Source organism: Mycobacterium sp. IDUB_19 (assembly GCF_055419445.1).
The window spans coordinates 1-57671 of the sequence record NZ_JBVAXR010000027.1; the positions used below are offsets into that span (position 1 = coordinate 1).

General features: G+C 65.0%; 14 protein-coding genes and 2 pseudogenes (1 of these 16 running past the window's edge). 8 read left to right on the top strand and 8 right to left on the bottom strand.

Annotated elements, in window-relative coordinates; genetic code table 11:
• The 4 genes from ACZY0B_RS19690 to ACZY0B_RS19705 all read right to left on the bottom strand — a co-directional run.
• Nucleotides 1-44462, bottom strand: a 44462-nt coding sequence (locus ACZY0B_RS19690) for an HAD-IB family phosphatase (protein WP_463765893.1), incomplete at its 3' end; no start/stop codon positions are given.
• 1319 nt (nucleotides 44463-45781) lie between these two features.
• Complete coding sequence (locus tag ACZY0B_RS19695) at nucleotides 45782-47182, bottom strand: WXG100 family type VII secretion target (RefSeq protein ID WP_463765894.1); 1401 nt, start codon at nucleotides 47180-47182, stop codon at nucleotides 45782-45784.
• Nucleotides 47183-47186: 4 nt separating this feature from the next.
• The gene (locus ACZY0B_RS19700; protein ID WP_463765895.1) at nucleotides 47187-47672 is read right to left on the bottom strand and encodes a YbaB/EbfC family nucleoid-associated protein; all 486 of its coding nucleotides are present in this window, start codon (nucleotides 47670-47672) and stop codon (nucleotides 47187-47189) included.
• A 574-nt stretch (nucleotides 47673-48246) separates the two neighbouring features.
• The gene (locus ACZY0B_RS19705) at nucleotides 48247-48963 is read right to left on the bottom strand and encodes a TetR/AcrR family transcriptional regulator (protein ID WP_463765896.1); all 717 of its coding nucleotides are present in this window, start codon (nucleotides 48961-48963) and stop codon (nucleotides 48247-48249) included.
• Nucleotides 48964-49384: 421 nt separating this feature from the next.
• Between ACZY0B_RS19705 and ACZY0B_RS19710 the strand changes: the two are divergent.
• Nucleotides 49385-49772, top strand: a pseudogene (locus tag ACZY0B_RS19710) (PPE family protein); the annotation flags it as partial.
• A gap of 317 nt (nucleotides 49773-50089) precedes the next feature.
• Nucleotides 50090-50623, top strand: a complete 534-nt coding sequence (locus tag ACZY0B_RS19715) for a PE/PPE C-terminal domain-containing protein (RefSeq protein WP_463765897.1) — start codon at nucleotides 50090-50092, stop codon at nucleotides 50621-50623.
• A 202-nt stretch (nucleotides 50624-50825) separates the two neighbouring features.
• On the opposite strand, the gene ACZY0B_RS19720 is transcribed toward ACZY0B_RS19715, so the two are convergent.
• Nucleotides 50826-50960: a mechanosensitive ion channel domain-containing protein gene (locus ACZY0B_RS19720; RefSeq protein WP_463765898.1), complete on the bottom strand. Its 135-nt coding sequence runs from the start codon at nucleotides 50958-50960 to the stop codon at nucleotides 50826-50828.
• A gap of 1124 nt (nucleotides 50961-52084) precedes the next feature.
• Between ACZY0B_RS19720 and ACZY0B_RS19725 the strand changes: the two genes are divergently transcribed.
• From ACZY0B_RS19725 to ACZY0B_RS19735, 3 genes are all read left to right on the top strand, one after another.
• Nucleotides 52085-52276, top strand: a complete 192-nt coding sequence (locus ACZY0B_RS19725) for a hypothetical protein (RefSeq protein ID WP_463765899.1) — start codon at nucleotides 52085-52087, stop codon at nucleotides 52274-52276.
• Between the two features lie 155 nt (nucleotides 52277-52431).
• On the top strand, nucleotides 52432-52650 hold the full coding sequence (locus ACZY0B_RS19730; RefSeq protein ID WP_463765900.1) for a transposase: 219 nt from the start codon (nucleotides 52432-52434) through the stop codon (nucleotides 52648-52650).
• Between the two features lie 780 nt (nucleotides 52651-53430).
• Nucleotides 53431-54087 (top strand): hypothetical protein, encoded by a 657-nt coding sequence (locus ACZY0B_RS19735; protein ID WP_463765901.1) that lies wholly within the window; start codon nucleotides 53431-53433, stop codon nucleotides 54085-54087.
• Between the two features lie 350 nt (nucleotides 54088-54437).
• Here ACZY0B_RS19735 and ACZY0B_RS19740 read toward each other — a convergent pair.
• The 3 genes and pseudogenes from ACZY0B_RS19740 to ACZY0B_RS19750 all read right to left on the bottom strand — a co-directional run.
• Nucleotides 54438-54826: pseudogene (locus ACZY0B_RS19740) on the bottom strand (transposase); the annotation flags it as partial.
• A gap of 153 nt (nucleotides 54827-54979) precedes the next feature.
• Entirely contained in the window at nucleotides 54980-55138 is a 159-nt protein-coding gene (locus ACZY0B_RS19745; RefSeq protein WP_463765902.1) for a hypothetical protein, read from the bottom strand.
• Between the two features lie 42 nt (nucleotides 55139-55180).
• Nucleotides 55181-55543 (bottom strand): integrase catalytic domain-containing protein, encoded by a 363-nt coding sequence (locus ACZY0B_RS19750; protein WP_463765903.1) that lies wholly within the window; start codon nucleotides 55541-55543, stop codon nucleotides 55181-55183.
• Between the two features lie 120 nt (nucleotides 55544-55663).
• On the opposite strand from ACZY0B_RS19750, the gene ACZY0B_RS19755 reads away from it, so the two are divergent.
• The 3 genes from ACZY0B_RS19755 to ACZY0B_RS19765 all read left to right on the top strand — a co-directional run.
• Nucleotides 55664-55912, top strand: coding sequence for a hypothetical protein (locus ACZY0B_RS19755; protein ID WP_463765904.1), 249 nt, complete (start codon nucleotides 55664-55666; stop codon nucleotides 55910-55912).
• Nucleotides 55913-56192: 280 nt separating this feature from the next.
• On the top strand, nucleotides 56193-56447 hold the full coding sequence (locus ACZY0B_RS19760; RefSeq protein WP_463765905.1) for a hypothetical protein: 255 nt from the start codon (nucleotides 56193-56195) through the stop codon (nucleotides 56445-56447).
• Nucleotides 56448-56648: 201 nt separating this feature from the next.
• Nucleotides 56649-57671, top strand: the 5' portion of a protein-coding gene (locus ACZY0B_RS19765; RefSeq protein WP_463765906.1) for an ATP-grasp domain-containing protein. The gene runs 372 nt beyond the window's last position; only the first 1023 of its 1395 coding nucleotides appear in the window; its start codon is at nucleotides 56649-56651; the stop codon falls past the right edge of the window.

Below are 57671 nucleotides of genomic sequence, written 5' to 3' on the forward strand. Positions count from 1 at the left end.
ACCGGCTGCCACACCGCCCCGACCCGCTTGGCCAGCACACGCCGAGTGCTCTTACCCCGCACCGACCACGAGCGCCCATCCGCCGAGACCAGCCCACCCACAATCGACAACCCCTGCCCCACACAATCGGCGCGCGCCCCAGCACCGCGACGGCCCACCCAGATGGGATGGGTGGCCATCGCCAACATCTGCTCATCCCCCGACGAATTACCGTAAGCGTGAACCTCAACATCAGCACGCAGCCCGTGCGCGGCCATCCACGCCGTCAACCGCGCGGCCTTATGCGCCCCCCGAGTCCGTTGACCGCCCACGATCTGCCCGGTCAACATACCGGTGTCGTCGACCTCCAACTCCCCGGCCAACACAGCATCGATACCGAGCTTGTCGGCCAACGGCCGCAGATAGGCCGCGGGCCCCTCCGACACAATGACCACCGCAAAGCCCCGGCTCTTGTACTCCCCAATCTTGTCCACCAACTCGGGTCGGAGGAACTGCGGCAACCGCTCGGCAAACGACTCACCCCACTGCGCATACCGCTGCGCGGGCATGCCCTTAAACAACCGCGCAACCACCTCAAACCCAAACGCACCCCGCCCCCGATTACGCACGCCAACCCCAGCCCCCGCCAAAATCACCCGCGGCCACCCAAACCTCTCCGCCAAAAACATTGGCGGAGCATCAACCTCAGCAAGAGTCCCATCAAAATCAAACGCCGCCACACCCACAAACCCACCCGCGGGAGCGGCTGTGGGCTGCCCGGCCGGACGCTCACTGTCGTCTCTCACGGTAGCCGGCGACTCGACATCCGGCCCGCTGCCGGTATGGTCCTTTTCCCGTTCGGCAGCCATGTGGGTGGTGTTGACGCGGAGCCGTTCTGCCACGTCAATGACCCGTGCCGCTTTGGCACCTTCGACCTTCTCGCGCACGTAATCGGCGATGAACATCTGGATCTGGGCGTCCAGGCCACCCAATGCCTGCACAGCTTTGCCAACCCGAGAACCCGACGACACCTCAACGCTGACATCCGACGGCCGCGGCTCATCAATGTCGATAACCATCAGCAGTGGCTCTTTAGCGCGCGTGGCCGCGCGCAACCCGACCGCACCGCTCACCTTGAAGCTCTGCTGTCCGAACGGCAAAGCGACCTCAAGATCGAAATCCAGCGGAACGCGGATCTCGAAGGTGTTAATCTCACCGACCGTCCGCACAACCAGCGGTCGGCCCACAGTCCCCGTAGCGCTGACCGTGGCGAGATTGCCGGGCCCAACGGCAATCGGACCCATCTCGATACCGCCGGCGGCAATCCCAGCAACACCGTCCGCCACGGCCTCCGGCGTCACCGCGATGTTGAAGAAGTTGCGGCCGAACTCTTCATAACTCAGCCAAGCCGCAGCGGAAGCTGATTCGGTTGCCCCACCGGCACTTTCACCGATTTCGGAGTCAATGGGTCCTTGCCCGAGCAAGGCCATGCTGCCTGCGGGATCGTCGGTCTGGAGCCAACTAACACCGAGATCTCTGAAGTACGTTCGATCGATGTCGTTGTCCGCGGGCCCGCCGATGGTGACGATGCCTTCGGCGGCCGCCCAGCCAACGATATCGGGGAAGCTTCTCAGCGTTTGGGCGTAGTGGGCGAGCCCGTCGACGCCGATCCACTTGGCCAGACCCAAGACGGTAGAAATCTGCTGCTCGGTCGCCATCGGCAGCAGGTTCCATACCATAGGCAAGCTAGTTTGGAGCCGTTGTGCGACGCGACGCACTTCCAACAAGGTGTCCGGGTAGAACGATGTCACCACCGCGCGGGGGTGCTCCGCTGTTGCAGGATTTGCGAGGCCTGCGCCATCCAGCAACCTCACCACTTTGGATTCGACCTCATAAGGTACCCACGGCCGCGGCATGGGTTTGATCTCGACGAACACGGTCGCCGCGTGGCCGGTCCGGGCATGGTGGTCTTTGACCAGTCGCACCGCCTCGTCGAGCGTGAGTATCCCGTCGCCGCCGTAGAGTGACTTCAGCTCGGCCAGCGTCTTGTCGATGACGAGGCCCGCGCCGTCCGAGGTGCGGTCTACCTTCTCGTCGTGGAAGAGGACCACATGTCCATCGTGGGTGAGGCGGACGTCAATTTCGATAGCGTTGGCGCCTTTGTCCAGCGCTGATTGGAGAGCGCCCCGACTGAGTTCAGGGTGAAAGCTGGAGTCCCCGCGGTGGGCCGAAATCCCGATGTGCTGCCGCCACAGGGGGTTGGCGCGCGCGGGCTTCGCTCCGTGCGCTGTCGGCTTGCCGAGTGGTACGCCGGCGATCTTCAGCAGGTCCGTTGGCCAATCGGCGGTGATCGCTGGGGGGCGCAGCGCATATACGCGATCCTCGGCCCCGCCAGTTCGCCAGACCCGAGAGGCAGCCCGGAATGCCGGAAGCTCAGTGTAGAAAGCGCTAGGGGGATCGCTGCCCGGCTTCCCGAACAGGTTCTCAAGTAGCACGCGAACTGAGTGCCCAGGGGCTCCCGGGAGCCCAAATGTCTTTTCCTGCTCGAGCATGGCCCTCACGCCGACCGGCACTGGCGCCGTGACTGGCCCGAGGAACCTCCGCATCCGCTTGACCCACTCGGTCTGCGCTTCCATGCCTTCGCTGCCCACCGTGTTGTCGCCGACGCAAAGGATTACGGCCGCCGACGGCGTCTCCAGTTGGATCCTCTGCAGTAGTGCAAACGCAGGATGGCCGAGGCGATTTACTTGGTCTACCGGCTGCCTGGAGATCAGCCACCCCCGGCTTTTCGCCTTGTAAGGGTGCTCACCGATGCTGAGCAGAAGCCGTCCTTCACCGCCACACGCGTGGGGATCAAAGGCCAACACCAGAGGCTGGTCTAACCCGAGCTCGGCGGCGGCCTCATCCATCTCGGTCAACCCATTCCGGATCCGCTCCAGCCGGTGCCGATACTTGTCGTTTTCCGCGCGGGACAACTCGGCGTCCAGGTAGGCGCGAAGCGCATCGTTACGACCGTTCGGCGGTAAGCCCTCGGCACGCACGACACCGGCGACGGGTACTCCCGCAGCCTCGGCTGCGTCGGCGGTATCGGCAACACTGCCCTGCGCACCCTCGGCGACGGCCGTGACGAGCCCTGAAACCAGCTCTGCCAACCGCGCTTCGTGACGGCTGTTTTCACGACGCAGGGCATTGATCGCCTCGGCGTGCTCAACCAGCGCCCGCAGTTCCTGGTCATCCGGCGTCGCATCACACCAGCCGGCCAACATTCGCAGTTCCAACGAATCTTCGAACAGGCCGCCCAGATACACATCGCGCGAGTCCGCGGCCTGCTCCATCCGCTCATCACATACCTTGTCCGAAATCTGGGATGTAACCCGATCAATGGCCGCCACCAGCTCAATGATCTCAGCGCCCACCGCCGTCAGCCGATCGACTTCGCCACGCCAATAGCCTTGCGCCGCTGCTACTTCCGCTTCGACCTCATCGGAACCAGCCAGCGCCACCCCACAATCGCGCTGCTGCAACGCGGTGCGCAGCGCCTCGTGCAATGCCCCCACCCCGACGACCCGTTGCTCGACGCGAGCCAACGCGTGAACCTGCTCAATCAGCCCATTGAGCTTCGCGAACCGCAGGCAGTTGCGCACCATGGTTTCAACGGCGTGCAAGTTGCGGTACGGAGACGCCTGCAGCTTCTTCATCACCGAATTCACCACCCGCGCGGACACCGTCGCCACATCCGCACGGCCTAACAGCGAACGCATCTGTGGCCCCAGTGCAGACATAACCTCGCGCTCTGCCAAACCGTTAACCACCAACCGGTGCGCTACATCCCGCTGATTCTCCAACTGCGACAACGCCGGACTACCGACGAACAGGCCCGCTGGGCTCTTCCGCAGCTGCGAAGCCCGGTACCGAACACCCCCCCGCACCAGGTCAAGGTCCTGCAAAGTCCGATCACGAAGAGAGGCGAGCTCCACCAGCAAAGCATTCATATTGCCCAGGTCCCCGATGCGGAAGAATTCCGGCAACCTCGCCGGCTGATCGGAATTCGGCGCACCCGCAGGAGGCTCGTCGCCGGGCACGTTGCGGATGCGCTTGTCGGTGGGTAGCCCCGATGAGGCGGGGTGCTCGTCGTAGCGGTGAATCGCGACGAATCCGTCGCCGTGGGGGTTCGCAGTGTTGGGATTGGTGTGCAGCAGCAGCTGGAACGCCGCGTCGGGTTGCCCGAACGGTTGAATCGTCTCCCATTCCTGATACCGCATCGGCCCACCGACCGCCTCGTCGAACACGATCACTTCGTTGCCGACGACCTGCAACACCACCAAGTAGTCATCGCGATCGGGATCCTCGGTATGCAGCACCACCCATGCGGCATCAGCACGCCCACGCCGAGCCAAACGCACCAACCCCGCCGCCGCGGCACGCACCGGACCCGCCGACGCGAACGGATCCAGGCCAGCAATGCCGCGCGGTGGCCCCCGCGGATTCACCGGCAAAAACCTGCCCCCAGCAGTCAGCTGTGCGGTCTCCCAATCGTTTTCACGATCCTCAGGGTCGTACTTCAAATCCCACAGCGCCCCACCCAACTGCCACACGTAGATGGGCGCCCGCGCCAGACAACCGCCCTCACCCGGCACCGGCAGCCCAAACCGCCGCACCCACTGCGGCTCGCGCTCCTGCGAGTCGCCGAACACGTAGTCGACGTCCAGCCCCAGGCCCAACCGCGGATCGCCCTGCAGCACCCAGCGCTGCCGGTCCTCGTCGATGCCGGCCTCGCGTAACACCAACGCGCACAACACCAACTCCGCCTCGCTGGCGCCCTGCCCGCGATGCCACACACTGCCGAATCCCTCCGCCACCGCCTCAATCGGGTTGAGCTCACCATTCGCGCGGAAGCAATAGGAACTTAGCCCCGACCGCTCCCACCGCTCATACCCCTCAAACGACCCATACCGGCACACATAAAAACGCCGCAACGCAACGCGTGCCTTACCCACCGCCCTGTTCTGCCCCGCGAACGCCAGCCCATGACCACCCTCGTGGGCACCGTCCCTGCACATGGAGTCATCGACGGGGCCGCCATGCTGCCCGCCGACCCAGTCGCCCGCCGCTTTATCACGGAGTTCTTCCGGATTCGTTGCGAAGCTTGGGTTAACGGTGATTGTGTGCGTGTACAAAGTCCTGCTGCCGTTGGCTACTTTAATGCCAGGAGTAGCGCTAGCAGTCGCTTCCCCATACGGCCGGAGCCCGAACTTCGTGCGATCAAGATATTCCACCTGCGCCTGCAGAGGCCAAGCATCGCCAGGCGCGTCTACGCCGCTTAGCACATCCAGCAGCGACCCGAAGAACCGTGCCACCAACCCGACATCCAGACCCTCACGGTCGAATCCGACCGTTTTGATGCCCAACGACGAGATTGCCTCGCCCAGCTCGACAAGACTCTGACTTGCCGCCAGGTAAGGGAGCAGGTAAGAGCGACCGCGCCGATCCACCGCCGCCGGGCCACGCTCGCGCAGCAGCGCCGCCCTGGCAGCGGCCGCGTGCAACTCCTCGGCCAGCAAGTCGTAGAGCACCCGCTGCCCGTCGCTGGCGGCTCCGTGCGCCACCGCCATTGCGGCGACCACCACCGCGTTCAGCGGATCCCACGAGGCGCCGCCCTCCCCCCCATCGGGGACCGTGCGATCACGCCAACGCAGATAATCTTGCGGATCCGCGGCGCGACCGCTATGCGCGCGAAGCACCCGATCGGCAAAGATGCTTGGCCGGCTCGCCAGAGAGTGAACCAACCCTTTGATCAATGCCCGGAAGGTAAAAGCCAACACCGGCCGGCCCCCGAACACAGCCGAAAGCAATGGGTAGGCCGGCGAGAATGGCGCGTACCACCGCGCCCGCTGTGACTGCGCGCGTTGATGATTGAGGATGATCGAGTACCCGCCGCCGCCGTACACGTCCACGGACGACATGCGCGGGGCAATTTCGGCAGCGTCGGCCACGCCGGCGTCGATCAATGCCTGCGTCGGATCGCCCACCACTATGCGGGTCACCTGCGTCGCACGGCCATAGGCGCCGAAGAAGTAGTCGACCGCCCTGGCGACGTCACGGGCAGCGTCGATGGGCCAGTCCGGCGCAATCTCGACTGTGACCCAGTCGTACTTGCGCGCCAACCCCGCGACGATCTCAGCAACAGTGTCATAGCCATCCCACTCGGCAAAATCCTCCAACCGAAATGGCCTGAGCTCAACGACGTCGCCAACCCCAGCCGCCGAGTCGGGGTCTATCGCCGAGGCGCCGTCGGATCCAGCGGCGGTGTCGGCTTGCCGGTGATGCATGGTTTTCATCCACCGCCGGATCCGTTCGACCCTGCCCGACCGCAGCAACTGTTCAACCTCTTGCCCGACAGAGGCGCCACGGATCATAAAGCCAGCCGAATCCAGCTTGTCGGCAACGGTTTCCGTCAACGCCGTCATCCGGACCTCACTCAACACCTCCTGAAGGCGTTGCTCGGCTGCCTCAACCAGTTCCCGCGCCCTTACCGCGGTGGTGCTTAACCGACGCTGGGCAATGTCGTCCACAGGCCGCCAGTGTTGGTCGAAGGCCAAATAGTTCAGGAGTGCTTCGATCTGTGTGTCTTCTGCGGGCAGATCCGCCAATGCGGCACGCACGAAGTCCATCAATTCGCGGTCGCTGAGTGCCTTTTCAGTTACCGGCCCGGCGTCCGCGATCACACGATCGGCGAATTCCACCTGCGCGTCCGACCAGCGGCGGCCGGCGGGCACCTCGTCATCGGTGCGCCAGGCGCGCACGTCTGTCACCAATTCGGCCGCACGGCGGCGCAGATCCGGGTATCTGGTTTCGAACTGGACGCGGAGCATGAGCTGGCGCCAGTCGTCGACCGTGTATCCCAACGCCTCGAGCACCAGCCCAGCCAGTTCCACGGACACGGACTTGCCCAGCTCGAGACCGCCGATAGTGTTTGGGTGAACTGGCTTTCCATCCGGTCCGTCCGGTCGGACACGGTCGGCCAGGTCCTTCAGCGCCTTCCAGCCGCGCTCCAGGCGTTTTTCGCGCACCAACCCCCCGAAGAGCTTCTTCACCGGGGGGTGCTCGATCAACACCTGCACTTCCGGTTCCTTGACGAGGTAGTCGAGCACCCGCAGGAGCTCGTCTTGCAGCGCGTCAGCCGGTAACCCCAGCAGCGCCGACACCAGCTGCGCAGCGGTCTCCCACGACGCCGACACCTTGTCCCGCTCGACGAGCGTGACCATGGACGAACTCACGTTGGCCCGCTGGGCCAGTTCCTGCTGCGACCAACCGCGCGCCACCCGGTTCTCGAGCATCCAGATCCCGAGCTTGTGCCGCTGGCCCTGGTATTCGGTCAACGGTTTGACCGGCTGCCTCGGCGTGTTCTCCAGCGCCGCAACACTATTGGAGGACCGGGGCGGACCCAGCGCCGCCTGGAGGAGTTCCTCGGCGTGTTCGACGAGTGCACTGGCGGTGTCCTCCTCATCGATGCCCAACCGGTGGGCAAACTCTGCGACAGGCTGCTTGAGGAACACATGGTCACAGACGATGTCGATCTCGTGTGGCGACAAGCCCGCCAATGCGGTACGCACGAAAGCGATCACGTCGCTGCCGCTAAATGCCTGTGCGCTCACCGGGCCGGTCACAGCGCGCGCGAATGCCACCTGCTGGGTTGACAAGCCCAGGGCCTCGGCCACCACCTCATCGGGAATCTCGGTGAATGCTTCGCCGCAATGCTCTTCACACCAGCTGCGCACCCTGGTGACCAAATCAACAGCATGGTTACGCACACCCGGATACACCTTTTCGACCATGACCGGCAGCACCGCCTCGCGCACCTCACCTACCGAAGACTTCAACCCCGCCTCGATCCAGCGCTCAGCTACCTCCACGGACGGCCTCGTCGAGCCTGCCTCGACATGACTGACCGTCGGTGCACCGATTCCGACACTTTCGGCCACAGTGGCCTGGCTCAAGCCGCGCGCTTCGCGTATCTCGCGCAGCACCTGCCCGACAACCGCCAAGACCTCCTCGTCGGCGATCAACACGCGCCCCGCCGGCAGCGGGGAAAAGTAATCCAGCACCTCGCGCAGCGGCGCACCCGACAACCCCGCCGCCGCCCCCAGCCACCTGGCCGTGTCCCTCGGCGGGTTGCGAGTACCCAGCTCGACGTGGTTGATCTCAGAGTTACTGACGCCGGCCAGGTCCGCCGATTCCTCTTTGGTCCATTCCTGTGACTGGCGCGTATCGCGGTGCCACGCCCCGAAGCCGTTGTGTTCCTTTTTCTTTTCGTCGTATTCTTTGTCGTAGGCGGTCAACGGTTTCACTACCGGCAGCGGGCGGAAATGGTTGAGCACGGTGCGCGCCTTGGGCCCCCAGAGCCCCAACGCCGCGGCCAACCACCCCAACGTAGACCTCGTCGTCCCATCCCGGCCCGATTCGATGTTGCTGATATGCGATTTAGCTACGTGGGCACGTGTGCCCAACTGGGCCTGACTCAAGTCCTGCGACAGGCGTTTCTGGTGCAGCCACTTGCCCAACACTGGGTTACTGGATGCGGCCCGCGCCAAACACCTTTGGAAGACACCCACCGGATCCCCGGTGATGTCCACGCCGCTCAACGCGGCGAATGCCTGCTTGAACACCAGCCCGGTCAGCACATCGGTGATCAGATCGCTGTCGGTGAACAGCGCGCCCATCACCTCGGTGACCGAGTCACGATAGGCCGCCTCAAGGCTGTCCCGCGCCACCCCATCAACAGCCGCCGCCCGCGCCACCAAAGCGCCAATCGTCTCAGCGCTCACCCCCGCGGCCGGCCGATACCCGCCAGCCTCCGCCGGGCCCTGCGGCGCCGACAAACACTCGGCCAACACCCCCGTCAGCGCAGGCGGGTCATCGACCGACACCGACGCCACCATGCCCGAAGCCGCCAACCCCGCCGCCCGCTCATCACCGCGTGCCCCGCCGCGCAGCGCAGCAGCGATCACATCAGCGATACCTCCCGACCCGTCGACCACCACCACCAGCCGACCCGCCGCAATACTGTGCTCCACATCGGCATAAGCCAGCTGATCACCACCAACCAGCACCGTGACCGACGGCGACCCACCCGCCACAAACTTCGCACTACGCGCAATCCACTCCGCCTCAGCCCCCCGCAGATTAGCCGGCAGCACAACACAATCCGTGACATGCGGCCCCACCACCACCGCGTCCACCCCCGGTGATGGCTGCCCGGCTAGCTGCACCCTGTCCGCCGCAACCACACCCACCAACGGCAACGACACCCCCAGCGCCACACCAGCCGCACCCAACAACACCCCCACACCCGCGGCCGTCGCCCCACCCACACCCACCGCATCGTGCTCGACCATCACCGGCACGATCGCCTCGGCACAAAGCACCCGCAACCGATCCATCCCAGCGTCATCAAAACCACCCACACCACCAGCCACCACCACCGTCGACCGCGGCCCATCACCACGCACCCCAGCCAACGCCACAGGCAAATCCGACACCTTCGAAACCCGCACAACCCTTGCCGCTCCAGCCGTTTCGCCGCCGGCCCTTCGTGGAGTTGCCAGAATCTCGGCGGCATCAGCGGTGGACAAGAACGGCCCGTGGTCGAGGTTCACCTCGTCGCCGTCGTCGCCGTCGTGGCGTTGGCCTATTCGGGAGCGGGGTCCGGCGCGCGGCGTGTCGGTGTCGCGGTCGATGCGTTCTTGGGCGCTGCCATCGTTGTTGTACTGCAACGCGTGCACAGCCCGACTGCCCGCACTGAGCTGGGCCAGACGCCGTTGCGCTTGCGCGCCAAGGTATTCCACCGACTCCATGGTGGGTCGGCCACGCTCATCAACACCACCAGAGGGAACCAGTTCATGAACCGCAAGCTCCGGCTTGCCGGTGTCTTCGCTACGCCCGTGCCTCGCAGTGATCACATGAGTGTTGACCGCCCACTGTTGCTCGTCTTCAGACATGCCACCGCGAAGGGCGGCGTTCTCAAAAGCCAACAACACCACACCCACGGCGGCGTGGTCATCGGCGTTGGCGACAAGACCATCAGCAACCGCTATAACAGCCGCTTCCCGGTCGACAGCCACCTGACCGGTGGCGCTGATTTCCACCCAGTTGGTGTGACCACGCTGCGCCAGCCCACGACCCCCAAAACCCATAACCGCCCGCACCGCAACGTCATCGGCGTCATCGGGCAACTCGATCGGCGAACACCCCGCCTTGCGCAAAAGCCACTCATCGACATAAATCAGCTCGTTGAGCCCACACAACCGGTTATCAATCATGAAGCCCTCAGGGAAAAGCTCCAAGAACCGCGACAAGAACGGCCCGAGCAGATCATCTACACGCGTGCCGGTCACCCCACGCGGCGCAAACCACACCGTGGCCGCATCACGCACCACCTCATCCCGCTTCTGCTCCAACCACTGCTCGGGAGTCAACTCCGGCCGACCCGACAAATCGGATGTAGCATCGATTTTCGGGTCGTCATTGCCCACGGCCCCATCGGCGGTAGCGAGGAAAGACCCCTCGACGCGAGCAACACCCGAGTCCGCAAAGTAGGGCCCCAGCTTGTCGCCGAGCGTGTCGAACAGATCCGCGGGATCCGGCAACGGCTGGTCATTCACGCCCACAGCACGCAAGACCACGACAGGTCGGCCCTGCTCCTGGTCAAAGTAACTGATCATCCGCAGCGTGCCGACCCGTTGACCGCCACGCGAGATCGTGGCGAACAACTCGATACCGTCTCCACCGACAAAAACGGGGTCAACCCAAACCGTGTGGAAGTCGACGAAGTACTGCCCGTAGCGACCCGACAGACCATGTACAAGCCTCCGGACGAGCGGATCCTCTTCGTCGGCGGGGGCCAGCAGCAAGACCTCAGCCAGTGTGGGGGCATCGTCGAGGTTCACCTCGCCCTCGGTACCGTGTCCACCATCCGCGTCATCGTCGCGGTCCTCGGCGGAATGCCCCTCGGCCTGTTCGTCAGCCACGCCGACCCCGCCGGTGTCGCGCGATGCGCCCGGGGCGCCGCCGTCGCCGGGGCCATCGCGGTTCACGTCCTCACCGCTGGACCCGCTATCGTCGTCGGGTCGCTCGATGTCTTCCAGGGTCAGCATGCCGCCGAGGTCGAGGTCGATGGTGAGTTGCCGTAGCCGGATTTCGGTGCCGACGGGCAAGTTGTCCATGCCCAACAAGACGTCCACCGGAGACAGGGCCACGATTATCACCTGACCAGGGTCGCCATCCAGATAACCTGCCCGCGAATTGATTTCGGTAGCACCCACCGACGCGATCACCTCGGCCGCGACCGCCGATTCGACCTGTGCACTCAACTCACCAACCCGCTCCTCGGCCTGGGTCAACAGCTGGCTCACGTTGGGGAATTGCTCACCAAAGCGCTCCAGGCTCTCAGAATGTGCTTGCAGCCAATCCAGTTCGGCCTGTTTGTGCGACTCCTCTGCAAACGCGTCCCACAACTCGACCATCTGCTGCCGCTGAGCCCAAAGTGCGCGCGCCCAGTTCGCGTCGAGCATCATGATGTCGTTCAGGCCCGCGTCCAACACCATCCGCTGCACCACACCGGACAGATGCCGACGTTCGCGCTCAGCAGCGGTGAGCTGGACAACCAGACGACGCGTGCGCGGATCGTCGGGAACGTACTCACGCTCAACGTCACGACGCAAGAAAAGGTCCAACACCATCCGGTGTAACGAATAGGCCGGATGCCTCACAGCTGCCGGCGGATCGGTCATCACCCGAACGAACGCGTTCACGACAACCTCAGGAGCAAGGGATCTTTCGCGGCCCGTCACGCCGGATTCACCAAGCCACTCGAGCCACTCGGAGTAGCTCAGCACCATTCCCTCGACCTGGTGGCCGGCATGAACCTCGGCCAGTTTGTCGACGACGCCCTCGAATTCCCTGCGATGCCCCGCCACGACTTTAAGCGCCACCGCCGCATGGATCGCCGCAGCGACGTCGTGCCCGGTCGGATCGACAGTGAGGGACGTGACGAAAACAGGCTCACCCGACCCACGATTCGTCACCCTCACCGTCACGGGCGAACCATCCCGCGTAGGACCGAACGAAATATTCTCGATCCCCCACGCGATACCGTGGTGACGCAGGCCCTCGACCGCCGCCACAACGTCGGCGAACACGGTGTCGGAGGCCTCATTGGCACCAACGACCTCGATCCCCGCATCCTGCAGCCGCTTCTGCGCCGCGGCCCGCCGCCACTCCGCTCGCACCCGCGTCGCCGCGAGTCGCGTGTACCAGTCGACGAGCTGCTCGGCCTGTTCTCGCTCCTCCCAGAACAACTCTTTTTCCAACAACTCCAGCACCCCGCGCTGCAGATCATCCAAGGTCGCCGGTTCGCCCACCACACCCCGATCGGCCAGCACCCCCGTTAATTTGGCGGACAGCTCCTCGGCGGACAGCTCCTCGGCGGACAGCCCCCCGGCGCCCAAACCGTTCAACCACCGCCTAAAGATCCGCTGTTCGGTAGAGACCAACAGATACGTCGTCACCGCAAAGCGGAGGTCGGCGAACTCCCCGCGGCGTTTCGCGGCCCGACGCACCTCCATGCGCGCCAGCTCGCCCAGCAGCCTCGCCGGTGACGAAACCGCCCCATCGACATCGATCCCGCCGACATCGATCGACAGCTCACGTAGCAACGCCGCCAGCCAGGATCCCACCTCCTCCATAAGTCGCCCGGCGTCGGCCAACGCCTCTTCGACGAACTCGCGTTCGGAAAGTGGGTCGCCGGATTCGCCTGAACCTGCGGCGCCGGCGGGTTGCCCGTCCCGGCCTTCCGCACCCGAGGGCTCCTCGGTAGTACGGATCGGCTTGTCGGGCTGGGTAGCGGGGTCGACCTCGGGCAGCGGATCACGATCCCCTTCCGCGAGCGCGGCTTCGGTGGGCGCGGTTTCTGCTGAAGCCGTTGAGGCAGCATCGCCGTCTGGGAGCACACTCCCCTGTGCGTCGGCGGTGGCAGCGCCGTCGAGGCGCGCTTGCAACGTGTCTGGATGGGGGCGATATTCGCCGTTTATAAGACGGGAAAGTTCGATGGCGCCGTCCGGCCGATGAAGGAAGATGGTTTTAATGCCGGATCTGATGTAGTAAGGCAATAATTTCGCGTTCAGCGCCCCAAGCGCCTCGCCCAGATTCTCCTCGTAGTGATGAGCTTCCAGGTTCCCATCACTGTCCCAGCGGAATTCCCGTGCGACATCGCCGATGAAGCTGCGGGGATGGGTGAGCAGTTCGTGTCGGTCATTGGCGAGCGGCCCCTGAAGGACCACGACATCGTCCTCGGCATAACCGAATAGCAAGAAGCGGATGTCCCCGCTATAGCCGGACAGGTCCTCGCCGGCCTGTTTGGCTTTGTCCAGGCGACCGAACAGGTCGGCCAATGTCTCGGCCAAGTTGGGGTTTACCTGACGGCGGCCCCGGGGACCAACGCGGCGATAGTCGCCAAGATCCTGGGGGGACTCTTCGTCACCCTCTTCGCCCTCCCCGCCAGCGCCGGCATCATCACCTCCACCGCCACCGTCGCGGCGACCGCCACCCCGGCCCGACCCGTCGTCAGGCGCTGGAGCTTGATCCGGGATGTCACCGTCGCTGGCGTCGCCGCGGGTTTCGTGCGAGCCTCGCTCCTCTGAACCCGTATCGCCGTGCTCGTCGCTGGGCGGCTGGGGGTACTCGTCGGTGCCCGAGTCGAAACCCGGTGGGTTGCTGGGCCGGCGTATACCCGCCGAGCCGGGGTCCTCGGGGTCGTCGGGCGCGTCGATCGGATCAACACCTGAGCGCTCGAAGTAAGGCCTTAACGTGTCCGCGAGCACCCGGTAGAGCCGGTCGGATACTGGTCCCCCCGCGATACCCTCGACCCGCAGCGACACCACCGGTCGGCGGCGCTGCTCGTCAAAGGCAGCGTGGATGCGCACCGTGCCCAGCAGCACACCGTCGCGCCGGATCGCTCCGAACAATTCGGCGCCGTCCGCACTCATATCGTGAGGGTCCGCCCACTCACCGCAGAACTGGACCAAGTAGGCGTGGTAGCGGCCCGACAAATCGTCGCCGAGCTGCTTCACCATCAACTCCCCGCTGTACCAGTTGGCGGGGGCCCGCAAGAAGACCTCGTCGAGCGTGCTCGCGTGGTCGATGTTGACCTCGCGGGTGGGCACGTCCTGCCACCGATACCACTGGCGCGATCCCTGCTGCGGCTCACCGGCAGCAAGCACGCCCCCCACCGTGTCGGTAATTTCGCGGTTGGCCAGAAACGGCCCGTCAACGTGATGAAAATCCGAGCGCTCAAAGTAAGGCCGTAGCGTGCCGCCAAGCACCCGGTAGAGCCGGGCACGGTCTGCTACCGGTTCACCGCCGACACCTTCGACCCACAGCCACAGCAAAGGTCGGCGCTGGTCATCGACGTGAGAGCTAATGCGCACCGTGCCCAGCAGCTCACCGTCTCGCCAGATCGAACCGGACAACTCGACGCTTTCGTCCCCCCAAAAACCGCCGAATTGCACCAAGTAGTCCTGGTAGCGGCCCGACAAATCGTGAGCGAGCCACGGAATCAACCAGCACTCTGCACCTGGATCGGCGGCCGCCAAAAACAAGACCTCAGTCAGTGCGCTGGCGTGCTCGACGTTGACCTCTCGGGTGCGCACGTCCTGCCAGCGATACCATTCGCGCGATCCCTGCTCGGACCCACCGGCAGCGGGCAGGCCCCCCTTGAGACGAACGTTCGAGCGCTCCAAGTAGGGCCGTAGCGTGTCCCCGAGCACGCGGTAGATCTGGGCAAGGTCCGGTATCGGTTCTGCGCGGATATTTTCGACCCACAGCGACACCACTGGCCGGCGCAGCTCGTCAAGGTCTGCACTGATGCGCACGTCGCCCAGGTACGCCCCGTGCGAGATCGCACCGTACAACTCGATGCCAGACTCCCCCCAGGCACCGCCGAAATGCACCAAGTAGTCCAGGTAGCGGCCCGACAAATCATCGGCAAGCAGCGGAATCAACCAATCCTTTGCGCCTGGATCGGTGTCCGCTTGCAAAAAGATCTCGGTCAGGGAGCTGGCGTAATCGACGTTGACCTCGCGAGTGTGCACATCCTGCCACCGATACCAGGCGCGCGAGCCCTCATCAGGTTCACCGGCGGCTGGGAGGGCCCCCACCGTGTCGGCGGTTTCCGCGGTGGCCAACAACGACCCGTCGACGTGATAAACATTCGAACGCTCCAAGTAGGGCCGTAGCGTGTCCCCGAGCACTCGGTAGAGCTCGGCACGGTCCGCTACCGGTTCACCGCCGATACCTTCAACCCACAGGAACACCACTAGCCGGCCCTGCTCGTCGAGGTTAGCGCCGATGCGCACCGCGCCCAGCTGCGCCCCGTCTCGCCAAACCTCACCCGACAACTCGACGCCGACGTACTGGTCCATCCATAAACCGCGGAACTGGACCACGTTGTCCTGGTAGCGGCCCGACAAATCGTCGGCAAGCAGCTGGATCAACAAATACTTTGCGCCTGGATCGGCGGCAATCCGCAAGAAGACCTCGTCTAGCGTGCTGGCGTGCCCGACGTTCACCTCGCGGGTGGGCACGTCCTGCCACCGATACCACGCGCGCGAGCCCTGCTCGGGCTCACCGGCTGCGGGCGAGCCTCCGACCGTGTCGGTGGTTTCGTCGGTGGCCAGGAACGGCCCGTCGACGTAACAAACGTTCGAGCGCTCCAAGTAGGGCCGTAGCGCTTCCCCGAGCACCCGGTAGAGCTGGGCGCGGTCCGCTACCGGTTCACGCTCGATGCCGTCGAGCCAAAGCAACACCACTGGCCGGCGCTGCTCGTCGAAGCGAGCGCGTATCCACAACGTGCCCAGCTGCACCCCGCCTCGCCAGATCGCACCCCACAACTCGACGCCGGGGTGCTTCCAATTACCTTCGAACTGAACCTCGTACTCCCGGTAGCGCCCCGACAAATCGTGGCCAAGTTGCCCAGCAATCGACGGCCCGCTGAACGGGTTGGCGATAGCCTGCCCGATGACCTCGGTCAGCGTGATGGCGTGCTCGATATCCAACGGCGGCAGCTCCCAGTCAGGGGCCCCTTCCGCGGACCCACCGCCAGCGGGGGGGAACTCCTGCTCCCAGTGGTGGAAGTCATCGCCCTCAGGGCCCTCGCCCGCACCGTCGTCGTCGCTACGGCCCGGGGGATCGCCAGCACCGCTACCGTCACCTGGCCCCACCCCACGGCCAGCACCACCGCGGCCACTGCCGTCGGCAGCCCCCCCGCCGGCCATGCCGGGCTCTGGGGTGTTGTGGCCGTCGCTGCTGTTGTCTTTCGCAGACGCCCCGCCGCTACCGTCGCCGCCACGATCATTGGCCCCGGCTTCACCTGGCCCGTCGTCCCACTCGGCGAAGTCCTCAGGCCTCGAGTCGGGCATGTCGTCGAGTCCACCCGCCGATCCGCGCTCCCCGGCCGCGGCGAGTGTTCGGTCTGCAGGCGCAGCGCCCGGCTCGGCTCCGGTGTTGAACTGTCGGTCGGGCACGGTGCCACCCGCCGACACCGACTCGGTTCCCGGGAACGCGTTTTCGGGCGGTTCGGCGGCCGAGCCGTTGTCGCCCGACCAGCGGGCGGAGATATCTGCCATGCGATAGCGGAACGTCTTCTCGATCAGCTCGCGCGCCAGATCAGCGGCGCGCCAAAGCAACCCACGGCGCAACACGTCGATCAGCGTGTCCGAGATCGCACCGGCAGACAGCTGCGCGACATCGACGCCGAAGCCGTCCGGAAGCGCTGCGAACGCCCGCACGAGGGCCACGCGTTGCGCAGCCGGCGCAGGCTCGACAACACGATCGCGCGAGTCGGCGGACAGCTCCGGCACCACCAGCGCGGACAGCTGCTCGACCCGCTCGTCGAAAATCCGGGCCTGCGCCTCGGCGGCGAGATACCGTGCGACCAGATCGGCGAACTCATCGGCGCGCCCGTTCTCCCGCGCGGCCGCGTACAGCTCAGCGTCAGCGAGGAACTCAAGCGAAAGTTCCTCTCCGGCAAGAGTTCCCAGCTCACCGATCAGCTCGACCAGTAGGCCACGCAGGACAGCCGCCACATCGTCGGCCCCCTCTTGCAGGGCGTCGAACTCCTCCAACTCGCTACTCGGCGAATCCTCACCAGGCTGGGATTGCAACGAGCTGCCGATGCGTCCGTCGACGCCTTCCTCGCGCTCCCAGTCGATTTCATCCGTCTCGTCGAGGGGCCGCTCGGCTTGTCCTTGCTCGTCGAACACGATCCCGGCGAACTGCACACCCGGCGCAGCGAGCTCCCGCAACCGCCGCTCGGCCCCGGCGCCGAAGTGACTGTCCTCACGGTGGCGGTCGCCCCGCTGCACCGTTTCGTGCAGCCACAACATACCGTCATCGGTCGCGGTCAAGGTGAACGCGTGCGCATCGAACACACCCGAGCTGTCTGGACCCGGATGCCGCACCGTCATCAGCACGTGGCGAGCCGGATCTTTGTCGTCACGCAACCGCGCCGCAAACGACCAGGGGCTGCCCGCTTCCCACCGCCCGTGCGCGAACTGCGACAACTCCCGGCTGCTGAAACCGGCCGACAGCAACACCTCCACGATCGACTCGGCGTCCTCTCCGAACACGTCATACGGAGTCTGCACCACGGTCCGCCCGCCGCAAACGAGTTTCAGGAACTCCAGCGTGCGCAGACCGCACAGCCCGTAGCGCCGCGATGCGACCTCGTCGACCTCGGGCTCCTCCACAACAACTGAGGCCGGGGTCGCCGGAATATTGTCGCGGAACCACCCGGCCGTCGTCCGGTAGACGGCATGCTCGCCTTCGGTCGCCCGGATCTGCGGATTACGCACCGCCGCAAACGATTCGGCGAACAACTCGGACAGAGTCCTCTCGGGCTTCTTGACACGACGCGGGTCTGCGTTCCTCCGAATGAGGCCCCTGAATGCCTGCCGGCTGTAACCGCTGAACTGGGCCTGAAACCACAGCCAAAAACCCGCTATTTGGGTGTTCGAATCGACGTCACGTGACACGTAATGCTCGACGTAGCGGTCCCACAATGCTTGCATGACCTCGGACGCAGCTTGATGGCCCCCGGACCACCACACAGCATGAGCAATTTCGTGCCGCAAAATATCGGTGGCAGGTTCCCCGATGCCCCGAAAATGCCCCTCTTCTTGTCCCTCGATCACCCACTTGCGCCGTTCCGACCCGGCAACCAGCAAGGCCCGGCGCAGCACTATCCGGCTGACGTATCGCGCTGCAGAGCCTCCGCCCGCGCGTTGGCGCGCCCGCCACACCACTCTTCTGTGCCCCAACACATCACGTAACGCTCGCACGCCCTGATAGGCCGCCCCGAGCGACAACACGGACAATCCCGTACCGGGTGCGATGAAATGTTCCACGGCCTCGATCAGGATGGCCGCACCCGTAGTGGCAACCGTCCGGCGGGGGGTAGTGGAAAGCGTAAGCCCGTGTGTTCCCGGGTTCAGGTTCCTTATAGCCCGGGCAGAAATTTGTGTCAACGTCATTCCCGGGAAGTCCGCGAAAGTCTCCGCTACCACCACGGCCGCACTGCGGAGGAAACCCTCGTCGAAATCGGAGCCGGCCAGCTTGAACTTCACGCCATATGTCTGCTTGAGCCAGTCGGCGATCTCATCCAGCGAACCGGTGCGGAAGATTTCCGGCAACCGCGCACCGGTAGGCTGCGACCCGGCATCGGCGGTGGACAGCAAGGGCCCGTGGTCGAGGTTCACCTCATCCTCGTCACCGTCGTCGTGGCGTTGGCCGATGTGGGTGCTCGGTCCAGCGCGCGGTGTGGTCGTGGTGGCGCCGGTGTCGTTCGGGCCGATGAATTCTTGAGCACTGCCATCGTTGTTGTACTGCAACGCGTGCACGGCCCGACTACCCGCACTGAGCCGAGCCAGACGCCGTTGCGCTTGCGCGCCACGGTATTCCACCGACTCCATGGTGGGTCGGCCACGCTCATCAACATTGCCGCTGGGAACCAGTTCATGAACCACAAGCTCCGGCTTGCCGGTGTCTTCGCTACGCGCGCGCCTCGCAGTGACCGCATGGGTGTTGACCGCCCACTGTTGCTCGTCTTCAGACATCCCACCGCGAAGGTTGGCGTTCTCAAAAGCCAACAACGCCACACCCACCGCGGCGGGGTCATCGGCGTTGGCGACCAGACCATCAGCAACCGCAATAACAGCCGCTTCCCGTTCGACAGCCACCTGACCGGTGGCGCTGATTTCCACCCAGTTGGTGTGGCCACGTTGGGCCAGCACGCGATCCCCGAAACCCATAATGGCCAGCATCGCAACGTCATCCGCGTTGTCGGGCAGCTCGATCGGCGAACGATTAGTCTTGGTGGACAGCCAGTCATGGACGTAGAGCAGCTCGTTGAGCCCGCACAACCGGTTGTCGATCGTGAAACCCTCGGGCAAGAACGCTAAAAACCGCGCCAAAAACGGCCCCAACAGATCAACGGCCGGCGTGCCCGACACACCGGCAGGCGCGAACCACACCGACGCCGCATCACGCGCCACCTCATCGCGCTTATGCGCCAACCACTGCTCCGCAGTCAACTCCGGCCGGGCCGACAAGACCCCACTGGTAGCCACCTGCGCCGTATCGTCTACACCGGTGTTGGCAGCTTGCTCACCCGCTGGTTGCTCAGCACCCATCTCTCGTGCGCTCAACTCGGCTCCGGCCGCAGCGGTGCCGACGCCAGCCGCGAATGGTACCGCCGATGGTGTGGACGGCGCGGTCGCGTCGACAGACTCGCCCACAGCAGCTCGCTGATCCGTTGTTGGGCTTGACGTCTCGGAATCCAGACCGCGCTGTGAGAGCCCATCTGCGCCGTCCGAATCGCCGTCGCCAGCCGCCGGCTGCTCGACGAAGGCCGTGCCGCTGAGGATGGTCTGGAACCTCGTGTACACCTCCACCACCACCAGCGGGCGAGCGCCTGCGGTGTTGAGCCGGTCGGCCAGTTCCATCCAATCGAGTTCGCCGACAGCCACAGCCACCTCAGCATCCAGCCCGCCGTCGAGCACCGCCCGCACCAACGGCGACGCCTTCCCGAATCCCGCGAGGTAGTCGACCACACCGCGCCATTGGCGCTGTAGCGGCGCGGCGTCGTCGAAGTCGACGGGCACAGCCGGATTAGCATCGCGCACGAATTCGGTGACAAGCGAGCGTATTCCGTCAGGATCGAGGTCGCCGGGATCGTGCCAGCCGTAGTCCTGGTCGACCTGCTGGACGACCCGCCGCAACTCCTCGACACCGCCCACCTGTGCAAGCAGGTGATCGTCCATGGCGACGACGTCCTCGAGCGCCACCCGATACGGGGTGCCCAGGCCCTCACCAAAGCCCCAACGGCGCATCATCGCTGCGGTAAGAGGCGAGAATGTCTTCCGCGCACCGGTCACTTCGTGGACCAATAGGCAATCTCGGCTGGCCGAGGTGCCGTCGTCAAACGGCGAGAACTCACTTCCCATGCCAGCAGGGATGTCCTTGGCGCGGTAGCGGGTCCCGTGCTCGTCGCGGTACCGAACCTCCCTGCCAGAGGCAAGGTTGAGGCGCATGAGGATTTTGTCGGCCACTCGCAGGGGGTCCGCGACAGTTTTCCAACTGAGGTGGAGTGCCTGACGGAGATCGTTGTCACGGGCCATCACCTCGTCGAGCTGCTCGTCGTCGCCGAGGTACCTGGCAGACGATCGTTCCCAGGGCCGCATCCGGCGCTCAAGCTCCGCTTTCGGTATCCCGTTGAGGTGCGTCGCCCGCCGAATCACCTCGGTCGGGTTGTCGGCGCCGCTGACGAACCCCGACGGCTCCTCACCCCGCGGAACCTCCGGCAGCCCCGCATTGGCCGCCGTCACCGGCTCAAGCAACTCGGCCCGCATCAGCGCGATCGCGCCCCACGGCGTGGCGACCCAACGCCGCACCTGGTCGCTGCCCTGTACCACCACGGCGGGCAGCTCACGATCACCGAATCGCACGCTGTCCGCGCCGACCACCTGAGAACCCGCGGGAATATGGCGCTCCGTGACGGGGTCGAAGAAGTCGACGAAATCGGTCCCGTCGACGTTTTGCAGCACCGCGATGAACTCTCGGTCACCGATGTCTAGCCGCATGACCCCATCGCCGAGATCCACAAATCCCTGCTGCAGCAACTGATCGCGCACCGGATCACCGGCCTGCGCACGCCGAGCCAGCCCCTCCCTCGCAGTGGGGCTCCCAACATGAGAACCACTTCCACTGCGCCCGTGAGTATCCGGGTCTCCGGCGTAGCGGACGAGAAGCTCCCCGACCCCGTCCCGGGTCCGGGCCTGTGTATCGACCTCCACCGCCACCACTTGCCGCTTCCTCTGCCAGGACACCGTGCTGTAGAAGCGAACACCGCCGCCACGCTGCTCGAGCAGAAGCCCCGCACCCCAGAACAACCCGCCTCCCGCCGGCTCGATCCCGGCGATGGTCGCCAAGCCCGTGCCGGGCGATCGCCCCGGGAGCTCGTCATTCGACGTCTCGTCGTCGGACATCCTCCCAAACGGCTCATCAGGCCCCGACTTGGGCGGAATACCGGAGTTTTCGGGTTCGGCCGTGTGTTGCGAGTCGGCCTCAGCCTGGTCAGCAGCCGAATCGGCGGCAACGGTGCTGGTAGCTTGCACACCTGTCGGTGGCTGGGCAGCGGTCTCTTGCGCGCCCACCCCGGCGGCGACGGCAGTGGTGCCGACACCGAGCGCGGCCAGAGTCCCCGGCGGCGTGGATTGCGCAGTCGCGCCGGCAGCAGCTAGTTGATCCGTTGTCGGGCTTGACGTCTCGGATTCCAGACCGCGCTGTGATAGCCCATCTGCGCCGCTTTGCATCTCGCTCGCCAATTCCGCGCCGCGACCAGGTATGTCGTCACGCCGGAGCGTAGTTTCGGGCAGCGCAAGGCCTAGCTTCGCGCGGAAGAAGGAGAACACGAGGGCGAACTTGAATGCTGCCTGCTGATGGTTCGCGTGGAAGTGGCCACCTTCGGGGCTTTCGAAGAACGAGACGTCGCGACCCAGCCGCTCGAGCAGCTCCGTCATTTTGCGGGCGTCACCGGGTGGAACACGATCGTCGATGGTGGAGGTGGTCAACAGGATCGACAGGTGCTCTCCCAGCGCGGCGGCGTTGTGGTACGGAGAGTAGCCGCGCAAGTAGGCCCATTCCTCGGGCTTTCTCGGGTTGCCATACTCATCCGGCCAGCGGTGTTGCTTCATGTCCAGCACCGGATTCGCCGCGACGAGCGCGCGGAACAGGGGGGAGTAGCGCGGGTTGGTCGCCATGACGCCCATCAGCAGTCCGCCGTTGCTGCCGCCGAGGCCACCGAGCTGTTCGTTGGTGGTGATGCCGCGCGCGACGAGGTCTTCGGCCACCGCCGCGAAATCCTCGAAGGCCTTGTGCCGGTTGGCTTTGACGGCCTGCAGATGCCAGTCGGGGCCGTATTCGCCTCCGCCGCGGCCACACGCCAACACCCAGATCCCGCCGTCTTCGAGCCAGCCGATCCCAGCGGCGCCGAAGTAGCCGGGTGTCTGACTTACTCGGAAACCGCCATAGCCGGTCACGATGGTCGGTCCGCTGGCTCCTTCACGTCGGACGACGAAATACGGTACGCGTGTCCCGTCTGCCGAGACGGCAAAGAGCTGCTCGACACCGATGTCTGTCGCGTCGAAGACATCCGGCAGTCGCGCCAGGGTTTCCAGCCTGCACACCACGTTCGGGGCGCCGCCGGCCGGTGCGGTCGGATCGGCTGGGTACGTTTGGATCGTGGCGGCCTGCAGCACCGGCGGTGTGATGAATCCGGTTGTCAGCAGCATGAACTCGTCGCTGTATGGGCCCGCGTTCTGCACTACCAGTGTCGACATGGCCGGTGTTCCGGCGAGCGGTTGCCGGGTCCATCCGTTGGGGCCGGGAGAGAGGATTTCGACCCGGCACTGCACGTCGATGAGCAAGGTCAAAATCAGGTGATTGGCCGTCCAAGTGAGATCGTGCAGGGCGGTGTGCTCGTCGGGGGTGAACAAAACGTCGAAGCTGCGATCACCGGCCAGAAACGCCGGAAAGTCGGCGACAAGCAGCGCCCCGGCGGGATATTCGCGACCGCCGACGCTCCACGGACTGCTCAGCCGAATCAGCAGATGGTCCTCGTGCCAGGACACATCCGCATCGATCGGCGCGGCGATCACCTGTCGGGAGCCGTCCGGGTGCAGCAGGATGTACGCGCGGTGATACATGTCGATGGTGCGGATCAGATAGTGGCACTCGAAGCCGGGCGTCGGGTCGTAGCGCGCCTCAATCATGCTGTCGGTCTCGGCGGCCTCACCGACGACTTCGGCATCGGCGAGCTGGGTTCCGCGGCGCCAGCGTAGGGCTGATCCGCCGTAAAGCTGGGGGTCGGGCGTCACGTAGACGGTGTCGGCGTCGATCCACGACACCGTGTGGCGGCCCGTAAACAGGTAGAACCCGCCGCTGCCCGGCGACACGAATTGGCCTGTCAGCAGGTCTAACTCGCGGATCTCGCACTGGTCTTCACCACCGGCAGACAATTTGATCAGCGCGCGCTTGCCCAATATCTGCGCCCCGGCCCACACCCACGTCTGCTGCTCGGCCGCGCCAAGAGCGTCGAGGTCGAGCACCGTGTCCCACTTAGGCTTTCCGCTGCGGTACTCGCGTACCGTCGTGCGCCGCCACACACCCTGCGGATGCTCGCCATCGTGCCAGAACTGGTACACCCACAGCCCATCTCGTTGCACCCCGACAAACCAGTTGTCCGAGTCAAACGAGGCCACCAGCCGACTCTCCAGCGCTGCGAACTCAGGCGAGCGGGCGTAATCGGCGATCGTAGAACTGTTGTGGCCGCTCACCCAGCTGCGCACACGGCCCCCGTAGGCCTCCTCCAACCACCGCAGAAGATCGTCTTCTTCGCCTGCGCCGCCATCGTTACGCAGGTCGACGGGCCGCAGCTCTCCCGCGGTCCCTTCGTCCCGGTTGATCAACGCGGACGCGGCCAGGTCGCGCTTCCCGAGCTCATGGCGTGACTCCGGGTCTTGGCCCTCTGCGACGGCCGTCACGAGCCCAGAAACGAGCTGTGCCAACCGGGCTTCGTGACGGCTGTTTTCACGACGCAGCGCATTGATCGCCTCGGCGTGCTCAACGAGCGCCCGCAGTTGCTGGTCATCCGGAGTCAACTCCGGCTGGGCCGACGAGGCGGGTGTGGCATCGTTCTTCCGGTCGTCATCGAGCACGAGCAACTCGGGTATTGGGTTGAACGCAGTGCCGTCGGGTTTGAAGCCCACGATGTAGCGGATCGCGCCCGGCTCACGAGCAAGCCCGGCGCGCGGTCGCTGGGAAGTGATCTCGATACGTCCGCCACGACTGGTCGCGAGGGTTAGCCAACCACCGTCGAAACCGTAACCGTCACCGTTGTATTGGACATCGGCAATAAGGTACGTGGTACCCGCAGGCGAATCCAGCAGGTACCGGCCCAACGCTTCTGGAGTGACTTGATGGTGATCGACGCGTCCGAAGTCGTCGAAAACGCTTGCCAACTCGGCGGGACTGACATCCTCCCCGTCCAGTACCGGACCGGCGGCGGTGTCGCGGCCGTATGTGGTCTCTAATGCGCGTCTAATGGTCTGCCAATCGGGCAACCGGAATAGCTCAGGCTTCTCCGGCAACGCAGGCAGGTGCACCTGCAGATCGCCGGTGACCACAGGTATGCAGCCAGTTGTGGCGTAGTGGTGGATCACCCACTGCGGCCAGCCGAGCATGCCGCCGTTGATCTGGACCGCAAGGACGGCCTCGCCGATGGCCTCCCCGGCATTAAGCGAGGTCTTCGCATCGTCATCGAAGGCGTAGTACGACAGCAGTTGAATCCAGACGCCGTAATCCGCGTAGTCGCCACCGATCAGGCCAACCTCCACCAGCTGGCGGTGAACTTCCCGCAACACCTCCTCGAGGTGCGTCTCGATGTCTACTCCCACTGACCAGGCAACGCTCTTGGATCCATCCGCGTCGGACTGAAGGGTTTCCACGATGTGGTCCTGCGCGCAGAAATTCAGGACGTGCCCGAGCTCATGCATCATCACGTCGTAGACGGCCTTACCGGTCCCCCGTGGATGCCACTCCGTCTGTAGGTCGTCGCTCCGCCTGGATTGCATGCGGTCTGGGTCGGCAACCCATCCGAGGTCCAGCGCGACGGTGCAGCCCCCCGCGGTAGTGGGCCGAGAAGCTTGTCCGTACGGGGGTTCCGAGTCCCGGTCGGCTCTCGGCAGGAAGTCAAGCTCGATCCGGTCGAGTCTCGCCCGCTGCCCATGTTCGGGCATGAAGTCGTCAAGAGCGCGTTTGACCTGCCGGACAGCGTCGGCGCGCACGTAGGGATGATCGAACCCGACCAGCTCCGGGTAACCCTGCCACTGCATTTTCCTGAGCAGCTTGGATTTTCTGCGGGCTTCGCGGGTGCGCCCCTCGCGAGCCCGCCGCTCGGCGGGGGTGTGCACGGCGTGACGCTCAATCTCGGCCAAAAGTGTCCGAACGGTAGTCCAGGAGGTGCCGCGCGGCGCCCGTCGTTGGAATACGGCCAACTCCTGCCGTATCCGAAATATCTCCGAAAGGGGCAAGTCGTGATCTTTAAGCTCGCCGATCGCAGTGTCGCAGAAGTGTTGTGCGTGCGGGCCGTCGCGCCCGACCAGCACCTGACACAGCCCGTACAGTCTGCCCTCGCGCGAGTCAGGTTCGGGTTCGGGCTGGTACTCGCGGATCAGAACATTGGTGATCTTCTGAAAGTGCCGGCGGGTGTTGATCCAATAGACGGCCTCGCCGTTGGTCATACCGGCAGCACCGATCGGCGCGCCGATGGCCTCGGCAAGCTCGGACATCACCATGGCATCGCGCGCATCTGAGGCGTTGGGGTATGTCTCGACCTGCAGCCGGAACCCATTCGGGAACGTCTGCAGTTCCACCTGCCGGTCCGACGAGGACTCCAACGTCCGTACCTCGGGCTCACCCGAGGCCCTAGCCCTCATCAGGGCGTGCTCGAACTCCCGCCGGGAAGCGAGCTCCTTTCGCTGTACCTCGGATGCCGACCGACCGACATCCGCAGCGCCGTTCTCGTCCTGCTCACGCTGTGCCTCCTCGAGCGCGCGCTGCGGCCAGCGCACCCTGCTGTCCGGCGCGCCCTCGTCAAGCCCGGCCATGCTTTCGCGCGCAGTCTTAAGCGACTGTTCTCCGTGCCAAAATGCGAGTTCGTGTTTCAGAAGTTTACGACCCAAATCGGGTTCACCCGGTGCCGTGAGCTTGAGTACGTCGATGGGCTCTGGCAGGTCGGGATGTCCAGGCTCCAACCGCCGCATGAACTCGGTAAGAACGGCTTTGGCCTCATCCTCCAGTAACAATTCACCCGCTAACCCTCGCAGGTTGTCGAACGACTCGCGCAAAAGTTTTAGATCGGGGTCCCACGTGCCTCGATGAGCCCACACCTGGGTGCCCTCGTCCACAGCGGAAAAACGGAAGCGATCTACACCGACACGCTCCCAATAGTCAATGAATTCCCTGACAAGCCCCGTTTCCTTGTACTCGTCGGCGATTCTCACGTGGTTCAAAACGACAACGAGTTTGCCCTCCCCGTCACGGTAGGCGTACCACGTGATCGATCCAATTTCCCGATCACCGTCGACGATGGGACCGCGGAACCTGTTAACGGTGCCGCGCACCCCATCCAGTTGGGGGTGTTCATCGAAGCGACGCTCATCATCGTCGGGGATCAACTTTCCTTCTAGCACAGGGTGGGGCCCATCCAGCCCGGAGAGATTCTCAGCGAGCCGGTCGACTCGCTCCTGGTCGCCGCTATCGAGCACCTCGCCCAGTGGTTCTGCGTCCCGGGTCTCCAACTGGCGGTCACCGCGCAAATGGTGTTCGGCGTTGGCGACGATCACATCACGCACATAGCGCGCCAACCCGGGCGCGAGCGACTCGTACGGGCCACGGAACTCCCCATCGGTGACCAACCGGCGCGCATCATAACGATGCACCGCATAACTGTAGTCCCGGGCCAACCGACGCCGCAGACTGAAATCCTTCTGCGCCAATGTATTCGCATTAACGGAGCCCGGCACAACACCACGCTCCATTGCCCAAGCGAAACGCGCCCTCAGCACATCCTGCTGGCCTGTCAGCTCCGACCTGTCCACGTCCGACAGCGCCGCCATGCTACGAGATTGCTGCCGCCACACATCCAGCCAGCGCTGGTCGTACTCGTGGGCCGGAACCAGCGAAACACCCTCGGCGTCAAGATAGACGACCGCCATCCGAGACACCGAGCCCTCACCGCGTGACGGCGGCCAACTCACCAACCGGTCCTCGTCGTCGTAGTAGTGCACCAGCCCGCCGATGTTGACCGCGAAAAGGACCTCGGTTCCGGGTCTGTCGGACCAGTCCATGGCAACAATCGCTGATGCCTTCGGCCCCAAATACTTCAGCGTCTCACCCGCCTCGGCATACGTCGCGAACAACCGATCAGACCCCACCGCGTCGAACAACTCCCCGGGCCGCGAAAGCGAGCCCGCAGCACCGGATTCGATCTGGATCTCAGGGCCGTACCTCAGCAACAGTTCACGCGCCACTCGATCGACCGAATCCCCAACACCCACACCAGAAGACTCGGACCCCTCCAACGGAGCGCGAGGACCCGTGCCGCCGTCAAGATCATCGGGGTGCTCTGCGGCGGGATAAGCGATAGGTGGTTGCGCCGGCATGGCGGTGGGACCGGTGTGCCAGCGTGGATCCCACCAGCGGCGGTCGTTTGAGTGGTGGATTTCGGGGTCGTCGCCTATCCGGAGCAGGCGCCTGGCGGCGGGCTCGTGGGTGCGCGGTAGCCGACCCCGCCGGCGCACGATGCTGCGGTGTTCCTCGAAATCGACCCGTTCGGGATGCCCGGCCGCGATACGACCGAAGTTGGCCAGCGACTCGGTGCGCACCGTCGGATCGGCGCCTCGGTCCACGTAACGGTGATACGACATATGGACTCCCAGGATGGGCTGGCGGTCCATCGAAGTTGGGAATTCGGCGGTAATACGTTGCGCACCAAAGAAATCCATCGCTGGATCGACGCCAAGTCCACGTCCCAGGATCCGGCCGATCGAGCGCGGGGCGGCACCTCCCAGCTGGGTGACCACGTCGCGTGACGACGACGCCACAAACACGTTGTCGGCCCCGATTTCGAAGGCATCTGCATGCGGTATCGGGCCGAGACCGGGTGAACCGATCAGCGTGACGGTACGCACCTCCTTGCCTAACCGCCCACCGTCCCCGGCGTAACCGGTGGTGGTCGACGCATAGGAAAGCGCAAACACATGATTGCCGGTGAAGTGGCTACCGTCGCCAGCCTTTGCGTCGTGGGCGGCGTTAAACGCGCGTAGGTCGCTGTAAAGGATTTGGCCGCCGATCCGCGCCAACTTACGACCGGCCACCCGCCAACTGCGCCACCGGTGCGGCGTCTCATAGCCGATGTAGGCGATCGAGGCCGCCGACGCCTTCGGCTCCTCGCGCAGCGTCGATTTCAGTTGGTTCAGCGCATTGCGCAGGTACAAGTGGATTCGGTCGATCGGCATCCCCAATCCGTCCAGGTACCAGGACACGGACTGCGCCTGATAGGGGTCTTCGCCGAAGCTGACGATCGCCCTTCCGTGGCCGTCGAATGCGTCGGGGTCAAACGCGAGTAAGTAAGGACCGGGCACTTCGGCCCTGTCGGTAGCATTACGCGCTGCTGTCAGTGCTCTTTGGATTCGGTTGGTGCGGGCCAGTTCCCGACGCTCGGTGCGGGTTAAGCGCTCGCCGCGATCGCGCTTGGCCTGCAACCGGTCCCGGCGAGCCAGCCGCGCATCCAAGGAACGGGTATTGGCCTCGTGGCGGGCCCACACGGGGATGCCCTCGGCATTTCCGACTATGTCCGGATGAGCCTCGATCAGCAATTGCTGTTGATAGTCGCTGAGCCCGTCCCACCACCGCGTATTGGCCTGGGCCCGTTCGACGGCGGCCTGTGCATCGCCCAACGGGTTGACCAGTTCATCGACCGGCACCGGTGGAACCCGCAGTGACAGCAGCTCATTGACCGCGTCGACCAGATGAAGATCGGTGCGAAGGTGTCCTGCCTGGCCAGACGACGAGAACGGCTCTTCACCGAAGCCGGCCGCGCGTCGCACCCAGGCACGGAATCCACCGCGCGGTCTACTCTCCGCACGTAGATACCGGACAACATCCAGACCTGTGCCGTCCTGCCGCACACTGATGCCGTCCAGTAGTTGCCGACCCAAATCGGGCGTGTCGGGCGTGGCGAGTTCCGCGATGTCGGTCAGCGCGGGCAGACGGCGATGGTTGGGCTCCAACCGCTGCACATGTTGATCGATGACGCGCCGATCGGCATCGTTCAACGTCTCCCGCAATCGGCTTGCCGAGCCCTTGACTGCGTTCAGTGATTTTTGCAGTTTGTGTGGGTCCCATAGGTCGCCCCGACGGGCAGCCGCATAGGCGCCTTTTGCGTGAGTATGTGTCTCGATGCGATCAACGTCGGTGTCGATGTAGTACTGATAATCCAGTTTCGAGGCGAGCGCCTTGGAGAATCTTTGACCTCGAAAGCGCTCCTCATAGATTTCGAGCCCGGTGTGGTAGGCGACGAGTTTGCCGTCGGTATCGCGGTCGAATTGCCGCTGAATCCGCCCGATCTCTTTGTCCCCGCTGAAGACCTTTCCGGTGAGAATGGCTGCCCCGCCGACTGGCCGCCCGTCGAAAAGAACGCGGTACGGTCCGTAGATGCCGGAGAGATCCTCGGCGAGCCGCTGAACGAGTTCCTTGACTCTCTCGGGGTCTGAAGCGGCGAGTACGTCGGGTAGGCGATCGGCGTAGCGAATATCCACCCGACCGCGAGTGCGCGGATCCTGAGCGCGATACTCCGCTTGCCGCCGTAGGAAGTCTGGATCGCCGCGAAGTCCGAGCCGGCCTGCGGCACGTTCTTTGAGCGCCCCGCCAGGGGGGCCGGCGATCTTCTTTTTGGGGTCGGGGTCGTCATCGACGGCGTCGTCGAGGCTTACGAGTCGGTCGAGTGCTGTGAGACGCGGCGGCGCCCTGCCGTCCTCGTCAGAACCCTGATAGCCCTCGCGCAACGACAACACCCACGCGTCACCGATTAGCGGGTTATCACCCAAAGCCTCATCGCGCGCAATCCACGGATGCAAGACGGGCTCGTCAGCTTCGGCGTCGAGGGAACGAATCCAGTTTTCAAGTAGCCGCGGACCCACCACGGCATAATCAAAATCAACCCACACCCGACCATCACGGTCAAGACTGAGCTCAAGCACGTGACGCTGCTCGGCCCCCACACGGTCAACGACCATCACCAAACGATTCGGGAGCCGCTCGTCTGAATGGCCCATCTGAGCAACCGCCGCCAACAGCGGGCCGAAATCCCTACGCTCCACGGGGTTTAGACCCGGCCACCGAGCAGCGATCCGATCATCCATCTTCTTGTCCACGGCCACATGAATCAGACGGCCACCGAACGTCGCCGCCACCCTCTGCATGTAGGTGCCCCGCCGCGCGGGCACCAACACACGGCCGTACACATCGCGCTCATGATCAACCAACACATCCACACAATCGACCCCAGCGCGCGGCACACGCGGGCCTCCAAACCGCAATACGCGGGGATCCTCCACCTCCGCATCGACCCCGTTAGCCGAATCCGAGTCCGTCCCAAGGACTTCCATGGCCATCTGGACACGGGCTCCAGCCGTGGCCGCATCGGTGCCTAACCGCTCGGCCGCAGTGATTGATTCCCACTGCCCAAACGTCACGTGCTCGAGGATGGGTCCGATCTGTGCTGCGGGCAGGCCTGCACCCGCTAACACCGTGCGCACGAAGTCCATCACTTCGCTGTCGGAGAGCACCTGCCCCAACACGGGCACATTCGTGGCACGACGCCCCTCGATCACACCGCGCGCGTATTCGACCTCGGCCGCAGACCGCCCGAGGACATCGGCCACCTCGTCCTCGACGAGGTACACCGAGCCCACCAATTCGACAGCGCGGCGCACCAGATTCGGATAGTCCCTTTCAACCAGGACCCGCATCATGGCGTCACGCATCCGCTCAACCGAGGACTCCACCGCGTCGGTCAGCCGCACCTCCAGCCCCGCGGACGGCCTCGCCCTGCCCTGCTCGATTCGGCTGACAGACTTCTGGGTCACCCCGGCCCGCTCGGCCACCTGGGCCTGGGTCAAGCCGAGCGATTCGCGTGTCGCGCGCAGGCACGCCCCGAAGATCCTCAAAACCTCCGGCGCCTCCGGTACCGCGTCGAAGTAATCGAGCACCTCCTGCAGTGGCTCATCCGCCAACCCCAGCGGCGCACCCAGCCTTTCAACAATGTCCCTCGACGGCTTCCAGTGACCCAACTCGACATTGCTGAGCTGGGCCCGGGTCAGTCCGGCCGGCTTGGCCACTTGCTCCAAGGTCCGTTCGAGCGACTCGCGCATATCGCGCAGCCACTGCCCGAATTCATCCTTCCCGTACTCGGTCAACGGTTTGACCTTCGGCAGCGCGAAGAAATGGTCAACCACCTTGTGCGCCGTGGGCTCCCACAGCGCCGCCGCCAGCGCCTTACCAATATCCCTCGACGGCTTCCGGCCCCGCTGGGCCCGGCCGATATGCGCATCACTCACATGGGCCTGGCGAACCAATTCCGGCCGGCTCCAGCCCCGCGACACACGCGCCTGCTGCAGCAACACCCCGAACACCGGGCCACTGCAGGCGGCCTGCGCCAAACACGATTCGAAATCACCCCGCGCATCCTCAGATGCCTGCAGCGCGTCGGGCAGGGTGGTGAACGCGTGCGCGAAGATCGCCCTCGTCAACACACCCGCGATCTCCGCGTCGTCGGTGACCTCACCCATCACCCGCTCGATCACGGGGCCATAAATCCCCCGCAGCCCCTCCTGGGCCACACCATCATCGGCCCCCGCACGCCGTACCAGATCGGCGACCTCATCACCGGACACCCCGGCACTCTCGACCGCACCCGCAATCGCATCCCACACACCCGACGGCACACGTGCTGGACCACCGACGGGAAGGCCGGCGATACCTTGGCCACCGCGCGCAATCCCAGCAGCGCGCGAACGCAGTTCGTCAACCAGCCCGTCCAACTCAAGCGTGCGGAAGATCTCCGGAGTGTCGACTTCGGGGCGGGGCTCATTCGGATCGCCGAGGTGGCCCAGGGTGCGGGCGGGACCGTGCCCGTACGCGGGTTGGGCGGCGCCATCGCTGTTGATGACGATGGCGTGCAAGGTGGTGCCGGTGCAGTCGATTTCGTTGAGGATGTCGGCTGCAGTCGCGCACACAACGTCGTAATCGCTTGTCGCGTAGGGGTCTGTCGCGGTGGGGGCCGCCTTGACCACGTGCAGCAGCACCTGCCCGCCTTCGGCGGTCAACGCCCACACATGCCCCTTCTTTGCGGACTCCTCATACTCGTGAGAGTCGTCGGACCCTGCAGACTCCGGTGGGCTGGACGCCAGGTAGACCAGAGCGATCGGGACGCGGTCATCGAGCAGCCAGGCAACCAGGTCGTCGACATCGGGGTCATCGACCCAGCCACTACCGTCCGGAGCGGCGTGCAGTGGCTGGCGGTTGAGACCGGCCGCCTGGTGGCCGCGGGCATGATAAGCGAATTCGGTTGCGGTCAAACCCATCCCGGGCAGCGCGGCCACATGGATGGTGTCCTCATCGGGAACACTGATCCCGGTGGCGATGCCGCGCAGGGCGAAGTACTGCTGCCCAAACGCCAATTGCGCGAACGCACACACCAACGGCATCGGCCCCACCAGCCCGGCCAACTTCAGATCCACCCGCACCTGCCGCAGGCGGGCACCGAACGCCCGCACGAAATCCAGGCCTGCCAGATCGGCGGCGTTGCCCCAGCCGTCATCACCGGCGATCGCCCCTCGGCCAACTGTGGGATCGTGCCCCGCCGCCGCGAGCGCGCGCCGCAACCAGTCCACCCGATCCGCCGCGGCGCGCAATCGGACGGCTGCCTCGACGAGTTCCTCGGCCAACCCACGGTTGCGCCAAAACAGCCCTCGTTTCAACAACAGCCACACCACGGGAGCCGGCGCTGACTCCCCGATCTCCGCCCAGGTCGCCTGCCACAGTTCAGCACCCGACTCGACCACCACACCCGACCCTGCCAACAGACCCACGAGGTCGTCGCGCAGCAGTGACACCGACTCCTGGGCCGCCCCGAGTTTGATCTCCAACTCTGCAACCGGGTCCACCGCCCCAGCAGCGAAGCGCTCCTCGGTGACCAAATCGGCTGCCCGCTGCCCGTATACGCCCACCATCGCGACCGCCTCCAGATACCCCGTCACCCGGTCACCGAGCGCGGCCAACTCCTGCTTACCCCTACGCGTAGCGACCAGATGTACATCCTCACGCACCAGCGCATCCAGCAACGCCTGCGGCGAGGACAGCGCTGCATCGACATCAATCTCAATCGGCAGCCGCCGCAACCACCCCTCCAGCATGTCTTGCAGACCCGACATGTGTTCCTGCGCGACCACCACCAACTCTTCGGCATCCTCACGCTCGGACCCGGGCTCATCCGCATCAACGTCCTGGCGCTCCGTGTCGGGCTCATCCGTATCGCCGGCCTCGTCGAGCGCCCGCTGCAGCCAGTACACCCGCTCGCGTGCGGCGCCGATTCGCACGAACACCTCAACGAGCTCCTCGGCCAATCCCCGGTTCCGCCAAAACAACCCTCGCCCCAACAACAACTTCACCGTGTCTTCCAGCCCGAGACCGGCGATCTCCTCCCAGGTCGCCTGCCACCGTTCGGCGCCCGATTCGACCACCACGCCCGACCCGGCCAGCAGACGTGCAAAGTCAGCTTGCAGCAGTGACACCAACTCCTGGGCCGCGCTGTGGTTGCTCATCAGCTCGCCGACCGGGTCCATCGCCGAAGCCGCAAAGTTCTCCTCGGTGACCATGTCTTCGGCCCGCTGCCCGTAGACGCCCATCAAGGCGACACCCGTCAGATAACTCGTCACCGCGTGGGCCACCCTGGCGAACAAGTCCTCGCCCGAGCGCATCGCGGCCAGACGCACATCCTCACGCACCAGCGCATCCAGCAACGTCTGCGGCGACGAAACCGCAGGATCGACATCGACATCGATCGAAAGCCCGCGCAGCCACCACGCCAGCGTGCCCCCCAGACGGGCCATCATTTCCCCTGCAACCCGAACCCACTGTTGGACGTGCTCGCGCTCGGAGCGGGACGGCGCCGGTTCACCCGCACCTGAGGGACCACCGCCAGGCTCCTCGGTGGTGCAGATCGCCTTATCCGGCTGCGTTGCGGGGTCGACTTCAGGAAGCAAGGCATCGTCGATGCGGTCGAAGCCCAGGTGACCGACCCAGGCCTTGGCGAGGTTGGCGTAGTCCTGTACCAGCAGCCATTCGGCGTGCGGCAGTGACATCGCGGTACGTCCCTCGGCTTTGGTTGCACGCGAACCGAAGTCGTAGCCTTCGGCCGTCAGCCGATCCACAACAGCGACCACAGCCGCCATCTCGGCCTCGTTTCCGCGGCCCTCCCGCCGGGCCTTGTCAACCCTCTGGAGCGCCGTGCGCAGCAATAGATGATTCCGGGGATCGAACACCAGCCGGTGCTCATCGGTGTCGACGAACACCACCGCGTGATCGACCGGTTCGCCGGTGTCGAACACCATCACACTGAGCGAACGCTGCTGCAGCTCCTCAGCGTCCGCGGCCAACGCCCCGTCCACCAGCGACGCCACATCACCATCGACGGTCAGCGGCGTCAACACCAAACCCAAGGCCTTACGCAACGTTTTCCACGACGTCCGCCCATCCCCATCATCCAGCTCCCCCGGGCTGATCCCAGCAGCACCAGCCAACGAAACCGCCTGCGTCACACAATCACCCAAAACGAACACCGGACCGAGAGCCTCCCGCAGGCGGTGGGTGGCGGCCTCGAGGAGTTCACGCGCCGCAGCGGCGGTGGTGCCCAACCGCCGCAAGGCGATGTCGTCCACCGGCCGCCAGTGCTGATCGAAGGCCAAATAGTTCAGCAGCGCCTCGATCTGCGTGTCTTGGGCGGGCAGGTCGGCCAATGCGACACGTACAAAGTCCATCACGTCGCGGTCGCTCAATGCCTGCTCGCCGAGCGGCGCGCCGTCCGCGATCACCCGATCGGCGAAGTCCACCTGTGAGTCTGACCAGCGGTGGCCAGCGGGCGGCGCGCCGTCGGCGCGCCAGGCACGCACCTCGTTGACCAAGTCGACAGCACGGCCACGCAGATCCGGATAACGGCTTTCGAACTGCACCGCAAGCATGAGCTGGCGCCACTCATCGACCGTGTACTCCAAAGCCGCGAGCACCAGCCCCGCGACTTGCGCGGACATGTTCGCGCCCAACTCGACCCCGCCGACAGTGTTTGGATGGACTGCTGTCTTGCCATCCGGGCGGACACGCTCGGCCAGGTCCTTCCGGTGCTTCCAGCCGCGCTCGACGCGTTTTTCGCGGACCAACCGCCCGAAGAGCTTCTTGACTTCCGGGTGCTCGATCAGCACCTGCACCTCCGGCTCCTCGACGAAGTACTCGAGCACCTCGCGCAGCAGCGCGTCCTGTGGCGCCTCACCGGGCAACCCCAGCAGCGCCGAAACCAGCTGCGCAGCTATGTCCCACGACCCCGGGGTCTGGCCCAGCTCGACGCTTGTGACCATTTGCGCGCTTATTCTGGCCCGCCTGGCCAAACCCAACGTTGTCCAACCGCGCGCTTCCCGGTTCTCGCGCACCCAAATCGCCAGCTTGTGCCGCTCCCCCTGGTATGCGGTCAACTCTTTCACCGGCGGCATCGGAGTAGTGTTTTGCGCCGCAACGCTATTCGCGGACCGGGGCGCACCCAGCGCAACCCGCAGGCGCTCCTGGGCGGGCTCCACCAACGCAGCAGCGGTTTCCTCGTCGATGCCCAACCGGTGGGCAACCTCGGCCAGGGGCTGCTTAAGGAACACGTGGTCACAGATGATGTCAAACTGTTCTGGCGAAAAGCCCGCCAATGCGGCACGCACGTAAGCCACCACCTCACCGCCGTGCAATGTCTGCGCACTCACCGGTCCGGTGACACCCCGCGCGAATTGCACCTGCTGGGTTGACAAGTCGAGGGCCTCGGCTAGCACCTCATCGGGCAAGTCTGTGGCTGCTTCAACGGAATGCTCCTCACACCAGCTGCGCACCGTGGTGATCAATTCGACTGCGCGATCACGCATATCCGGATACAGCTTGTCGACCATGACCGGCAGCACCGCCTCGCGCACGTGACCAACCGAAGACGTCAACACCGCCTCGATCCAGCGCACAGCTACCTTAGCGGACAGGCCCCCCTTGCCCCCCTCGACCTGGGAGATCATGATCGCAGACACTCCGACACCGTTGGCCACCATGGCCTGGGTCAAGCCGCGCGCTTCGCGTGCCTCGCGCAGCACCTGCCCGACAATCGCCAAGACCTCCTCGTCGGCGACTAACACCTGCACCGCCGGCAGCGCGACGAAGTAGTCAAGCACCTCCCGCAGCGACTGGCCCGACGACACAACCGACACCAGCCGCCTGGCTGTGTCCCTCGGCGGGTTGACCAGGCCCAACTCGACATGGCAGACCTCGCCCCAACTCAGTCCGGCCAGCTCGGCCACGTCCGCTATGGTCAATTCCAGTGACTCCCGCATATCGCGCAGCCACTTCCCGAACCCGTTGTTTTTCTTTTTCTTCTTGTCGTACTCGTTGTCGTAGTCGGTCCAGGGTTCGGCGACCGGCAGCGGACGGAAATGGTCAACCACCTTGCGCGCCTTTGGCCCCCAGAGGCCCAACGCCGCAGCCAACCACCCCAACGTGGACCTGGTCGTCCCCCCCTTGCTCAACTCGAGGTAGCGGACCTGCGACTTGGTCACCAGGGCGCGCCTGCCCAACTCGGCCTGGCTCAAACCTCGCGACAGACGTTTCTCGCGCAGCCACTTCCCCAACACCGGCGCGCTAGTTGCGGCCCGCGCCAAACACATTTCGAAGAAACCCACCGGATCCCCGGTGACCTGCACCCCGGCCAGCGCGGCGAACCCCTGCTCGAACACCAGCCCGGTGAGCACATCGGTGATCAAATCGGTGTCGGTGAACAGCGCGCCCATCACCTCGGTGACCGAGTCGCGATAGACCGCGCGCAGACTCTCCTGCGCCGCGCCATCACCAGCGTGCGCGCGGTCCACCAACGCAGCAATCGTCTCCGCGCTCACCCCAGCGCGCGGCCGATACACGCCAGCCGCGGCCGCGCCCTGCGGCGCCGACAAACATTCGGCCAACAACCCCGCCAACCCTGCCGGGTCATCGACAGACACCGACGCCACCATGCCCGAGGCAGCCAACGCCGCCGCCCGCTCATCACCGCGTGCCCCGCCGCGCAGCGCAGCAGCGATCACATCAGCGATACCTCCCGACCCGTCGACCACCACCACCGGCCGACCCGCCGCAATACTGTGCTCCACATCGGCATAAGCCAGCTGATCACCACCAACCAGCACCGTGACCGACGGCGACCCACCCGCCACAAACTTCGCGCTGCGCGCAATCCACTGCGCCACATCTGCGTGCTGGTTGGCCGGCAGGACAACACAATCCGTGACATGCGACTCCCAAACCACCGCATCAGCGTCGGCCGTGCCCGCCGCGGCCACACCCACCCACGGCACCGACACCCCCCGCGCTACACCGGCTTCACCCACCAACCCCCCAACACCAGTCGCCGTCGCGCTACCCACACCGAGCGCGCCGTGCTCGGCCATCACCGCCACAACCGCCTCAGCGAAAAGCACCCGCAGCCGGCCCAACACAGCCGCATCAAGCCCACCCACATCCCCGGCCACCACCACCGCCGGGCGCGGACCCTCACCGCGCACCCCAGCCAACGCCGCAGGCAACCCCGACACCTTAGAGACCCGCACCACCCGCGCCGGCCCACCCGTTTCGCCGATACCGAGGCCCACCGGGTCTGCGGCATGCGACGCACCATTCGCCGGCTCGTCGTCGGACCCCGATTGCCACGGGCTGCCGATCCGCCCGTCGACGCCTTCCTCGCGCTCCCAAACGATTTCATCGTTCTCGCTAAGGGGCAGTACCGCTTGGCCTTCCCCGTCGAACACGATTCCGGCGAACGCCACACCCGGCGCCGTCAGCTCCCGCAACCGCTGCTCGGCTTGGACCCCGTACAAGTTGCGGTCGGCGTTGAACTTGTCGTCGAGCAGCTCAGACTCGTGCAGCCACAACTCACCCTTGTCGGTCACGCTCAACGTGAACGCGTGCGCATCGAACCGACGATCACCCGAGTCACCCGGACGCGGGTAGCCCACCGCCACCAACACATGCCGCGCCGGATCGGTCTTGTCGTGCACCCGCGCCGCAAACGACCACGGACTGTTCGCTTCCCACCGCCCATGCGCGAACTGCGACAACTCCCGACTGCCAAACCCATACGACGTCATCACGTCGAAAATTTCGTCCGCGTCATCGCCGAACACATCGAACGGAGTCTGCACCACCGTGTGGCCCTTATAGCGGCGTTGGATGAACCGCAGCTCGCCTAAACCACACAGCCCATACCGGCGCGACGCCTCTACATCGACCTTGCGCTCCTCGATGACCACCGACGCCGGCGTCGCCGGAACCTTGCGGCGAAACTCGTCCAGCTCCCCGGTGCGGAAGATTTCCGGCAACTGCGCATCGGGAGGTTCCGACCCGTCGAGCATTCCCTCCAAGTCCGCCACCAACGAATTGGACGCCCACTCCAACCTGGCGCCGTAGGGAATCTCGCCTGGAACCTGTTCAGATCCATCGAGATCCGAGCCTGGCTGGTGGGAGCCCTCCCTCCCGGGCGGCGTGGATTGCGCAGTCGCACCGGCAGAATCGCCGAGACCGGCTGGTGGAACCGTTGTCGAGCTTGATGTCTCGGCATTTGGGCCAGGTTCTACGGAAGCTCCGGATGTGGAGCCGGGCTCGGGTGTGGACGCGCGCGCCACGTCGGGCGTGGCGGATGGCGGGCCCGCTGCGTTGGAGTGCGCCACCGGATCTGATTCCGCCGGGCTGGCGAGATCGGTGGGTGGCCCGCGGACGGATGTTGGAGACGTCGAGAGCTTGAGTTGGCCCTCGATGGGCAGGGTGCCCTGCGATGTGTGCACGGTCGATCCCTGGTGGGCACCGAAGGTGGTAGCCGCGGTGAGGTTCCGTTGGGCGGCCTGCTGGATTTTCGGGATTTGCTTGAGGAGGAGACGCTCGGCCGCGCGGCGGTTGTGTTCGGCGGTGCGCAGGGCGTCGGTGTTCTGGGTGCTGGGATCGGCCAGGTGGGCGGCTTGGGCGTCAGCGTGGGCCTTGGCGGCACCCTCGTACTTGGTGATGGCCAGCCCGATCTCCGGATCGCGGATCTGGGTGAAGGCGTCGTCGTCTGGTGAAAGACAAAACATGACTTCGCCGGGGTCACCGGCGCGGCCCACACGGTTCTTGAACTGGGTATCGACGACCTCGGTGATCCCGGAGCGGCCGTCGATGATCAGGAATATGCCACGCATGTCCCTGACTCCGTCTTGGCCCTTTGGTTTGCTCAGTTCTTTTACTTCGTCGCTAACTCGGTAGTCGGTCCCGCGCGCCCCCGCCGGGCTCACGAGCGTCACCCTGCCTTTCTCGCCGGCCCTTTTGATGTCTGCTTCCATGTCTTCTCGCCATGTCGCACCGTGGTCGAGCTGGTAATCCGCATCGCCAACGACGTCGTGCGGAATATCCATCATCGTCAAGAGCTTTGACAGCGCCCCAGGCTTGTCGTCGCGGTCGCCGCCGTACACCACCGGCTGGCCTTTTTCGTGCAGGCTTTTGATTTTCTCGGCGATCCACGCGCGTTTGGCGTCCTGGTTGTCGAACACCATGTCGTCGTGGGTGGTGACAGCGGAGGGGTTGAACTTTTCCACCCGGACCACCGGCCCCATCCGGTCATAGTTTTCGGCCACCACCTCCGAGGACTCGGTAGCCGTCCCGGAAATCAACGCGATGCGGTCGTCGCGGCGAACGTCGTTGTAGTACTGCTGGGAGGTGATCTCGGTGCTGGATTCCGCGTCATGGCGAATCGGCACCCCCGCCCCGCCGGCCGCGCGCTCCACCACATTCTCCTTGGCTTCCAACGCCTTGTGGATGTCGTTGGTGATCCGCACATCACCACTTTGCTCCTCAAAGTTGGTGCGGACTTCGCCGTTGATCCGGTCGATCAGATAGACAACGCCGTCGCGGACCTTGTAGTCGATATCGCGTCGGTACTGGTATTCCGCGATGGCGTCCCTGACCACATCGTCGACCCCGATGTCGTGTTTGCCCTGCTCGGTCAACAGCCGTTGGATTTCGGCTCGGCCTTCTTCTGTCAGATGCACCTTGCCGTAGCCATTGCTGTCGACGCCGAAATGTTCCTTGGTCAAATTCCCGCTGTCGATGTTGTCCTGGAAGAACTCGCGTGAGGAAATGAACCGGGCGGCGACCTCGGGGCGCGCTTCCTGGGCAGCGCCTTTGGAAATTTTGTACGTGGTGCCGACGCGGTCCCCCCCACCGCTCCAGACCGTCGCCTCGTCACCCTCGTCGATCACGTTGGGCCCTGCCGGGACTGGGTTGTCCTTCAAATGGCTGAAGATCTCGGTGCTGTTGTCCATCAGATAGATCGCGGCGCGGCCCGCGATCGGCTGGCGCATCGGCGCATCGGCGTTATCGCGGTAGTAGACATCGATGCCGTAGTCCTCGCCTAACGCCTGGCGGTATTCGATGAAACTCTTGGCGGCCAAAGACGACCGTGACGTCGTCATCTTCACCGCCAGGCCCTCTTTGGCCACCTTGACGGCCTCACTGACGGCATAGATCACCCCGCTGACCGACTTGCCCTCCCCGCACCCCATGTTCACCGATACCAACCTGCCGGCCGCCTCGGTGCCGACCACCAGCGCAAGCTCTTCCTGGGTGAAATACACATCGGCGCCCGGCGGCAACAGACGCCGAGCGACCTCGGTTGCCGCCAGGCTGCTTTCGAGCGGGTCATCGCCCCACAACAGTGTTTTCAACCGCGCCGGTGCGGCCTCCCGCAGCCCCAGCATCCGCCGCAAGTCCTGCCGCGCCTCGGCCGCGGCCTTGCCCACCGACCCCCGCTGCTCATCGAGGCCGTCATTGGCCGTCCGCCAATCCAGCAAGCCCTCGTCGAAGGCGCGAATGTATTCCGCGCCGGCCACCTGCGTCTCACTCACCAGCTCTTCGGACGCCTCCCGCAGCACGGTCTCGTGGTCAATCATGGCCGCTGCGTATGCCGCCTCGTCCCGCTCGAGCCGCTGCCGCGCCTCGTCCTCTAGTCGCTGGGCCCTGGCGATCGATTCTTTACCCCTCAACGCATCGCGCAGCTCGCGTTCTTGCTTGTCGACCTCGGACTGGAAACCCCGCCGCCGCGATACCACCTCGTCGCGTTCGGCCTCGGCCCTGGCCAGTGCCGCACGGTGGTCACCCTTGGCTGCCCGAAGCAGCGCCTCACGCGCCACCATTTGGGATCGCAACTGCTTAGTGCGCTCCTCGATTTCCCTGTCCAGTTCCTCGAGGACCTCCCCGCGGGGATCCATACCACGCTCGCGGGCCTCACGCACCTCGTCGGCACGCAACCGTTTACTGTCGTTCAACTCCTCCCGTGCCTTAGCCACGCCCTCTTCCGCAGCGTTGGTGCTCTCCCTCAAGCTGCGTTTCTCCCGGGCCTCGAGCTGGGCAACGCGAGCTTTGTGGATCCTGCGGCTGTCCTTCACGCGGCCTTCGGCCTTCTCGTCATCACGGCGCGCCTTGTGAAGGCGCTCAGCGGTGTCGCCAAGCACCCGCGCGGTCTGGGCATCGGCCACCGCGATTTTTTCGTCCGCTTGCGCCTGCAGCGCTGCGTAGAGCTTGTCGACGGCCTCCTTCAACACCGCATCGTGGGCCGCGGCAGCGTCTTGGAACGCCTGCGCGGCGGCGTCGCGCTGCTCTTCTGCGCGCGTAACGGCGTCCTCCACCGCGGCGATGCGTCGTTCGACGGCGGCCTGCACCTCCTCTTCATAGGACGCCCTGGCAGCCGCGACAGCGGCTTCACCTGCCGCCTGGTCCTTTTCGGCGTCGATGACGCGCTTTTGCAAGTCGGCGAGCCGTTGCTGACGCGCGGATTCCGATTCGGCATCCGCGACTGCGGAACTCGCCTCCAGCACGCGGTCACGCTCGGTGGTGGCCGACTGGTGTGCGGCCCGGCGCCGCGCCAAGTCCTCTTGGGCATGCACAAGCTCCTTGTGCGCCCCCCGCACCCGCTCATCCTCGGCCTTCACCCGCGCTTCCAGGTCATCAGCCAATTCCGCATCACGCCTGGCTACCGCGGACTTGAACCCGTCCTGACTCTTCTCGTAGCGTTCGAGTTCCCGATCAACCTGCGCGCGTGCATCTTTCACGCTCGGGTCGTCGCGCTCGGCTGAAACCCTCAGCTCCGCCCGCTTGTTTTCCACGCGCGGGTCCATCGCCCGCGGCTCACCGGCCGCCCCGGTGTGCGACACGGCGCCAACACCCTCGTCGACCCGCTCCGCTGCAGCATCACCGGCTGGCTCATGTCCCGCGGCCTCGCCGATGTCGTTGGCGGGAACCACAAGAGCGCCGGCGTCAAGCCGAGCGGTCTGCTCCGGTGGTGCCACCTCGATCTCGTCGACGTGCCCGTCCACGACGTGCTGGGAGTCACTATGGTCCGCGTCTGAACGAGCCTGCGGAGCCGTATCAAAGCCACGCGCTGCCGGCGTGCCCGACGCCGGGGAGCTGGGCTCCTCGGCGGAGGGTTGCGCAATCCCAGCCCGCGCATCCGGGGTCGGGCCTGGTGACCCGCCATGGTCGGACGAGACCGCCGATGGGGGGCTCGGGTCGGGTGTGGCCCGCAACGGCGCTTTGAGTAGGTCCGCGGACGTTTGCGGGGATGCGTCCAGGCGCGTGTGCGCGGCCGGCGCCGGAGCGCCATCGGCGCCGACCGTCGGGGTTGGGGTGGAAGCCGCTATGCCCTGGCTTTCCGCGGCGGCGTGGGTCGAGCTCCCCCCAGCGCTGGCCCCTTCCGCTGGCCGTGCGCCCAGATCGCCAGCACCCGACGGCGCACCGCCGACGCGATCACCGCCGGTGGCCCTCGGGTCCGCCGGTGTGACAGGCAGTGCGGCGCTATCCGCTGACGTCGCACCCTCGCTCGCGCCTGTCGCGACGTCCTGAGGCGCGTCGGGCCGCGGACCGGCGAGCCCATCACCGAGCCGGGGATCATCACCGACACCGGCGGGCCCGCGCCCCGGGGTGCCCTCGGGCCCCGCGGTGCCGTGCCCGCCGGCCCTGGGCACAGCGCCGTGGATAAACCCGACGGCACCACCGAGCAACATCTCCGGGGTCAAGTTGCCACCACTTGCCGCGATGTTGGCCGCCTCCCCCGAGACCAGACCGGTCAAAGCACCCTTGAGCACACCCGACGTGAGGTCCTCGGCCGGGCCCAACGCCGCACCGACGAAATGGCCCACCACGCCGCCCACCACACCGGCCTCGCCCATCGACTCCGCACTGCTGGCCGTCTGCCCCCAATCGATGCCCGCCCGGTGGCCCTCAGCCACCTGCAATGCTTGAATCGCGACGTCTTGGACCGCCCCCAGACCCGCGCCCCCCAGACCCTCGAGCACCAGCCGGCGCACCATCGTCTTGCTCAGCGCCTGAGTCAGCGCGGCCGCCAGCCGGGCGGCCACCGTGGACTCCAGCTCCTCGATCGCCAACACCGCCGCCTCTTCGGCCGCCGGAATCTCGGACAGCGACGCACCCATGGTGAAATCGGCGTTGGCCAGCGCCCAGGCAGCCGTGGACGCCACGACCCCCAACGTTGAGATGATGGACAGCTTCTTGTACTGCATTTCGGTGCTGTCGCTGCCGGTCAGATCGCCCGCCCCGCGCAGCCCCACCGCCAGCCCGTGCACCGTAGAGTCGCCGTCAAACAACATATGGAAGTTCCGGTCAGCGGCCTGCGCGGTCTGCCCACTGAGCACCGCAAGCGTCGCCGCGCGCACGCGGGCAAGCCCATCGGTCAACGCGTCTAACTGATCGGCCGCCGCATACAACAGATCGCGCAGGCGCGCCAACCCGGTCTCACTGGCCGGCGGCCCCGGCCACGCCGACCCCGCCAAATACGCAAACGGCCGCAACGCCGCCGGCATCTCAATATCCATCAGGACCCCGCCGAGCAATCGCCACGCCACGACCACCCGCCGTCGCGCCGACCCCCGCCGCATCGCCCGGCCGAATCCTGGCCGCCCTAGAGGGGATCCGCGCGGTGGGCCAACGAGTTGGTCTTAGCCTCAACCGATCTGCACCCGTCGAGCTGCGCGCACAACGGTGGGACTCACCCCCTAAAGCGGCATCCCCACAAGTAGCCTCGCCGCCGATCAACGCGTCCACCGTGTCGAAATCACCCGAAATCGCGGCCTCGGGCCGTCCACCACCAAACTTCGACCACTGGTTCATCTCTTCACCGCGCGAAAGTCGCCATCCCTGCATCGCGGCAGAGACCGACGAAGACGGCACATGCGGACCGTCCCGACGCCGCGGGGGCCCCGACAAAAGCGGCCAGCCCAGCGGGCACCAAACCGATTGCGACCCGAGATTGCCCTCGAAATATCGGAAAACAACCGAAACGTGTTGTGTCGCGGACTGTTCGGCACCAACACCTCCGCCACCCGCCGATCCACATCCGCACGGGTTCGCGGAAGTGGTCCTCGGGAGTGTCGAAGTCACGCTTGTCGATGATCATCGTGACCAGTTCGTCTCTGGCGTTGACCGTGACGTGCGCAGCGCCCCCGGCGCTAAGCTCGGTGCGGCCTGGTCGTGCCGAGCAACCAGCACATGGTCGGGCCGGACTCGAACCGCTTCGTTACCCACTCGTTTCCACCTGCCCGTCCAGATGCCGCCTGCACGTCCAATGATACATGATGTATCGCGTCAGTCCGACAGATCACTGGCGCCCCGCGGCGTCTGATGCCTTGGCAGGAATGAGTTCCCGACCGGATTGAGGTATTCCAACCAGCGATCAAGCAAACTGCGATACATCCTGTATCGATCATTGTGGCACAGCGCCTGCCGCCCACCAAAGGCCTTGGCTGTGACTTTTATCTGCGGGTCGACCGGAGGGTTTGGACCCACGTGGGCTGGCCACGCCAAAGCTGGCTCTTCGAGTTGACACGGCGTCGCAAAGCGACCACCGCGCAGTTTGCAGCCCGGGACGGACGCCTCACAAGGCACCCAGATTCTTTGTTACGTCGGCGTATCGGGCGCTTTCGGCATGAAGCTGGTAGGTGGTCGCCTCCGTGCCGGCGCCGAAGAAGGTGGTGCCTCCGCCACGGCCACTTTGGCTGGCCCTCCATGTGCGCGGCCGCGGTACAGAGTTCTCTGGCCCAGCCTTGACCCCTGGGCGCTTGAGGTGATCTGCGTGGTGGTGCAGCAGTTCCGCCTTGGCATCACCTGACTCTCAAACCCAATCCCTCTGTGCGAATTAACTTTTGAGACCGTCGGCCAATCGATCACCAGTGCCCCGCAACCCAAGGCTGGGTCTCGATCACGGGTCGCCTGAGTCCTCGCGCTCGGACGCCCGCCGCTCGGTGACGATTTCGTCGACATCGGTGTCCGTACCGTCGGGGCGCCCGTGAACTTCCGACTCTTCGGGGTTCGACAAATCCTCACCCAAGACCGGCTCACCCGAACCGCGCCGATTATCGCCACCCCCGTCGGGATGGGCCGCGACGACGTCGCCGTCCCCGGCGGCGGCCCGCGCATCGCCGCTGTCACCGCCGCGCCGCGACGAGTCGGGCCCACCGCGTCGAGCCCGCGGAGCACCTTCGGGCCGGATGACGTCCCCCTCGACCGCACCCGCGCGCCCGGCCACCGAACCTGACCGTGCGGGTGGACCTGAGGACTCCTGCGCCGCTCGGCCCACATCGGTACCGCCGGCGTGCACGCCCCCGACTGGCTTGGAGCCGGCCCGCTGCGCGCCCGCATCGGCACGAGTTGCCGCGGAAGGTTCGGCACGCCCAGGTTGCCGATCCCCTGTCGGGCCCGGCGACCGCGAACTCGGGTCATCCGGCGCGCCAGCGCGCCGCGGGTTCGGCGGCGCCGGGGAGATCGGCGGCGCCGGCGGACCCGACGCCGGCGGACCCGCACCGTCGGTGAAAGGTTCGGCGTCAGGCGAGGCTGTCGATGGGTCCGGCGCCCCTTCCGAGGTGCTGGCTTCCAGGTTCGCGCTCTCGGGGTCGCCCGAGCCAACACCCGCGGGGACGCCATCATCGGGTGAGCCTCCCGCGACCGGTGCACCCGGTGTTGCACCGCTCGCATCAGAACCGTTGCCCGCCGGATCGTTTTGACTGCCCGCGCCGCTAGTGCGGGGTCCGCCGGCGGCCCCTATCGCAGGGGTACTGGCGCCCGACGACCCGCCGATACCGCCGGCAGTGGCGTTCGAACCCGTAGCCGTGGTCGGCGAGGCGGCTGCATCAGCTGATGGCCCAACCTCAGCAGTGGTCCCCACGGCGGGGACCCGATGCGCGTCGACGGACATATCAGGCCGATTGGTGCGGCCAATAGCACCGGCCGGCACAGCGCCCGCCATACCGTGCCCAGAAAGCGCCCCCGACTGGTCGGCAAGAGTGCCCGGCACCGGAGAAGAGAATCCGGATTCGTCGGACTGCTGGAACGTATCTGCCGCCTGCTTGAGCAGGTCCGCGTAGTAATCGAGCAGGCCGGTCTTCGCGTCAACCGATCCGTTGACCCAATTAAGTTGGGCCAGGTAGCCGTTGGGGCCGTCGGCGAATTGCCGGCCCATCTCGCCGCCACCCCAAACGGGGCCCTCAGCGGCGAGCTGTGCCCGCAGCGATGACATCACCGCCTTCATCGCGGAGCTGACATCGTGCAATTCGGCAGAGACGCGGCGCAGTTCGTCCGGTGTGACACCGAATTCTTCGGTCATCGGCTCATCTCCTCACCGTGGGGAAATCCGCATTCCCACCGTCGTCGTAAGAACCGCGCTCTGAAGGCTCAGAGGGCTCCTGACGCCGCTGGGCCCCGACAAATGCGTCTAGTCCGGGTGGCACAAAATCCTTGGGATCCGGGCCTCCCTCGACAATGTCGGAAATCAACGGAAGCGCTTTATGCCGCTCATTGATCGGCGCTAGCATCTCCGCGACCTGCCGACCGGCGTCCTGGGCGGCCGCTTGGGCGGCCTCGGTGATGTGATCCCCAAGCTCCTCGAAGTCATGATCATCGAGATAGGACTTATCGACGACGGTCTTGATTAGTTGGCCTCGGGCATTGACCGTGACCTCAATCGTGCCGTCGGCAGCCTGGGCGCTAAGCCTAAGCGCGGCCTGTTTCTTTCGCATGGCCGCGATATCGGTCAGCTGATCCTGCAGCCCAGACAGCACATCGGTAAGCCGATCACGAGCCGCTTCGTTACTCACTTTGTCGCACCCGCCCATCTCGATGTCACCCGCTGGGTGATACGCAGTGTATCGCGCCGCTCTGGCGGATCAAACAGCGCGCCGGTCGTTTCAATGCGGCGGTGGAGTCGTTGGCCGCCCATGACCAACTTCCCCGCCGACACCACCGGCGCGCTGATCCATGCCCTATTCGCCAGCACCCGGCGCGCATCAAACCGTGGTTGTTGGTTCTCGACAGTGTCTTCAGACCGGGCTGGGAATTACTGTCCCACAAAGGTTTTTCGGCACCTCTATGTGATCGCCCTACCGTGGACGAGCCCGAAATCGCCAACCGGTGGGTTTCCATCGAGGTCTGCGCCAGCGGAGCTCGGGGCGCCGGCAGTAAGGCGCGTTGAGTTGACTGGCAGCGGTTTCGACGTCGACGTCCGCGTCGGCCTTGGCGGAAAATCTACCCAGCAAGAAGAGCTGGCCAGCCGTCGCACGATCGGGTTCGATCGGTCGGCACGCTCCCTCGGCGGTTGCACATCGTTTCGTAATCAGACCCGTCCTGGCGCGACCGACCCTTGCACCCAATCGAACGCGCAACCAGGCCGATCTATCGGCCTGGCGAACGTGGCGACTTGCGAAGCTTCCGTCCCGCGACTGCTGCTTGGGACTTCCGGGTCCGTCCCGCCTGTGGGAGCGGCACGGCCGGATCGAGGTGAACACCGACGCCGCGGAGGTGGTGGTCGATGATCAGCCAAGCCTGGTTAGTCAACCGATCGATGAGTCGCTTACGCGTTTCGGTCCGTCGACCCAGCCAGCCGAGGACTGAAGCGTCGATAAGCCCGCCGAGCGCGACAAACAGAGCAGCGGCGGCGCCCTTCTCGTCCGCGAAATGCGGAAAATAGCGCGCCCCGGCCGCGACAAGGTCGGCGGCGAAGTCGTCCCGCTCTGCATTGGGCTGTTGCGAAGTCCGCTGGTAGCCGCGGCTCACGAGGAATCGATACAAGTTCGGGTGGCGGTCAGCCCAGATGACCTGGGCCATGATCGGCGCGCGAATCACTTCAAGCGGTGTACCGGACAGGTCCAATCGCTTCTGTATCTCGGCTCGCAGCTCCTGATACACACTGCGGGCCAACGAGTCGTCGAGGTCGTCTTTGCTGGCGAAGTGGCGGTAAACATTGGGACGGGCCAGCCCGGCGCGCTGGGCGATCTGCCCAGTCAATGCGTCAGGGCCGTACTCCTCGATCACGGTGCGTGCGGCTTCGATTATTTGCTCGCGCCGGGGGTGCTCACTGGGTTCCTGCGCATGCTCAGGTGTCTTTACCACCGGTTCAGGATACCACCTGTATCATCTTGGCTGGCTATGTATCGTTTGCAATCCGCCATCGCATCGCTGCGGTCCGACCTGTCGGTTCTTCCGCACCGCGACGGCCGAAACCACGCGGTCCGCACCTTTGAGCGCGAGCGGCCCGAGGGTTTGCTGGCTTGAACCTCAGCGACGCTTTTCCGGTCCCCAGAAGGCATTACGACCGGCTTACGCAAATCATCCCTAGCCTTCCTCTGATACAGCATGTATCGTGAAATACACCTTGTATCGGTGCGCGGATTCGGATTCCACCTGCCGATGGTTGGTCGAATCCTGATATCCCCCGGGAAGGAGAATCGACACGCGGCCAGTGTTGGCTTGTCGCGGTGGCACGTGCGGCAAACGCGGTAGTGATCTGTTAAGTGATTCGGGGCGACGGGAAATGGATTTTGCAGGGTTACCGCCGGAGATCAATTCCGGAAGGATGTATACCGGAGCGGGATCGAGGCCGATGTTGGCAGCCGCAGCGGCGTGGGATGGGCTAGCGGCGGAATTGAGTGCGGCGGCGCCTCCTCTAACGCACAGGTGTCCGGGCTGGCCGGGGGAGCGTGGCTAGGTCCGGCGTCGGCGTCGATGGCGGCCGCGGCGGCCCCTTACCAGGCATGGATGACCACTACCGCCGAGCGGACCAAGCAGGCCACCGATCAGGCCAGGGCGGCTGCGGGGCCTACGAGGCGGCGTTTGCAGCACACGTCCCGCCACCGGTGATCGCGGAGAACCGGGCATTGTTGATGTCGTTGGTGGCGACGAATATTTTCGGGCAGAACACCCTGCCCTCCGGCGTGCCCAACGTGCTGCAAGGCCTCGCGTCCGGAGGGTCGTTCCTACCAGTCACGGGGCTGGCGAACCTGATGAATAGCTCTATGGGCTCGTCGCTTGGCTTTAGTGCGGATCTCATGAATTTCGCGAGTGGGCAGACGTTTGTGGCCAGCGGGGTCTTGTTTCTCGTGGAACCGTTTCTTTCGGGCCCGATAGCTGGGGGGCGGCCTCGTCTGTGGGTTGGTACGGCCCGGAACTGGGAGCGTCAGGCGCGGCGGGCTTGTCGGGCGGCGGCGCGGTAGGTGTACCGGGCCTGGGCAGTGCTGGCGTGTCGGCGGTTCTGAGTCGGGCGGCGTCGATCGGTGGGCTGTCGGTGCCGCAGACGTGGGCCTGGGCGGCGCCGGTGATCACCCCAGCGGCCACGCTATTGCCGCAACCCACACTGATGGGTTTGCCGGAAGCCGAGGTGCATGGTCGGGAATCCGGTTACGGCGCGATGCTGCCGGCAGCCTCATGGCTGCGGCGGCAGGCGGTGGCGGCGGCAGGCGGTGGCGGCGCGGCGGCCGGTGGCTGGGCCGTGCAACGCGGCGGCAAGCTTACGCAACCCGGTGACCAGACGCGCATCCGGTACGGGTCCCGTCCCACGGTGATACCGCAGGCCGCTCGCGAGACGGGCCTGCACGAGGGCATGCACAGGCAGGCGAACTGGCAGGCTCAGGGTGCTCAAGGTGACAACGGCACGTTAAGTGAGAAAGTACGCGACGAGATCAACGATCTGCGCAAGCAGATCGCCGGGTTGGCGTTGGAGCGCGATGTCCTCATGCGTTCCTTGGCGCTGTGGGCGAATGAGGCAAAGGGATAGTCGGCAAGCCTGGCCGCGGTGATCCGTGATGCTGCCAGGAACACGCCAAACATCCGTTCCCCGTGGGGCCCGGGTTCGACGAATGTGCTCTCAAAGATGCGCCGCTCCAACGCTCCTCAATCGGGACGCTGATTGACCTCGCAGCGCGATCACGACCCACTCGTAGTTCGGTCAGGGTCAGACTTTGAGGCCGGCCCTCGTGTCACCGAAGCAGTCTCACAACTTCCCACGGGCAAGCCATGTGCAAGCGTCCATCATTTGTCTTGAACTCGATGAGCATCGTGCCGATGTCGGTGATCGTGCCGACGTGCGTGTTCACTTGCACCATGTCCCCCATTTGAAATTCCACTCGCCCACTCCAAACCTGCTAAGTCATCGCCATCACGGGTGCTTGTTGCCACAGGTACGTCACGGCCATCCCCGTCCGTAGTCGAGTCGTGGGACGGCCAACTCGGCGCGGACATGCCAAGAAAGTTCACCTGTCCCATTGCGCCAATAGACCCTGTACCGAATCGCATCCGTGTCGACGATGGTGCCGACACCATGCCTTTTCTCCGCCCGCGACACAACCGAATCCCCGATCACCGGGTTGCGCGGATTACGCCCGACAATCATTACGCCCTGCCTCCTGATCGGTGTCTGATCTCGACGACGAACCAATGGCCTTGGCTGTCTACAACATCCCAGGAGTACGGCCCTCGCAACTGCGTGATGCCCAGCGTGTGGACCAAACGGCGGGCATCCGTCTCCGACCGTATATGGGCCACGCGCCGGCCATCACTAGTCGTGAGTATCCACATGGCTACGCCTACCAACGAGCGTGACTGGCAACTTCGTTGTTACCCAAAAAGAAGGCGGTCGTACCATCATTTTTCCTCCGTTGAATTATCTTGCCGATTTTTGTAACCGTGTGCTGCACTGGGTATTAGCGCCAGTTCGGCCGACCCGGGCGGGTGTCGGCTTGGGAGTTCGCTCGCATGCCATCGCATCCAGCGACGCGCTGTAATGGTGTGGCTGATAATCCGCAACGAAGACCGGCATCGCTTGGGGCATAGGCGCTTTAGCACGCCTGTCACGCGAGGGTTAGGCGAAAGCCGTGCGGAAACGCGACTTTGGGATGTGCTGTTTGGCGGCCGCAGTCGTGCACCGCCGGCAGCGGCCGTGACCCGCAAATCATCACACCGAGCCTCGGCACGTTGGTCACCCATCATCTCCGCGCCTCCTTGCTAACGGATTCGACGGAGATCTCGAAGCCAACACCAATCTGGTGACAACCCGGATTCCGCCGAGGCCCTCGCAGCTGACGCACCGCGCCACCCGAAAATCATTGTGCTTCGGTGAAACATCCGGTACATCGGTAAGCGATAAGTGTCATACCTACTGGCGGTACGTTCTGAGGCTCCCCCCAAACGGTGGACATCGAGATAGCGGGATGAATGGTCGCGCTGGAAGGATGTCACCATGTCCCCAACCCGCCGGTCTTTCACGACCAAATACAAGGTCGAGGCCGCGGCAGCCCGCAACGACGAACCGTTGACCCCGGCCGAGCGTACCGAGCTGGCGCGGCTGCGTAAGCAGGCCGTCGAGCAGGAGAAAGACATCGCGTTCCTGAAAAAAGCCTCGGCGTACTTTGCCGCCAGCCAACCGAAGTAGACCGGTTCGAGCTGATGGCCGCAGAGTGCGCGACCACCGCGACCACCGAAATGGCGCGACTACTGCAGGTGTCCACCTCCGGTTACTAAAAGCGTGTGAACCATTCGCTAACAACATAATTGACCGATCTCGGGCAACGGAAGGCCGACCTGACTGTGAAGATCATCGACCATCATCGCGACTCCGACGGAACCTACGGGTCGCCCTGGATTACCGCCGACCTGCGCTCGGCCGGTGAGAGGATCTCGGAGAAGACGGTCGCCAAGATCATGGCCGAGATCGGACGGGCCGGGATCAGCCCACGCACCTTCCAAGTGCGCGGGACTGTCAGGGACTGTCTCGCGAACGGTGTTTCCGGCGGCTTTCATCAGTAGGTTTCGGCTGCTGGGACTCGGCCTTCGAAGGTGATCGCGAGCGCATTGCGCCGACGTTGTGGAGATCTTCCCGAACCCGGCATCGTTCCTACGCCTGGCCACCGCCGTGGTCATCGAGGCTCACGACGAATGGCCGGTCACCCGCCGCCACACCAGTAGTCGAACAACTGCAAATCACCTAGCATTCACCACGACTCGTGGATCACGATGCGTGACTGCACGTCGATCCGAGTCCACCACGCTAAGGGGTGCTATCGCCCCCGGCCGGCCGGAGCTGAGCCGAGAAGCGACGGCTGTCGGCGCTAGCCGCCATCGGACCGCACAGCGAATCGCTCGCCCCACTTCAGCTGATCGCAGTTATAACCAAGCGAACCTCTTAGCCCACGACGCATCATTTGATCGACCTGCACTAGATGACCCCCGAGGCCGCGCAAGTCATCACCGCGGCCCCCGCGCCCACTCCGGGCTTTCAACACCCTGGGTCGCGACTGAGTCAAGCAGTTGCGTCGGTATGATACACACTGTATCGTGTGTCATTGATACACAGTGTATCGCGCCTGCTAAGAGCAAGAAGCGTTCGGAGGGAGACCCCGGCACCCTTGGAGAAACCTTTTCTGCAGGGAAGGCACGAGCCGATGGGCGGTTGGGTCCCGACATGAGCACCATCGGATCGCATCAAAGCTCGGTCGCCGATCCCTGTGTTGAGTTGGATCTGAGTGTGGTGCGCGCCCGAGGTACCGGCAAGCCACCTGGCTTGGGCGAAATGAAGGAGGCTCCAATATGCGTGATGACAGTAAGATCCCGCGCCTGTCTATCGGCATTGGGGATGGTGTTAACGCCATGTGTGCGATGCAGGCCGTTTCGTGGCAGACCGGCGACACCGTCATCACCGACACTCCGGCCTGCTCCTCGCGGTATCTGTCCAAGCTGGTGCAATATTTGAATGATGAGCTTGCCGACGAGAAGTTGGGGTTCTTGTCGGCAAGCGACAGCCCTGACCTTCTTGATTTTGCTTGGTTGACCGTCGGTACGGCGGATGCCGGCGATGATGTCGCGCACCGGTGGTTTGCCGAACTCTTAGACAATCCGCGTTGGGGTGTGGTCCGATTCCTCAGAGGGCGAGATCGCGAAACCTGCAAAGCAGTGGCGCAAGCCCACAGGATGGCCGCCGAGGGACGAGATATTCAGTGGGCCGGTGGTCACCCAGCGTTTACACCTCTCGGGAAGCGGACTCCGTTGCAGCATTTATCGATGTATGTCGTCGCGCGTGCGGCCGGGTCGGGGAAGTCGTTGGAAAGTGCAGCAGGGATGGCGTGCCACTGCAATTTCTACTACGCCAGTTCTAAAGCGGAGAGGGTTCGGTGGGTGCGGACCGCCATCGAATCTTGGCTGTCGTGGCAAAAGCAGAGGGTTCAGGATGAATCCTGTTGCGCGTAAGTTCTTTGAGGACAACCTGGACGCACGGGATTGGTATCACTCCCCAGCTATTCGCATCCCTCATCCAGAGATCTGGCGCGATCCTCTTTATACACCCGACCCTTGGCCTACCTTTGTTTCCGAGAAGCAAGCCTGAGGAAAATCCAAAATGGATCTGGTTCGCCGCTGAGTTTTGGCGACGCATTGTCGGACATAGTGCCAAGATCTGTGGATGGGGGGTGTTTCGTGTCGCGTGATCCGTGGTCTGTGACGACGTCAGCGCCACATAGCGCCCCTTGGCGTGGTGTACTTCGGATCGACGTGCAGTCACGCATCGTGATCAACGAGTCGTGATGAATGCTAGGTGATTTGGAGGCTACTGGTGTGGCGGCGGCTTGTTTGGCGGCGATCACGTGGCGAAGCTCAGCCATGGAGATATCGGATAAGTAGCGGCGGGTGACGTGCCATTCGTCGTGAGCCTCGATGACTACGGCGGTGGCCAGGCGTAGGAACGATGCCGGGTTCGGGAAGATCTCCACAACGTCGGCGCGGCGCTTGATCTCCTTGTTGAGCCGCTCGATCGCGTTGTTCGACCAGATCTTTGCCAAGGCGCCCGCGGGAACGCGGTGAACGCCAGCACGTCGGTTTTGGCCTCGCCCATCAAGGCGGCTACTTTCGGGAAACTGGCCGCTAGGGTCTCGGTGACGCGGTCCCATTGAGCGGCGACCTCCTCAGGGTCGGTGAGGGCGACGACCGTCTGTTGCCTCATGTCAAGATGCGCGCGTATCGGCGGCGCTTACCGGGGCTTTGGTCTTCGGTCCTGCGTCGCTGGTGGTGAGGGTGAGTAGCTGGGAGGTCAGTGCCTGGATCTGGCGTTGCACGGCAGCGGAATTGATGCCTGTGTAGGTCTGGGTCAGGATCGTCTTGTCATCGGCGCGACTTCCGCGCGGGCTTCGGCGCGGTGGTGCGGCGTGGTCGCGGTGTCGTGTTTCTTGCTGACCTTCGCACCGGTGCGCACCTTCGAGGTGAGTTTCTGCTGCGGGTAGAAGTAGTTTGTCAGTTTCGATTGCACCACCTAGATCTTGTTGAGCAGCAACAGTTCTGCCTTGGTGTACTAGCGGTGGTAGCCGACCACGGTGCGCACGATCGCCCAGTTCTTTTGCTCCACATGCGCACCGTCGTTGGAATTGCCGGGCCGGGATCGGGTGAACGTGATCTTGCGATCGGAACACCACGTGAGCAGGTGGTGATTGATGAACTCACTGCCGTTGTCCGAATCGACGCCGAGAATCGGGAACGGCATCACCGAAGCGATCTCGTCGAGCGCGGCGAGTACCCATTTGCGGGCCTTGTTGGGCACGCTGCGGTTCTCGGTCCAGCCGGTGGCGATGTCGGTGACAGTGAGCGTGCAGGCGCGCTCACCTGCGGCGGTGCCGCCGTCGTGGCCGACCGGGTCGATCTCGACGAACCCGGGCACCGCGTCGTCCCAGTCCGCCCAGGTGCGGATCGGGATCTACGACTGAGCAGCGAGCCCGGCTTGGTATGCGAGCGGCCCTTCAGCTCGTGCTTCTTGCGCTCAGGCGCCAGGCGCCGGTCGATGGTGGCTGCCGACATACCCGCCAGCAACATCGCGGTGTCCTCATCGATGTCGAGCTCATCGGACCGGCGCAGGATCGCCACCGGTTTGGGCAGGAACGGTGCGAGCCGTTTCCCGGCCGGCATGCCCAGCACCGCCCAGCAGAAGGTCAGCACCGCAATGACTTTCGATCCGTACTTCGGCTGGCGCGGGCGTCTGGGCTTGACCATCGTCGGACGCAGCGCGGCTTTGAGCGCCTTCCGCGCATGATTGCGATGCCACCCCGCGGTGGCGCACAACTCGTCGAGCATCCGGCCCTTGCCCACCCTGTCCGCTCGCGCGTAGCGGGTCGCGATCGTCTACGTCACAGCTTTGCGCTCGGCCAACGTCAACCCCATCGTCTGGGCCTATCCAGCGATCGATCCACCACCGGACAGGCGCGCCGTACGCGCGCATTTTTCGTGAGTCAACGCGAGGCCTGGTATTTCGCCGATACAGGCTGTATCGTCCTGGCTTGATACAGCCTGTATCGCCACGCGAAGGACGCCGTATGTCTGGTTACCGGTCGCCGTACTTGGGTGCCGAGCTTGATGTGTTGACGCGCAACCGCGAAGGTTTTCATGGTTGTAAGCCGCTGGAAAAGAGTGGTCAGCGTGCCAAAGGCACCGCCTGGGCGCTCGTCGGCGACCCGCGGACAGCCACCGCCAATTTGCTCGAGGTTGCCGCCGGAGGGCAAGGCTGTGTCCCGCTCCTGCGGAAGCTGAGGCAGGAGCGTCTGATGATCGCGGCGGGGTCGGCGCGGTGACGGAAATCAGGCTGGCTCATACCCTGCGCTACACCATGGAACGCCTCGAATTCGGCAAAACGCACATCCGAATTTCCGGCAGTCGGCCAGTGCGTGTCCCCAACCGCGGTGGCTGGGGCGAGTTCAGTCCGGGAAGGGCCGATGCACTGCGTCACTCGGTACCCCCGGACTGCGTTACCGATATGAGTTGGAAAGGGAGAGATGGCAGTAGTCGAGGATCCTCACTCGGGCGTCATGTGGGGTAAGAAGGGGCAGCAGTACCACCCCGCCGCCCCGAACACGGTAGACGGTGAAGCGGTCGACATGACCACCTCCCAGCAAATGCCCGGCCGCCGAGACGCTGACCGGGCATTTGCTGTGGTCTGGCCGTGCAGCACTGCCCTGAAGGCACCCCCGGCGATCTGGGCCCAGGGCTGGCGGCCGGTGGCCGTGCTGCCACCCAACCAGGCCGCCCTCGGGCTCGGCGATCCGCCCGACCCCGCCGGCTGGGACGTGATGATCACCGTACCCGCCGACGCTGCGGCTGTGGCCGCCGAGCTGGCGCGGGTGGGCGGGGTAAGCGCTGTGCTGGCCGGCGACGAGGTGGCCGTGCCGCTGGCCGAGGATGTAGCGCGGCGGCTCGGCCTGCCCGGCAACGATCCGGCCAGCTCATGGCGCCGGCGCGACAAGGGCCTGATGAGCGAGGCGTTGGCCGCCGCAGGTGTGTCCCGTCCGGCGACCGTGCGTGTCACCACCTTCGACGGGGCCCGGAGCACCGCGGATGCGATGGGCTGGCCGGTGGTGCTCAAGCCACCCGCGAGTGCTGCTGGGGACGGCTTCGCCCTGTGCCAGGATAGCGCCGAATTGGCCGCAGCGTGGCAGCGCACCTATCAGCAGCAAACCCTGCTCGGTGACCGCAATGACGCACTGATCATCCAAGAGTACCTGCCGGGCGGGCAATACGCGGTCAACACCGTCACCTGTCAGGGGCGCCATCTGGTGACCGACGCGTGGACGGAACGGCAACTGCTGCTGCCCGGTGGCGGTGTGGCCTTCGACCGCTTCGACCTGATCGGCCCCGCACACCCGATGTATGCCCGGCTGGCCGACTACACGCGGGCAGTGCTGGACGCGCTGGAGATCACGTGGGGGCCGGGGCACACCGAGGTCCGGCTTGACGCTGATGGGCAGCCGCAGCTGATCGATTGCGCCGCAAGGCTTCCCGGGGTCTTCTCGCAGCCGCTC

Excerpts from the sequence above, each read along its gene's own strand:
- ACZY0B_RS19755 (WP_463765904.1), top strand. The coding sequence starts at position 55,664 with ATGGTGGCTGCCGACATACCCGCCAGCAACATCGCGGTGTCCTCATCG.
- ACZY0B_RS19735 (WP_463765901.1), top strand. The coding sequence starts at position 53,431 with ATGCGTGATGACAGTAAGATCCCGCGCCTGTCTATCGGCATTGGGGAT.
- ACZY0B_RS19725 (WP_463765899.1), top strand. The coding sequence starts at position 52,085 with ATGTCCCCAACCCGCCGGTCTTTCACGACCAAATACAAGGTCGAGGCC.
- ACZY0B_RS19720 (WP_463765898.1), bottom strand. The coding sequence starts at position 50,960 with ATGGGGGACATGGTGCAAGTGAACACGCACGTCGGCACGATCACCGAC.
- ACZY0B_RS19695 (WP_463765894.1), bottom strand. The coding sequence starts at position 47,182 with ATGACCGAAGAATTCGGTGTCACACCGGACGAACTGCGCCGCGTCTCT.
- ACZY0B_RS19760 (WP_463765905.1), top strand. The coding sequence starts at position 56,193 with ATGTCTGGTTACCGGTCGCCGTACTTGGGTGCCGAGCTTGATGTGTTG.